This window comes from Rhodohalobacter mucosus, from assembly GCF_003150675.1.
GTDB lineage: Bacteria > Bacteroidota > Rhodothermia > Balneolales > Balneolaceae > Rhodohalobacter > Rhodohalobacter mucosus.
Genome location: NZ_QGGB01000011.1, coordinates 1 through 57671, shown reverse-complemented (window position 1 = coordinate 57671; position 57671 = coordinate 1). Strand labels below are relative to the sequence as shown.

Annotated in this window: 54 protein-coding genes (1 of these 54 running past the window's edge); 17 read left to right on the top strand and 37 right to left on the bottom strand. The window is 47.4% G+C overall.

Annotated features, from left to right (window positions below; genetic code table 11):
• The 13 genes from flgF to flgB all read right to left on the bottom strand — a co-directional run.
• Positions 1-821, bottom strand: partial view of a flagellar basal-body rod protein FlgF gene (gene flgF / locus DDZ15_RS15760; protein ID WP_109648088.1) — the 5' portion only. The gene continues 796 nt to the left of window position 1, outside the view; only the first 821 of its 1617 coding nucleotides appear in the window; it begins with the start codon at positions 819-821; its stop codon lies off the left edge, out of view.
• Positions 822-984: 163 nt separating this feature from the next.
• Positions 985-1656, bottom strand: coding sequence for a flagellar hook assembly protein FlgD (locus tag DDZ15_RS15755; RefSeq protein WP_109648087.1), 672 nt, complete (start codon positions 1654-1656; stop codon positions 985-987).
• Positions 1657-1686: 30 nt separating this feature from the next.
• Positions 1687-3171: a hypothetical protein gene (locus DDZ15_RS15750; protein ID WP_109648086.1), complete on the bottom strand. Its 1485-nt coding sequence runs from the start codon at positions 3169-3171 to the stop codon at positions 1687-1689.
• Positions 3168-3719, bottom strand: a complete 552-nt coding sequence (locus tag DDZ15_RS15745; protein WP_109648085.1) for a hypothetical protein — start codon at positions 3717-3719, stop codon at positions 3168-3170. Before DDZ15_RS15745 ends, DDZ15_RS15750 begins: the two co-directional genes overlap by 4 nt.
• Positions 3710-4153 carry a flagellar export protein FliJ gene (locus tag DDZ15_RS15740; RefSeq protein ID WP_109648084.1) on the bottom strand — a complete coding sequence of 148 codons (444 nt, stop codon included), beginning with the start codon at positions 4151-4153 and terminating at the stop codon, positions 3710-3712. Before DDZ15_RS15740 ends, DDZ15_RS15745 begins: the two co-directional genes overlap by 10 nt.
• Positions 4150-5526 carry a flagellar protein export ATPase FliI gene (fliI, locus tag DDZ15_RS15735; RefSeq protein WP_109648083.1) on the bottom strand — a complete coding sequence of 459 codons (1377 nt, stop codon included), beginning with the start codon at positions 5524-5526 and terminating at the stop codon, positions 4150-4152. The genes DDZ15_RS15740 and fliI overlap by 4 nt, the downstream gene beginning before the upstream one ends.
• 24 nt (positions 5527-5550) lie before the next feature.
• Positions 5551-6228, bottom strand: a complete 678-nt coding sequence (locus DDZ15_RS15730) for a FliH/SctL family protein (protein WP_109648082.1) — start codon at positions 6226-6228, stop codon at positions 5551-5553.
• A 14-nt stretch (positions 6229-6242) separates the two neighbouring features.
• Positions 6243-7304, bottom strand: a complete 1062-nt coding sequence (gene fliG / locus DDZ15_RS15725) for a flagellar motor switch protein FliG (RefSeq protein ID WP_109648081.1) — start codon at positions 7302-7304, stop codon at positions 6243-6245.
• Between the two features lie 11 nt (positions 7305-7315).
• Positions 7316-8947, bottom strand: a complete 1632-nt coding sequence (fliF, locus tag DDZ15_RS15720) for a flagellar basal-body MS-ring/collar protein FliF (RefSeq protein ID WP_109648080.1) — start codon at positions 8945-8947, stop codon at positions 7316-7318.
• Positions 8948-8970: 23 nt separating this feature from the next.
• Positions 8971-9294: a flagellar hook-basal body complex protein FliE gene (fliE, locus tag DDZ15_RS15715; RefSeq protein ID WP_109648079.1), complete on the bottom strand. Its 324-nt coding sequence runs from the start codon at positions 9292-9294 to the stop codon at positions 8971-8973.
• A 28-nt stretch (positions 9295-9322) separates the two neighbouring features.
• On the bottom strand, positions 9323-9553 hold the full coding sequence (locus tag DDZ15_RS15710; RefSeq protein ID WP_109648078.1) for a hypothetical protein: 231 nt from the start codon (positions 9551-9553) through the stop codon (positions 9323-9325).
• A complete protein-coding gene (gene flgC / locus DDZ15_RS15705; protein ID WP_109648077.1) occupies positions 9553-10038 on the bottom strand; it encodes a flagellar basal body rod protein FlgC in 486 nt (161 codons plus the stop codon). Before flgC ends, DDZ15_RS15710 begins: the two co-directional genes overlap by 1 nt.
• Positions 10039-10067: 29 nt before the next feature.
• A complete protein-coding gene (gene flgB / locus DDZ15_RS15700) occupies positions 10068-10418 on the bottom strand; it encodes a flagellar basal body rod protein FlgB (RefSeq protein ID WP_158278745.1) in 351 nt (116 codons plus the stop codon).
• A 352-nt stretch (positions 10419-10770) separates the two neighbouring features.
• On the opposite strand from flgB, the gene DDZ15_RS15695 reads away from it, so the two are divergent.
• The 11 genes from DDZ15_RS15695 (at position 10771) to DDZ15_RS15645 (ending at position 22884) form a co-directional block, all read left to right on the top strand.
• Positions 10771-11700: a sensor histidine kinase gene (locus tag DDZ15_RS15695; protein WP_109648075.1), complete on the top strand. Its 930-nt coding sequence runs from the start codon at positions 10771-10773 to the stop codon at positions 11698-11700.
• A 291-nt stretch (positions 11701-11991) separates the two neighbouring features.
• Positions 11992-13044 carry a recombinase RecA gene (gene recA / locus DDZ15_RS15690; protein WP_109648074.1) on the top strand — a complete coding sequence of 351 codons (1053 nt, stop codon included), beginning with the start codon at positions 11992-11994 and terminating at the stop codon, positions 13042-13044.
• Between the two features lie 135 nt (positions 13045-13179).
• Entirely contained in the window at positions 13180-13863 is a 684-nt protein-coding gene (locus DDZ15_RS15685; RefSeq protein ID WP_109648073.1) for a regulatory protein RecX, read from the top strand.
• A complete protein-coding gene (locus DDZ15_RS15680) occupies positions 13853-14980 on the top strand; it encodes an AI-2E family transporter (protein WP_109648072.1) in 1128 nt (375 codons plus the stop codon). The genes DDZ15_RS15685 and DDZ15_RS15680 overlap by 11 nt, the downstream gene beginning before the upstream one ends.
• Before the next feature lie 95 nt (positions 14981-15075).
• Positions 15076-15663 (top strand): phosphoribosylglycinamide formyltransferase, encoded by a 588-nt coding sequence (gene purN / locus DDZ15_RS15675; protein WP_109648071.1) that lies wholly within the window; start codon positions 15076-15078, stop codon positions 15661-15663.
• A 3-nt stretch (positions 15664-15666) separates the two neighbouring features.
• On the top strand, positions 15667-17244 hold the full coding sequence (gene purH / locus DDZ15_RS15670) for a bifunctional phosphoribosylaminoimidazolecarboxamide formyltransferase/IMP cyclohydrolase (RefSeq protein ID WP_109648070.1): 1578 nt from the start codon (positions 15667-15669) through the stop codon (positions 17242-17244).
• A 101-nt stretch (positions 17245-17345) separates the two neighbouring features.
• Positions 17346-18410 carry a rod shape-determining protein gene (locus tag DDZ15_RS15665; protein WP_109648069.1) on the top strand — a complete coding sequence of 355 codons (1065 nt, stop codon included), beginning with the start codon at positions 17346-17348 and terminating at the stop codon, positions 18408-18410.
• Positions 18411-18426: 16 nt separating this feature from the next.
• Positions 18427-19254, top strand: a complete 828-nt coding sequence (gene mreC, locus DDZ15_RS15660; RefSeq protein ID WP_242979069.1) for a rod shape-determining protein MreC — start codon at positions 18427-18429, stop codon at positions 19252-19254.
• Positions 19251-19727, top strand: a complete 477-nt coding sequence (gene mreD, locus DDZ15_RS15655) for a rod shape-determining protein MreD (protein WP_109648068.1) — start codon at positions 19251-19253, stop codon at positions 19725-19727. Before mreC ends, mreD begins: the two co-directional genes overlap by 4 nt.
• A 48-nt stretch (positions 19728-19775) precedes the next feature.
• Complete coding sequence (mrdA, locus tag DDZ15_RS15650; protein ID WP_109648067.1) at positions 19776-21641, top strand: penicillin-binding protein 2; 1866 nt, start codon at positions 19776-19778, stop codon at positions 21639-21641.
• Complete coding sequence (locus DDZ15_RS15645; protein WP_109648066.1) at positions 21634-22884, top strand: FtsW/RodA/SpoVE family cell cycle protein; 1251 nt, start codon at positions 21634-21636, stop codon at positions 22882-22884. The genes mrdA and DDZ15_RS15645 overlap by 8 nt, the downstream gene beginning before the upstream one ends.
• On the opposite strand, the gene DDZ15_RS15640 is transcribed toward DDZ15_RS15645, so the two are convergent.
• The gene (locus DDZ15_RS15640; RefSeq protein ID WP_109648065.1) at positions 22881-23525 is read right to left on the bottom strand and encodes a ribonuclease HII; all 645 of its coding nucleotides are present in this window, start codon (positions 23523-23525) and stop codon (positions 22881-22883) included. The genes DDZ15_RS15645 and DDZ15_RS15640 overlap by 4 nt on opposite strands.
• Before the next feature lie 131 nt (positions 23526-23656).
• Here DDZ15_RS15640 and DDZ15_RS15635 point away from each other — a divergent pair, with 131 nt between their 5' ends.
• A complete protein-coding gene (locus DDZ15_RS15635) occupies positions 23657-24769 on the top strand; it encodes a vWA domain-containing protein (protein ID WP_109648064.1) in 1113 nt (370 codons plus the stop codon).
• Between the two features lie 316 nt (positions 24770-25085).
• Here DDZ15_RS15635 and DDZ15_RS15630 read toward each other — a convergent pair whose 3' ends face one another.
• From DDZ15_RS15630 to DDZ15_RS15555, 16 genes are all read right to left on the bottom strand, one after another.
• A complete protein-coding gene (locus tag DDZ15_RS15630) occupies positions 25086-25631 on the bottom strand; it encodes an OmpH/Skp family outer membrane protein (protein WP_109648063.1) in 546 nt (181 codons plus the stop codon).
• 19 nt (positions 25632-25650) lie between these two features.
• Positions 25651-26172, bottom strand: coding sequence for an OmpH/Skp family outer membrane protein (locus DDZ15_RS15625; protein WP_109648062.1), 522 nt, complete (start codon positions 26170-26172; stop codon positions 25651-25653).
• 45 nt (positions 26173-26217) lie between these two features.
• Positions 26218-26784 carry an OmpH/Skp family outer membrane protein gene (locus DDZ15_RS15620; protein WP_242979068.1) on the bottom strand — a complete coding sequence of 189 codons (567 nt, stop codon included), beginning with the start codon at positions 26782-26784 and terminating at the stop codon, positions 26218-26220.
• 4 nt (positions 26785-26788) lie between these two features.
• A complete protein-coding gene (gene bamA / locus DDZ15_RS15615) occupies positions 26789-29302 on the bottom strand; it encodes an outer membrane protein assembly factor BamA (protein ID WP_158278744.1) in 2514 nt (837 codons plus the stop codon).
• 21 nt (positions 29303-29323) lie between these two features.
• A complete protein-coding gene (locus tag DDZ15_RS15610) occupies positions 29324-30157 on the bottom strand; it encodes an isoprenyl transferase (protein WP_146198619.1) in 834 nt (277 codons plus the stop codon).
• 63 nt (positions 30158-30220) lie between these two features.
• Complete coding sequence (ribH, locus tag DDZ15_RS15605) at positions 30221-30703, bottom strand: 6,7-dimethyl-8-ribityllumazine synthase (protein WP_109648060.1); 483 nt, start codon at positions 30701-30703, stop codon at positions 30221-30223.
• Between the two features lie 3 nt (positions 30704-30706).
• Entirely contained in the window at positions 30707-31552 is an 846-nt protein-coding gene (locus DDZ15_RS15600; protein ID WP_242979067.1) for a PHP domain-containing protein, read from the bottom strand.
• Between the two features lie 2 nt (positions 31553-31554).
• Positions 31555-33198 carry a S41 family peptidase gene (locus tag DDZ15_RS15595; RefSeq protein ID WP_109648058.1) on the bottom strand — a complete coding sequence of 548 codons (1644 nt, stop codon included), beginning with the start codon at positions 33196-33198 and terminating at the stop codon, positions 31555-31557.
• A 9-nt stretch (positions 33199-33207) separates the two neighbouring features.
• A complete protein-coding gene (locus DDZ15_RS15590; RefSeq protein ID WP_109648057.1) occupies positions 33208-35196 on the bottom strand; it encodes a LysM peptidoglycan-binding domain-containing protein in 1989 nt (662 codons plus the stop codon).
• Between the two features lie 124 nt (positions 35197-35320).
• Complete coding sequence (locus tag DDZ15_RS15585) at positions 35321-37057, bottom strand: NAD+ synthase (RefSeq protein ID WP_242979066.1); 1737 nt, start codon at positions 37055-37057, stop codon at positions 35321-35323.
• Positions 37014-38678, bottom strand: coding sequence for an amidohydrolase (locus DDZ15_RS15580; protein ID WP_109648056.1), 1665 nt, complete (start codon positions 38676-38678; stop codon positions 37014-37016). The genes DDZ15_RS15585 and DDZ15_RS15580 overlap by 44 nt, the downstream gene beginning before the upstream one ends.
• A 76-nt stretch (positions 38679-38754) precedes the next feature.
• Entirely contained in the window at positions 38755-39240 is a 486-nt protein-coding gene (locus DDZ15_RS15575; RefSeq protein ID WP_109648055.1) for an NUDIX domain-containing protein, read from the bottom strand.
• The gene (locus DDZ15_RS15570; protein WP_109648054.1) at positions 39240-40877 is read right to left on the bottom strand and encodes a CTP synthase; all 1638 of its coding nucleotides are present in this window, start codon (positions 40875-40877) and stop codon (positions 39240-39242) included. The genes DDZ15_RS15575 and DDZ15_RS15570 overlap by 1 nt, the downstream gene beginning before the upstream one ends.
• Positions 40878-40993: 116 nt before the next feature.
• A complete protein-coding gene (locus tag DDZ15_RS15565) occupies positions 40994-41776 on the bottom strand; it encodes a glycerophosphodiester phosphodiesterase (protein ID WP_146198618.1) in 783 nt (260 codons plus the stop codon).
• 63 nt (positions 41777-41839) lie between these two features.
• Positions 41840-42151, bottom strand: a complete 312-nt coding sequence (locus DDZ15_RS15560; protein ID WP_109648052.1) for a hypothetical protein — start codon at positions 42149-42151, stop codon at positions 41840-41842.
• 17 nt (positions 42152-42168) lie between these two features.
• A complete protein-coding gene (locus DDZ15_RS15555) occupies positions 42169-42519 on the bottom strand; it encodes a hypothetical protein (RefSeq protein ID WP_109648051.1) in 351 nt (116 codons plus the stop codon).
• 79 nt (positions 42520-42598) lie between these two features.
• On the opposite strand from DDZ15_RS15555, the gene rlmB reads away from it, so the two are divergent.
• Positions 42599-43351 (top strand): 23S rRNA (guanosine(2251)-2'-O)-methyltransferase RlmB, encoded by a 753-nt coding sequence (gene rlmB / locus DDZ15_RS15550; RefSeq protein ID WP_109648050.1) that lies wholly within the window; start codon positions 42599-42601, stop codon positions 43349-43351.
• 70 nt (positions 43352-43421) lie between these two features.
• On the opposite strand, the gene DDZ15_RS15545 is transcribed toward rlmB, so the two are convergent.
• The 5 genes from DDZ15_RS15545 to DDZ15_RS15525 form a co-directional block, all read right to left on the bottom strand.
• Positions 43422-45527, bottom strand: a complete 2106-nt coding sequence (locus DDZ15_RS15545) for an insulinase family protein (RefSeq protein WP_158278743.1) — start codon at positions 45525-45527, stop codon at positions 43422-43424.
• Between the two features lie 37 nt (positions 45528-45564).
• Positions 45565-47082 carry a M16 family metallopeptidase gene (locus DDZ15_RS15540; protein WP_109648048.1) on the bottom strand — a complete coding sequence of 506 codons (1518 nt, stop codon included), beginning with the start codon at positions 47080-47082 and terminating at the stop codon, positions 45565-45567.
• A 274-nt stretch (positions 47083-47356) separates the two neighbouring features.
• Positions 47357-48352 carry a universal stress protein gene (locus tag DDZ15_RS15535; RefSeq protein WP_109648047.1) on the bottom strand — a complete coding sequence of 332 codons (996 nt, stop codon included), beginning with the start codon at positions 48350-48352 and terminating at the stop codon, positions 47357-47359.
• Positions 48353-48500: 148 nt separating this feature from the next.
• A complete protein-coding gene (locus DDZ15_RS15530; protein ID WP_109648046.1) occupies positions 48501-49658 on the bottom strand; it encodes a DUF368 domain-containing protein in 1158 nt (385 codons plus the stop codon).
• A 55-nt stretch (positions 49659-49713) separates the two neighbouring features.
• Positions 49714-50943 carry a spinster family MFS transporter gene (locus DDZ15_RS15525; RefSeq protein ID WP_109648045.1) on the bottom strand — a complete coding sequence of 410 codons (1230 nt, stop codon included), beginning with the start codon at positions 50941-50943 and terminating at the stop codon, positions 49714-49716.
• Between the two features lie 157 nt (positions 50944-51100).
• Here DDZ15_RS15525 and nth point away from each other — a divergent pair, with 157 nt between their 5' ends.
• On the top strand, positions 51101-51793 hold the full coding sequence (gene nth / locus DDZ15_RS15520; RefSeq protein WP_242979065.1) for an endonuclease III: 693 nt from the start codon (positions 51101-51103) through the stop codon (positions 51791-51793).
• Entirely contained in the window at positions 51783-53003 is a 1221-nt protein-coding gene (amrB, locus tag DDZ15_RS15515) for an AmmeMemoRadiSam system protein B (RefSeq protein ID WP_109648043.1), read from the top strand. The genes nth and amrB overlap by 11 nt, the downstream gene beginning before the upstream one ends.
• On the opposite strand, the gene DDZ15_RS15510 is transcribed toward amrB, so the two are convergent.
• The gene (locus DDZ15_RS15510; RefSeq protein WP_109648042.1) at positions 53000-53434 is read right to left on the bottom strand and encodes a hypothetical protein; all 435 of its coding nucleotides are present in this window, start codon (positions 53432-53434) and stop codon (positions 53000-53002) included. The genes amrB and DDZ15_RS15510 overlap by 4 nt on opposite strands.
• A 50-nt stretch (positions 53435-53484) precedes the next feature.
• Positions 53485-54213, bottom strand: coding sequence for a polyprenol monophosphomannose synthase (locus DDZ15_RS15505; protein ID WP_109648041.1), 729 nt, complete (start codon positions 54211-54213; stop codon positions 53485-53487).
• A 168-nt stretch (positions 54214-54381) separates the two neighbouring features.
• Here DDZ15_RS15505 and tgt point away from each other — a divergent pair, with 168 nt between their 5' ends.
• On the top strand, positions 54382-55509 hold the full coding sequence (tgt, locus tag DDZ15_RS15500) for a tRNA guanosine(34) transglycosylase Tgt (RefSeq protein ID WP_109648040.1): 1128 nt from the start codon (positions 54382-54384) through the stop codon (positions 55507-55509).
• A 459-nt stretch (positions 55510-55968) separates the two neighbouring features.
• Positions 55969-57030, top strand: coding sequence for a BF3164 family lipoprotein (locus DDZ15_RS15495; protein WP_158278742.1), 1062 nt, complete (start codon positions 55969-55971; stop codon positions 57028-57030).
• Positions 57031-57671: the final 641 nt, after the last annotated feature.

Sequence of the window (57671 nt, the reverse complement as noted above, 5' to 3'; positions counted from 1 at the left end):
GACCGAAGCACCATGATGCCGTCAACGAGTGTTACGGATCCCTCACCCGCCAGACCGGCATTGAGAGATGCTACAAGGTCATCGAGTGTGTCGCCGCCTGCGATGGTATGGCTTACAACAGCCGCGCTGCCGTCATTCAATGTTACCTCAAAGTCGATGGTATCGCCGGGTGCGAATGCTGCTGTCGTCTGGCTCAGATCGTTGATCAGAGTGGTCCCGTTTGCCACGGCACCGCCCGCAGTGGTAAAGGCTGTCTGAGACTGAATAATTTTCGACAGGCTGGTATCAGCGTTCAGATTACCTGCTACGTATACATTTTGAGTGGATTGCGGCGGCAGAATATTTTCAAAATCAATTCGTACATCTTCCGTTGCACCGCCAGCAATGATATTGCCCTGCGGGTCCGCATTAAAGCCCTGAACGCTTCTGCCTGACTGATCAACCAGAAAACCGTCTTTATTGAATGCAAAATTACCTGCACGCGTAAGGAAAGGCTGGTCCCCCTCATTTACCATGAAAAAGCCGTTGCCTTCAATTGCAACATCGGTTCTGCGACCGGTTGTTTGCAAACCGCCCTGGTTAAAATCGCGCTCAATTGCGGATATTCGAACACCCAGTCCGACCTGAGCTCCGGCCTGTGGTGAAGATGATGACCCCTGGCCTGAGCTGATCTGCTGGCTAAGCATTTCCGAGAATGTAATCCTCGACGACTTGAAGCCGATCGTATCCACATTGGCGATGTTATTGCCAATAACATCCATTTTGGTCTGAAATGCACGCAGACCGCTGATTCCTGAATTAAGAGATTTCATTAATGACATAGTAGTTCCTCGTTTTGTTTTGCAGTCTCAGACGTTGTATCCGGCTGCCGGTATGCCCCGTTCCGTAATATGGGAGCCGTTTACCTGTTGTTATTATTGTTTTTTATGTGTGTTATGTTTGATTGTTATACATGTTTTGATCAGGCACTGCGAAGAATGAAAGTCAGACACCGATCTCCTCTACATCCCCGAGGGGAAGGCGCACGCCATTTACGAGAAGTTCTACTCCCTGTGACGTGAATCGCACTTTTTCCACCAGCCCTTCGATAAATGTGAGTGTATTTACCGTATCATCGCCATTCGTTGCTGCCACCTCTATGGTATAATCACCCTCAGGAGCCCGTACGCCCGAATCGCTTTTTCCATCCCACGTCCAGGAGTGATCGCCCCGGCCCAGGTTGCTGAGCGTTTCCGTACGAATCGTTTTTCCGTTTGCATCCCGAATGGTGATCTCCGTTTCGGCTGCAAGATCCTGCAGTCTCAGGTGAATAACCTGTTCAGACTTTCCGTCACTGTGAACCGTATTGCTCAAAACCCGAGCAGTTTTGCCTGTCAGGCTGGACGCGAGTGAGTTGTTCAATCCTGAACTCATAATATTCTGAGCGTTTGCCAAACCATTAACCCCATCATTCAGGTTAATCAGTTGTTCGACCGAGTTGAACTGTGCAAGCTGGGTAGCGAACTCTGTACCTTCCATAGGATTCAGCGGATCCTGATACTGAAGCTGAGTAATCAGCAGCTTTAAAAATTCATCTTTTCCCAATGCTGCATTGCCCTTGCCGTTAATACCGCTTTGAAGGGGTGAAGCTGCTCCTTGTATTCCTGAAAGTTCCATAGTGTATTGTGTTTGATTTATTGGGGTGAATCAGGCAGTCCATTCATTGTCATTAAATCCAAAAAATCTGGCTCTGCCCGCTACGGCCTCCTCCGCAAAAACGCGTGAAGATGGCCTGTTTTCAGAGGAACCGGCCTGTGTGTTCCCTGAGCCTGAGGATTCATCATTGTTCATTTCCTCTCCGCTTGAAAATCTGTTTTCATCGAACTGGAGATCAATATCCAGGCCCATCTCATTTTGCAGATAGTCGCGGATTTCCTGTACGTTCATCTGTATCAGCCGGTTGAGGTCCTGATTGACGGATGAGAGCTGAAGCTGCAGTACACCCTCCAGCTGACGGAATGCAAGCTGAACCCGTGACCCGTCATGGAGTGAAAAGTTGTGAAGTTTCCAGGCTTTGTCGGCGTTCAGGTTCGGCTGAATCTCCTGTTTAACTACCTGCTGTATTTTTCGAACAAGCTGAACATCCGCTTCACTGCGCTGCGACATCTCCGGTCTGGTCGTCGACAAGATGGTTTCGAAACCCTGTTCAACCGTCCTGGTATCCGCAGTACGCTGCAATTCACCAGTATTTATCCCGGCTGCCTTTGCAACCTCCTTGAAAATGTCAGGAGTTACGGTCTTTGAATTCTGTAGAACAGGGCCGTTCTCCTGTACCGGCTGAAATGCTTCAGTACGTCTCGCAACTAAACTCTGCACCGCCCTTTCCGTCTCCTTTACCGGGGTGATCTCATCACCAACTTTTTCAGTTCCATATTGAGTCGGGGATATGGACTGATTAGGGGACGGTTCACTTTTTTGATCCTTAAAGCCCCCTTTTAGTACAGTGCTGATTGTTTTTACTGACTCGGATGTACTTAAAGGAGCATTTGATGTGTACAAATGAACTCCGGCGGCAGGCTGTACTGCTCTGCCGGTAAACGCGAACGCTTTATTCTGCACATCCGGGCTCTTCAATTCAGCGCTATCTGCAATTTGAATTCCGGTAAATGCCCGGGCTGCCTCTTCAAGAGCTATTGAAACTTGAGACCGCGCTCCCGCAGTTGTCATCGGATCTTGCGTCTGCTCACTGAAAACCGAATTGACTTCTTGCACTACCTTGCTGCTCTCCATCGCACCGCTCAAATCTGCTGTATCAGACGCAGAAAGCACTCCGGCCGGTGACGCTTGGTCTTTCTTAGGTTCCAATGGTGATATCATATGGCTGTTTTCAGGGCTTTCACTGCTCAACAGTTTCAGTTCATTTGGCAGGTTCAGAGGGGCAGCATTCTGTTGATCAAGCGCTGCGTCCGCTTCTGCCTCTGTATTGCCTCCCGATTCAGAAGTTGACAGGGTTTCCCCGGAACCTGAGCGGAACCCGGTAAAGCGCCGGATTACCGACATCAGTGTTCCGGCAAATGAGCCCTCCTCCTCAGTCATACCGATTGAATGGAGGTTCGTTTCGTTTCCGCCCTCCGGCTTACGGGCTCCGTTTGCTGCAGGTTTTTGGGCGGTATTCTGGATGTATTCAATCATAAAAGTGCCTCCTTTAAAATTTCGGAAGCCTTTTCCGGCTCCAGTGCACTCAGCAGTTTCTCTCTCTGCATATTGCTTGCCGCGCGATACAGTTTCATTAATTCAGAGTGATCGAGCCGGTTGGCAATCGGTGCCAGAGTCTCTTCATCCAGGTTGAGAAGGGTTTTTGTTGTATTCTCCACTTCTTCATCTGCCACACCCGCTGCCTGGTTTTCCAGGCTTACCCGGTACTCTTCCGCCATTCTTTCCATTTCACTTTTCAGAGAATCAATGGTTGCCTCATACTCCCTTTTCTGCCTTTCAGCCGCAGCCAGAGCTTCCATGCGTTCCCGCACAGAAGACGATCCCTGGGTTGAAGATGTACCCGTCTGCGCCGGGCTGACGTTCGGCGAAGCTGTCGGCTCTTTAACCTGCATTTCGATCTGTTCCTTCACTTCCGCAACCCTTTCTGAATCGATATAGGGGTACAAAAAGTAGATCAGAGCTATCATAACCACGAACGACGCAATGAAGCCGCCTGCGTATAGTGCGATTTTTTTTATATCCATGATGTTGTCTGTTTCACATACATCTGCGTTGCGATTTCATTCTGGTGTATCTGTTCCCGACGATTCTGCTCGTTGAGATGCTCTACCAGGGCTTTCTTTTTCAAATTATTGATGATCTTAACATTTCTGTTTGTCTCTACTACAAGATTCCTCTGACGCTCTACAGCCTCTTCATGCTGCTGAATTCGCATTTTCATATGTCTCAATTCCTGACTGCTGATCAGCAGGTGGTTTCCAAAGGCTTTCTCAATCGGTTGCTTAGTCCGGTTTCCCGCTCCAGAAATATCGCGTCCTTTCATGCGGTCTTTTTTCAGCTGGTACTCAATTTTTATTACAGAGAGCTCACTCAGCATACCAGCAAGCTTCTGTTTTGCCATCTTTTCCTCGTGCCTGCGAAGAGTCAATACCGATTCAAGTCTGAATTTGAAACTCATGCGTTCACCTCACCCGGATTCCTTCCGGGTATATTTTTACCGTCTTCACTCTTTTTCTTATCCGCAACCAGTTTCCCGAGGTTGTTCCAAAGGGTTTCAGGATTGTAACCGCCGCTGCCCTGTTTCAGGAATGCATTGAGCTCATCTATTTTTCCGATGGCTTCATCAATTTTAGGATTCGATCCTTTCGAGTATGCTCCGATATTGATCAGGTCTTCAGCCTCTGCATATACAGCAAGCAGTTCTCTGGCTTTTTGGGAAATTTCTGTCTTTTCGGCGGGCACGATCTGGTTCATGATCCTGGAGATACTCGACAGAACATCGATTGCCGGATAGTGGTTTTTGTGAGCCAGTTTCCTGGAGAGCACAATATGTCCGTCAAGAATCGACCGTACGGCATCCGCTATGGGTTCATTCATATCATCGTTATCCACCAGTACAGTATAGAGACCGGTTATACTCCCTTTCTCCGTTGATCCGGCTCGTTCCAGAAGCTGCGGCAGCATGGCAAACACGCTTGGAGTATATCCTTTGGTTGTGGGCGGTTCGCCGGAGGCCAGCCCGATCTCACGCTGCGCCATGGCTACACGTGTTACCGAATCCATCATCAGCAGTACATTCTTGCCACGGTCGCGAAAGTATTCGGCAACTGCCGATGCGGTAAACGCTGCTTTTACACGGCTCATCGCTGCTTTATCTGATGTAGTGGCAACAACAACAGATCGTCTCAGTCCTTCAGGGCCAAGTATTTCATCAATAAACTCTTTTACCTCGCGGCCACGCTCACCTATCAGCGCAATTACATTTACATCTGCATCCGACTCTTTTGCAATCATCCCCATGAGTGTACTTTTACCCACACCCGATCCTGCAAAAATGCCGATTCTCTGGCCCCTGCCCAGTGTTGTAAAACCATCAATCGCACGAATCCCCGTAATCAGTGGAGTGTCGATCGCTTTCCGTTCCATGGGTCCGGGCGGTCCGTTATGCACAGGCACATGCTCCGGTTTTTCAACCGGCCCCAGGCTGTCTATCGGGTTTCCGTTTGCATCGATCACCCTTCCAAGCAGATGTTCGGAGACACGAATGGACATGGCACCTGACTTGGGTTCCACAAGGCAGCCGCTCTTGATCCCTTCCACCCGGTCGAGAGGCATCAATAGTGATTTATTATCCCTGATACCCACAACCTCCGCCTCAATTTTAGATCCGCCTGCCGTATGGATCACATGCAGTTCACCCACTGATGCATCCAGCCCGGTTGCTTCAATAACGGTACCGATCACGGATGACACCTTCCCGTAGCGCCGTTCGGTCGGATCCAGGTCGTCAAGCCGGGATGATATTTCATTGATGTAGGTTAACAGAAACATGTTTGATACGTTTTATTTTCCCTGTTAAAGGTTCAGCGAAAAGGTTTCCCTGAAGCTTGCCAGGGTATGTTTAAATTCACGGGCAATCTGTTCACTGGGAGTGTCTATCCTGTACTCTCCAGGATTCAGATCCGATCCGGACTTCAGTTGAATGTGGTCTGATTCTTTTTCCTTCAGCATCTCGCTCACACGATCGTAGTCACTTTGTGAAACATGGATTACCACCTCCGTATGGGTTGAAAGCTCATCAATTATCTTTTCAACAGCTCCGGCAACCCGGTTTTTCACTTCTTCATTTTCAATCGGAAGGTCCAGTATTTTTTCAGCCAGGTCGAAGGCCACTGAAGCAATATGCGGCTTAATCTCTTCAAGCATGCGCTGGAGGCCTGTTTCTGCTTCTCCGAGAGCTTCTGTTATCACTGCAATAGATGCTCTGAACTCTTGCGATGCCTGCTCGTATCCTTCTGCCTGCCCTCTTTCAAAAGCGGCCTTTTCGGTCTGAGCCCGCTCCTTGTCCCACTTTTTCTCCAGACGTTCCCGTTCAGCCTGGAGAATCTCCTCCACCTGAGGGCCGGTGAACACCTCATGCGGTGCCGACTCATCCTGTGCATCATCTCCGGCGGCCTTCCTGTATCTTGCTGCCGCGCTGTGACTGTTAAAAAGTGCTTCGTAATTGATTTTCATTGGTGCTTGCAGGTTCATTCTATTGTCATTTTTTATTCGACAAACATCTCTTCATCTTTCTTCTTGATGGAAATTTTGCCTTCCAGGTCGAGCTGCTTAATGGTCTTTAAGATATTCTGGCGGGCCTCTTCCACCTGTTTGATATGGGCGGGTCCCGATGCTTCCAGGTCCTCCTCCAGGATCTCCCGCGCACGGGTCGACATATTCGAGACAAACTTCTCCTTCATATCGGGTTCCACACCTTTCAGGGCCATCATCAGGTCTTGTTTATTGATCTTGGCAACAATATCCTGCATGGTGCGGTCTTCCAGTTCCAGAATATCCTCGAACATGAACATCTGCTCCTTGATCTCTTTTGCGAGCTGCGGATCCACCTTTTCTATACTCTCCAGAATCTCACGCTCGGTCGACATATCCGTTTCATTCAGAATGCCCGCCACAGCTCCCGATCCCTTACTGATATTGCTGAAATCCGTGTACTCACTCAGCTGGTCTTTAATTACCAACGACAGTTCATCAATTACTTCAGCCGAAATGTTTCCTAGCCTTGCCATGCGCATTGCCACCTCAGAACGAAAATCCGGCGAAAGTTTAGCCAGTATGTCAGCAGCTTTGCTAACCTTGAGGTGAGCCAGTATCACCGCCGCAATTTGCGGATGCTCGCTTTCCATGAAATGGACAATGTTTTTTATTTCTGCATTCTGAATAATATTGAAAGCGTCACTGCCCGATTTTGCATCAAGTTTCCGAAGCATCTCGTCTGCCTCCTGCTGTCCTTTCGCTTCAACCAGCAGGTTTTTGGCGATATCATTGCCTCCTTCCACCAGAAATTTTTTCTGACTTAACAAGTCGTGATATTCTTCCTGAACGGCGTTCACAACCTCGGAACTGACATTTCGCAAATCCGAGATTGCGCGTGTTATTTGCTCTACTTCAGCATCGCGCAACTGCTTCAGAATTTTGGACGCTTTTTCAACCCCAAGTGATATCAGCAGTACAGCCGCTTTCTCAATACCGTTAAGGTTACCCGGTTTTTTAATGACCGGGGTATCGCCCTGTGCCATAGCTTGTCTTTGTTCCTGTTGTTCCATCATCCGTTCAGGGTTTATTGGATTGCATTTTGATTGATAAGCGTTCTTACCAGTCTTGCAGCCTGTTCCGGACTCGACTCGATAAATTTGTTCACTTCATCGGTCCGGTACTGTGCGGCTTTCAGTTTGAGACGGGCCTCTTTGCTCATCTTCTGCTCGTAAAAATCGTTCTGGTCATCGTCCTCGTCTTCATATTCAGGCGAACCCTCGGTAAGCTCCCTGCCCGACCTGCTGCCTGCAATTGCATCTTTTTGCGGATCACGGCCATTCTCGATTAGCGGATCATAGTCGATGCTGAAGTTTTTCGACATGCGGTATATCATAACCGATACCACAATGAGGACGATGGAGAGAAAGAGGTACTTGATGATTTCGGAGTATGGAATGGCTTGAGGAAGCCAGCCGGCAGTGTCGTCTTCAATAAAGGGATCCTGAAACTCCATCTGTGTGATGGCCACAAGATCTCCCCTGTCTGCTGAAATACCCAGTGCGCCGGCTATCACCTCACGAATTTCATTCAGCTCCTGATTACTGTACGGTATATACTCCTGTTCCCCGCTTTCAGAAGTCTCCAGTTTATGGTTCAGAAGCAGCGACGCTGATATACGCGTAATTTCACCCGATCCTATCTCCTCCTGCTGCACTGTTTTTGTTACATCATAATTGCGAAGCTGTACCGTCGACTCGTCTTCCGTATTGTTTGCTATAAATGGTTCAACTCCCTCTTCATTCTGAACGGGCTGAGAGGTTGTCCCTGCATTCCGTGTTGATCTTCTCTCTTCCGAGATGATGATGCGGGATTCAGGGTCGATGATGTTCGACTCCCGTATAATTTTATCAAAATTGTGCTCTGTGGATACACGGAGTATGCTGTTGCCGGGGCCCAATACCCGATCGAGCATGGTTTGACCTTTATCCGTCAGATAGGCTTCCATCTCCTTTCTCAGCTTAACGTTGGCCGAGTTTCCTGCTATGTCCGCTTCCGGGCTAACATTGTCGGAAATCCTGTTTCCCCGCTGATCCAGAATAACAACATTTTCCTGGGTAAGCCCCTCTACAGAACCTGCGATCAGTGAGCTGATGCCGTCTACCTGGTCGCGCCCCAGGCTGCGGCCTCCTTTCATATTCAGGATTACGGATGCTGTCGGTTCAGCAGCTGTCTGCTGAAATGGCGACCGATCGGGAAGCACGATATGTATTCTTGAATCGTCAACCTGATCAAGATTGTTAATCGTGCGTGCCAGTTCTCCCTCAAGTGCCCGTTTCTGATTCAGTCGCTGCATAAAATCGGTCATACCCAGTGCATTCTGATCGAACAGCTCATATCCTTTATATTCGCTTCCGCCCAATCCTGATGAGGCAAACCGAAGGCGCAAATCGTACACGCGGTCGCTGGGTACCCTTATGGTGCGGCCATCGTCCTGAAGCTCGTATTTAACTCCCATCGTTTTCAGCTCCTCAACGATCTCATGCGCCGCATCCGGGGCCAGCGAACCAAAAAGCATGGAGTAGCTGGGGGTCAGCGCCCAGTAAAAAATCATACCGATAAGCAGCAACAAACCTGTCGAAAACACGCCGAAAAGTGTTTTTTGTGCTGCATTCAGCGGCTGAAAGAAATTTTTAAAATTGAAAAAAAACTGTCTCATGAGTGGTTAGTCTCCGGTCGTGCTTAAATTTGCATTCTGCTGAGTTCCTGATACGTTTCAACCGCCTTATTCCTCATTTCAACCATCAGCTGAAAACTGAGCTGAGCTTTTTGCATGGAAATCATCACTTCATGAATATTCTCCGCTTTGCCGGCGAGAATATTTTCAACTCCGGTCTCCGACTCTTTTTGCATGGCATCTACTGATTGAACAGCGTCGCGAATCATATCAGCAAAACTTCCTTCAGGATTGGATGAATCGTTGAACCCGACCTCCTGAATGCGATCGCGGCCTTCCATGGCGGGATTTTGGCGTAGTGCCTGTATGGTAATCGGATCTATAGCCATAATGGTTGTGATTATTTATTTGATATTTTTATACAGTGTGATCAAAACGGGAACCGGCTCTATACGGATCAGCTTCCTTCACATTGCCGTTTCGGCCGTAAAACTCGAACGTTTTGTGTGTCTCCGCGTTTTTAGCAGGCTTCAGAACACCGGCGTTTTCCCTCTTTGGCTGTGCCGAGGGATCCCTGTCTCCCAGAACCCTTTCGAATGTTCTGAGAAGCGATTGTCCGGACGGTTTGATGGATGCAGGCTGACTCATCAGATTTCAAATGATCGTTTGATAATTTCTTTTTCTGACTCAATTACGCTCAGATTGGCCTCATAAAGCCTGTTGGCGCTAACCAGCCTGGTCATCTCCTCCACCATATCCACATCAGGATACTCAACCATCCCGTTTTCGTCAGCGTCAGGGTGTGAAGGATCGTACTCATACCGGTATCGGGCCTGGCTCACTTCAAGTGCCTCGGGCGCTGCGCTCTGGGGGCCTTCACCACGCAGCGGGGCGTCTGATGATCCCATATGCAAACCGCTGCTGGTTTTTAGCTGAAGACGGCTGCGAAGGGTTTCTCCAAATACCGAATTTTCAGCACGTTCTATTTGAAGCGTTTTGGGCCGGTATGCTTTACCGCTCTCGGTCCGGGTTGTATTGGCGTTTGCCAGGTTCTCCGAAGCAATCTGTACACGTTGCCTTTGTATGGCTAGTGCATTCGACGCTGTCTGAAATGTGCTAAATAGTCTGTCCATATAGATCTTCTGCGTTTAATCTGTTTTGATTAGCCTGCACGCCCTATAATTCCCATTCGGAGCTGCTCATAATTATGCCTTAGTGCACGTGTAACCAGCTGAACACGGAGTTGCGTGTCGCTCATTTCAATCAGTTCCTCTTCCAGTTCAGGTTTCATATCGGTTTGATTTACCTCTGCCCTCATTTCCGATATCTCCTGCCGGTTCATTGATCCGGAATCCAGCTTTTGTGCAAGCTGATCTTCAAAATCCACCCGTTGCCGTTTGTATCCGGGCGTATCAATATTGGCGATATTAGCCGCTGTGGTCTTATTCCTTAATGCGTACACATCCATCATTTTTGCCAAAAGTGTGGTATGTGCGTTATCGATCATTTTCATGACTGGGCATTTGGTTTGTGTCGGTATTCTCCCCTGTAGAGGCAACAGCCGTGCCATTTTCAAAAAAGTCCGTTCATTTCATCTCAGAGGGTGAGAGAATCTGAGGTATCAGGTAATTTTTTCCGTTGGGCGGAAATTATCTCTTACAGAAAGTTCAGTTTAAGTTTGTTAAATTTTTTACCGATAATTCAGGAAACATGCTTTAGGTACCGGGCTTCACGATTAGTGAGCCCTCATTTAAATTCACAACCGAAACATCCTGCCCCGAAGCGGGTAGATATCATACTATGTGTTTCACAAGGGTACGGGTGAGGTGCATTGTGTGTAATAACTATGAACATACCCCATTATCATGGGAGACTTTGACAAACTCTTTGATGATCATCACCAGCCGGTTTTGTACAGCGATACAGATACCGAAGAATTTTACCTGAACCGCGCTGCTCAAAAGGAATTCAGCAGGCTGGAACCCAAGCTATCGAAGCAGAAGTTTGAAGAATACTTCAAACCAACTTCCATACCGGCTTGCATCCCGGTATGCCAGGCGGATAATCGTGTTTACCAAATGCAGAAAGAGACCCTGACATTTGGTGGGCGGTCTGTCACAAAATGGACACTCGTTAAATCAAAAAGTCCCACCGATCCGTTTCTGATCGGCCACTACCGCACGATATCCCAAATGATCGTTCATCAATTTCGATCACCGCTCACCGCTGCAAGAGGGTACCTCGATCTTATTAGTGAGAATGAGTCTGACGAAAAAAAACTGCAGTATCTTCGCAAAATGGGTGATGGAATAGATGAGATATTTCGATTTCTTAATCGTGCAGAATCATTTGCGAGAGATCAGGAACCCGACGTTTCAGAGTTTGAATCCGTAAAGCTCAGGGATTCGCTTTTGTCGGGTTTTTCGTCTGATCAAAGGAACCGAATCCAATTCAGCCCGAAACCCTTGAATTTCAACATCATATCAGATTTCAGCATGTTGCTTACCATGCTTACCGAGCTTACGTCAAATGCACTGCAGGCGTCCGGCAACACGGTTCAAATCAGCCTTTCAGATAGCGGACGACTCTCTGTCACCAACTCCTTTAACCCGGAATCACCACCCGACCCTGCTCATTTTTCGCTTCCTTTCAGCTCATCCCGATCGCTGCACCTGGGACTTGGAATTCCTGCGTGTGAACAAATTTGCCATAAGCTTCACCTTGAATTCAGCTGGTCTATTTCACAAAACGATCACACAATCACGTTCTACATCAACGGCCTCCAGGTCAGATGAAATAACTTTCCGTTACTGTATTCGGCTTACCATTTTATGTACCTTTCACACCTCTGAAAGGCAATCCGGAATGAATTGCATTTTGAAACCCAAGGCAGATTTTTGCCGCGGCCTTTTCGGCTCAAAAAAATTTTGTAAGGGATTGCCATTTTTTGGATCATACATATATTGAACATATATTAAACGGAAGAAAAATCTCCCCGAAAAATCTTTCCGGGGGGATGACAGTATGTTGACACACTACTCGGTTACCTTCCTGTAAATCATTTTTTTAACCCATAAATACCTCATATGGCAGCTTCTAAAGACGATCGACTAAAATCCATTGACATTGCAATCGGCCAGATAGAAAAACAACATGGCAAGGGAACCGTGATGCGCCTGGGAGATTCCGCAACAAATGAAATCGCTACGATTTCTACCGGATCCATTATGGTGGACTATGCATTGGGTGTTAATGGAATTCCAAGGGGACGAGTAACAGAAATTTATGGTCCTGAAGCCAGCGGTAAAACAACACTTGCGCTACAGGTTATATCGCAAGCGCAAAAAGCCGGCGGCTATGCTGCCTTTATAGATGCAGAGCACGCTTTTGACCCAAAATATGCACGCGCCCTCGGAATTAACACCGACGAACTGCTTGTGTCTCAGCCCGACAGCGGTGAACAGGCCCTTGAAATCACCGAAACGCTGATCCGTTCAGGCGCACTCGACGTGATCGTCATTGACTCTGTGGCTGCATTGGTGCCGCGCGCTGAACTGGAAGGCGAAATGGGTGATTCACACATGGGCCTGCAGGCACGGCTTATGTCGCAGGCGCTGCGGAAGATCACCGGTGTAGTGAGCAAAACCCGTACATCGTGCATCTTCATTAATCAGGTACGTGAAAAAATAGGCGTCATGTTCGGCAATCCTGAAACCACAACCGGTGGACGCGCACTTAAGTTTTACTCCTCCGTACGGATTGACATCCGCAGAATAGGCTCCATTAAGAAAGGAGATGACGTATTGGGTAATCGCACCAAAGTGAAAATTGTAAAAAACAAGGTGGCTCCTCCGTTCAAGGTTGTAGAATTTAATATTCTCTATGGCAAGGGTATTTCACGCATATCGGAAATTCTGGACCTGGCTGTAGAATATGACATCATTGAAAAACGGGGAAGCTGGTATCGTTATGAAGGCGAACCAATCGGACAAGGTACGGATGCAGCCATGCAGTTCCTTGAAGAGGATGAAGAGCTTACGGCTAAAATTGAATCCACCGTTCGCAAAAAACTGATGCCGCAGGAAGCAGAGGAAGAAGAGAAGGACAAGGAGAAGGTACCTGCAGATATTGAAGAGTAAATCCACGGCAGAAAGAAATCTGTCTGACGATGCAGATAACCGGGCAAAGTCGGAACTGCCCGGCCTGCTCTGTCAGCCTTGTTTATAAGAACTCTGTATTCCGGATTTTTTTCGTTCTAAATCACTCAGTACTGAATGAAAGATGAAAAAATTGACCGTCTGAAAAAGCTCTTGCCTGTCAAAATCACAGGTATTGCTCCTCAAAAAAAACGTAAGGACCGCTTCTCACTTTTCCATAATGATACTTTCCTGATCGGTATTTCCGGCGGCACGTTGCTCTCCCAAAACATCCAAAAAGAAACGGTACTGACGTCTCAGCTCCTGAATCAGATTCTTGACGATGAAGAATACCAATCCGTGAAAGATGCCTGTTACCGCTATCTCTCAAGGCGGGATCATGCAGCCATGGAATTGCGGCAAAAAATTACTCAAAAAGGCCTGCGTGCTTCCGTCGCAGACCTGATAATTGAAGAATTTGAGCAAAAGGGGCTAATTGACGATTACCGTTTTGCAAAAAAATTTGCTGCGGATAAGATGGAACTAAAAAAATGGGGCCCGTTAAAGATTAAGAATGCATTGCTCCGGAAGGGAGTAAAAAAAAGCATTTCGGAAAAAGTGACTCAGAACATTATTGAAAATTTGGAGCAAGACGGGATTTGTGTAGATTTACTTCGAAAGCGAAAAGCTCATTTTCTAAGAGAAACCGACCCCATGAAACGCAGGCAAAAGATGTATCGCTATCTCGCCGGTAAAGGATTTTACAACCGGGAAATAAACGATGCCATCAACAGGGTTAAAAGCGAGTTCGATGTTAAATAATATTACACTCGAAAAAATTGTTAAGACGATTATCGCCACTCTCACTATCGTGACAGTTGGTCTGATTGCCTATAATTTCAGTAATCTGATTGCCTATGCCATTATAGCTATGCTTCTCAGCTATATGCTGGACCCTGTTGTAAACCGTATGCAAGCCGCGGGGATGAACAGAACCTTTGCCATTACAGTGACCCTTGCATCTGTCATCCTCATTATCATTTGGGTCTCTACCAGTGTGATACCAATTATTGCCAACCAGATGGCCGGCCTAACCCGGCAGTTGAATGTCGACACCCTTATTTTCGTGGCTACACAGATAGAGACACTGATCAGGGAGAATTTTGAATTTATTCCGGAAGGCTATCTCAGAGACAACATTACAATGCTGGCTGAGAACTTCTTCAACATGGGCCGATTTACAGACCTTCTCGGTAATATGATCGGCATTTTTACGAACCTCTTTGCTGCGTTTCTGGTCATACCCTTTGCAACATTTTTCTTCCTGAAAGACGGGTACAGGATTCGCAGGGATATTTTAAGCCTTGTTCCCAACAAGTATTTTGAAACAGCACTTAGCCTGGTTGACAAAATAGAAACACGGCTTGGCTACTATTTCCGAAGTGTTACCATTCAATGTTCACTGGTTGGCATTGTGTCGTGGATTGCTCTCTCCCTGGCAGGATTGAATAATGCCGTATCCGTAGGTATTACCATCGGTGTTGCAAACTCAATCCCATATTTTGGACCGATCATCGGCTATATTTTATCCATCGTAATCGCAATCATTGAAACCGGCGATTTTTCCCTGGTAATTCCGTGTATTCTTGCTGTATTTACGGCACAGGTACTTGACAATCTTGTTTTCCAGCCGCTTATTTTTTCGAAATCTGCGGATATCCATCCCGTTGCCATCCTTTTTATTATTCTGATCGGTGCACAAACTGCAGGAATACTTGGAATGCTTGTGGCCATACCTATTGCAACCATTATCAAGATTACGATTAAGCAGATCATCTGGAGTTTCAACAATTATTTTGTCTTTAGAAAAAGCGCCTCACAACCCACTTTACTAAATACTGAAACTTCAGCCACTGGTGTCAGAAATCAGTCTGAATAATCTTGGATCTTTTACCTATCTTTACGGCCGCAGTCAGCCAGGTTCAACAGCCCATTTCAGCTGATCTATCAGCTCATTTCTAATTCCCCGGTAAGGTGAAAAACATTGTGGTTATGGCTTCCGGATCAGGAAGCAACTTTCAGGCAATTATTGATGCAATTCAGTCCGGACGGATCAAACAAGCCAACATTGCGGGTCTGGTTGCCGGAAAAGCGGGAATTCGTGCTGCAGAACGGGCTCAAAGTGCAGGAATACCCGTCAAAACAATGGACCCTTCGCTCCCTCATAAAAAGTCCGAAAATCAGCTCGAAGAATATCTGGAAAGCTGGGAACCGGACCTGATCATACTGGCCGGTTTTATGAAGAAAATTCCTGATAAGATTGTCAGAAAATATCACAACAGAATTATCAACATTCACCCTTCACTCCTTCCGAAATACGGCGGAAAAGGTTTTTATGGATCCCGTGTCCACAGTGCTGTACTGGAAGCGGGTGATCCTGAAAGCGGCTGTACCGTGCATTTTGTTAACGAGCAGTACGACCGGGGGGACATCATAAGTCAGGTTCGCGTACCTGTTAAACCGGATGATACCGCTGAAACACTCTCGAAAAGGGTGCTTGAAAAAGAGCATCAACTGCTGCCGGAAGTAATCAATCAACTACTTAATCCAAATTCAAACTGAACCGTGGCTTTAAAACCCCTTTCAACACTTCCCAAAACTCCTCTTAAAATTAACAGAGCGCTTTTATCCGTATCAGATAAATCAGGCATCATCGAGCTGGCAAAAGTTTTACACGACAACGGAGTTGAGCTGTTAAGTACAGGAGGTACGGCGGGTAAAATCCGTGAAGCAGGGCTGCCCGTAAAAGATGTGAGTGAAATAACAGGCTTTCCGGAGTGTCTCGACGGTCGTGTAAAAACTCTGCATCCGGTTATTCACGGAGGCATACTGGCACGCACCAGCTACAAACCGGATATGGAAGAACTTGACAAGATGAATATTGAACCCATAGAACTCGTTGTTGTGAACCTCTATCCGTTCAAGAATACCATTCAGAGTCAATCGGTTACACCCGCTATTGCTACAGAACATATCGATATCGGCGGGCCAACCATGATACGCGCTGCAGCGAAAAATTTTGCCCATGTTTGTGTACTCACGGCTCCTGAACAATATGACGCGTTTTCGGGCGAACTTGGAGAAAATGGAGCCATCTCCTTTGATCAAAGGCTTGCTCTTGCGCGTGAAGCTTTTCAGCACACAGCCGATTACGACTCCGCAATAAGCAACTATTTTAACAGAATTGATGAACAGGAATTGCCGGAACTGCTCTCTATTTCACTCCCGAAACATGCAGAACTTCGTTACGGCGAAAACCCGCACCAGCGTGCAGCTGTTTACGGTAATCAGGAGGATTTCATCGAATGCTTTCATGGGAAAGAACTGAGTTACAACAACTATCTGGATATAGAGAGTGCGCTCAGGCTGATGTCTGAATTCCGGAACAGCAAACCCACTACTGCCATCTTCAAGCACACGGTACCCTGCGGTGTTGCGTCCGCCGATACGCTGGCAGTATCCTATCAAAAAGCATTCTCCACAGATACAGTCTCTCCCTTCGGCGGCATCGTTGCAGTGAACCGGCCGCTGGATCTGGAAACAGCCCGTGCAATTGATGAGATTTTTACCGAGATCATCCTGGCGCCAGAATTTGAAAAGGGTGTGGTTGACTTCTTGTCCCAAAAGAAAAACAGAAGACTTGTACGCATTAAAAAATTGCCCACCCCTGCTGACAGCGCTCAAAATGTTAAATCCATCTTTGGAGGAGCATTGGTTCAGGAAACAGATTGGGGAACCATTGGCGTGGATGACGCCGAAACAGTAACCTCACGAAAGGCGGACCAACGGGAGCTGAGCGATCTTATGTTTGCCTGGAAAATTGTAAAGCATGTCAAGTCAAATGCAATCGTGTTCGCAAAAAATGAACAGACCCTGGGTATTGGCACGGGTCAGACCAGTCGTGTTGACAGCTCTGAAATAGCCGTCAGTAAGGCTCTGAAAGAGGGATTGTCACTGGATGGATGCGTTATTGCTTCTGATGCATTTTTTCCGTTTTCTGATGGCGTAACGGCCGCCGCAAAGGCAGGTGCCACTGCAGTTATACAGCCCGGCGGAAGTATCAGGGATGAGGAAGTGGTACATGCCGCCAACGAGCATAATATGGCCATGATATTTACAGGGATGCGCCATTTCAGGCACTGATATAATTCTGGTGTTTTTTGCAGATCTGATTCGCAAATAGGCCATCAAACTCTTATTTTTTCACGTTGCCCCAAAATTAATATCTAACGTATCTCATTTCGATGTCAGACACCTATACGTTCTCTAAGAATAAACCATCAAAAAATCAGACTAAAAAGGGCCTTTTTGATTTTTTGTATACTGATATCGCTATCGATCTGGGAACGGCAAATACGCTGATTCATGCCCGCGGCCAGGGCATCGTGCTGAATGAACCATCCATTGTAGCTCTCAATAACCAGGGCGAACCGGTTGCCACGGGTCATGAAGCTCGGTTAATGCACGAAAAAACTCATAAAAATATCCGTACCGTACGGCCGCTGCGCGATGGGGTCATTGCCGATTTTGAAGTAGCAGAGCAGATGATACGCGGCATGATCAAAAAAGTGAAAATGAAGTGGTATATGACCACCCGGCAAATGGTGGTTTGCGTGCCAAGCGGTATAACCGAAGTAGAACGCCGCGCTGTTCGAGACAGTGCAGAGCATGCGGGTGCTAAGGAAGTGTACCTGGTGGATGAACCCATGGCGGCAGCAATCGGCATCGGGCTGGATGTACATGAACCGGTCGGTAACATGATTGTGGACATTGGAGGCGGAACAACTGAGATTGCCGTTATTGCACTCTCGGGCATTGTGTATGCACAATCCGTAAGGCTGGGCGGTGATGAATTAAATGAAGATATTATCAGCTACTTCAGAAGAAATCATAATCTTCTTATCGGTGAACGAACGGCTGAAAGAATCAAATGTGAAATCGGTTCAGCCGCACCGTTGGATGAAGAGCTGGAAATGGTTACAAAAGGCCGCGACCTGGTAAACGGCGTGCCTCGTACGCGCCAGGTAACCTCCAAGGATGTTCGCGAAGCCATCTCGGAATCCGTCAATACCATTGTGGAAGCCATCACCAAATCGCTGGAACAGACTCCTCCTGAACTGTCAGCCGATATCCTCGATCGCGGAATTATGCTTACAGGCGGGGGCGCACTTCTGAAAAATCTTGACAAACTTATTATGGAAACAACCGATCTGCCCGTCCATATCGCTGAAGATCCGCTGACTGCCGTGGTACGGGGTACCGGTGCAATCCTGGAAGATATCGACTACTATCGAAGTGTAATCTCTTAACCACGCACCATTCCGAATGCGACGCCTTGCTGATGCAAAAGATTATATCATTACAGCAATCCTGCTGATTCTTGCATCCGCACTGATGGTCAGCCGTCATGAGGGCGGTCTCCAAAATGCAAGAAAAGCCTCTATTGTTGTACTCAGTTATTTAGAGCAGCCGCTGTCCAATATTCGTATTTACCGGCAGGCTATCGCAACGAATACCTATCTGCAGCGTCAAAATGTTATTCTTCAGGACGAATTGAGCAGAATGCGATCTGCTGAGCAGCAAAACCAGATACTGCGCGACCTGCTAGATCTGCGCGAATCAAGCGAACTGAATCTGATACCTGTCCGTATTGTGGCAAAAGATCTCAGAGGAGTTAATAACGCGATGACGATCAATGCGGGAAGCGACGACGGCGTGAAGGTAGGTATGCCCGTCACGAACTCTGACGGCCTGATTGGACAAGTTATTGTAACAGCCGACAGCTATTCCCAGGTTCTCCCCTATGCCAATTCCATGTTCAGGGTTAGTGCGCAGATCCAGGAGTCCCGCGCTTATGGTATTGTCTCCTGGCCCGAAAATAGACACAATGAACTTACTATGATGTTTGTACCACAAACCATTCCGGTGGATTCGGGCCAGGTGGTTCAGACATCCGGAGCAAGTAACCAGTTTCCCGGTGGCATTCCAATCGGAGAGGTAATAAGGGTAGAGCCCGGCGACGGTGTTGAAACCCAGATTATTACCCTTCGGGCCTATGCTGACCTGTGGACAATGTCGGAGGGATTTGTGGTGGCATTTGAACCCGATTCAACCATACTTGAACTGGAAAATGAACAGATGGAGATGTTTTGATTCGATCAGAAAACCTGCGCATACTGCTGCTTGGCCTGGGTATGGTTCTCATACAGGTGGTCCTGTTCCGGAATCTGCAGATCTTCGGAGCGGAAGCGGATCTCATCCTCGTATACATTTTATGGATGTGTACCAGCCGTTCTAAAACGGAGAGCCTCCTTTTTGCTGCACTATTCGGATTGCTTCAGGACGGAATGACAGACCTGTGGGGACTCAACATGTTTTCAAAAACCCTGATGGTTTTTATACTACACGGCTATCTGAATCGTATTTCTGAAAACAGGTTTATTTTCTGGCAGATTTTTCTGATTGTGTTCGGAGCTGCTTTTTTTCACAATCTCGTTTTTCTGGGAGTTTCCTTCTTTACGGAAACCTACGCGACATCATATGTATTCTGGTCGCTCCTGTTTCTTAGCTCGTTCTTTACAGCCGTACTTGGAAGTTTTCTTCATCTTGTACGGGATCAATCTTAGTTACCCTGCAATACCAATACCCCATTAAGTTATCGTTAGCATTACCCTATGAGAGGCAGAAATCCCAATAATCTGAAAACATCCATACGGATACTGCAGGCCGTTGTGCTTATCGGTTGCACCGTTATGCTTGGCAGGATATTTCAGCTGCAGATTATAGATTATGAGGAGTATTCACCTCTGAGTATGCAAAATTCTCTGCGACTGGAAATGGTGCATCCTGCGCGAGGCCTGATACTTGACCGAAATGGAACCATTATGGTCGATAATCAGCCTATCTATTCCATTACCATCACACCTGCCAATTTTGAAATGGATAACGTCCCCGTCCTTGCCCGGATACTTCAAATGGATGAGGAGGTGGTAAGGCAACAAATTACCGAAGCTCAGCAGTACTCATGGCACAGAACCTCGCGTCTTTTTACTGAAGTTTCATTCGAGGTGTTCTCATCCGTTCAGGAGAACCTTTGGCAGCTGCCGGGTATCGGGCATCAGGTTGAAAGCAAACGAAATTACCCGCTTAACCTGAAAGCATCCCACATAATGGGGTATCTCCGCGAAGCCACACCGGAGGAGTACGAACAGTCGGAACATCTTCGCCTGGGAGATAAGATTGGCAAAAGCGGAATTGAGATGGTCTATGAAGATTTTCTTCGCGGTGAACTGGGTAGCGACTATGTTCGAGTTAATGCCTACGGGCAAAGCCTGGGGCCCTACAATAATGGTGAACTGAACGTTTCGCCGGTTAAAGGAGCAAATCTCGTTACCACCATTGATGCCCCCCTGCAGGAGCTTGCTGAACGGCTGATGGAGGGCAAATCGGGTGGCGTGGTTGCAATGGATCCGAATACGGGAGAAATACTATCCCTTGTAAGCTCTCCGCAATACGATGTCTCCAAACTGGCGGGGCGAACGGATCAGGACTACTGGGAGGGTATCAACTCCGATCCCATGACACCCCTCTTTAATCGTGCAATCTCCTCAAGAGAGCCTCCGGGATCCACGTTTAAGCCCTTTATGGCACTAGCCGGCCTTCACATGGGGCTGATAACTCCTGAAACCAGTATTTACAACAGCGGTGCCTATTTCAGGGGGCGTGCCTACGGTGATACCGCCGAGCCGGGAGACTATGATCTGGCTCGTGCCATCACGTTCTCAAGCAATACCTATTTCTTTTGGATGATGGACCAAATTGCAACAAACGGACACCTGAATGAATGGGCAGACCTTATACAAGATTTTGGGATTGGCCCGCGCAATCAGGTTGACCTTCCGTTTGAAGTATCCGGAATTGTGCCCGATAGCAGTTACATGAACAATAATTTCGGTGAGCGTAACTGGGGAATCGGAGATCTCATCAGCCTTGGAGTCGGACAAGGAATGGTTTCCGCTTCACCGCTTCAGATGGCGGTTGCCGTCTCATCAATTGCAAACGGAGGCTACAGGGTTCAGCCGCACGTGGTATCAGAGATACGTCAACCCGATGGCAGCATTGACTATACTGAGCCGCAACTTGAACACATAGATTGGGTACGGCCTGAATATCTCGACGTTGTCCGGGAAGGAATGCGTGGTGCAGTTACCGAAGGCAGCGGCCGCTTTTATGCCAATCTCAATGATATTGAAGTATTGGGTAAAACCGGTACAGCTCAGAATCCGCGTGGCCGCAATCACGGCTGGTTCATTGCGTACGCTCCGGCCGATAACCCGCAAATTGCCGTTGCGGTTCTTACTGAGAACTCAGGATATGGGTCCATTTCAGCCGCTCCCGTCGCCTCATTGCTGATTGAACAATATTTGACCGGACAAGTTGAGAGACAATACGTTCTAAATTACGTACTTAACTTCGTACCCCGTGATGAGGAGACGGATGATGACAGTGAGGATGAAGAAAGTGAGGTGAACGATGATTGATACACGAGAATTCAGCTGGTCGGTTCTTTTTATCTGGGCGGGGTTGTCAACAGTCGGTCTTATCGCTATTTACAGCGCAACTCAGGGCCCTGTATCAGAGTTTCTGGAGTCCTTTATCCAGGATAACTTCAGCCGTCAGCTGATGTGGATTTCGCTCTCAGTGGTTGTGCTGATTGCCATACAGTTCACTTCCCCCAGAACCTTTCAGGGCGTATCCTACCTATTCTATGGACTTTGTCTGATACTTGCGGTAATTACTATTTTTGCCGGGATCGAGGTACGTGGTGGCCGAAGCTGGCTTTCCATTTTCGGTTTAAGGCTTCAGATAAGTGAGTATATGAAGCTGGCTACCGTCCTGGCTGTTGCCAACTATCTTACACATAAGCGCAATATGAGTGTCGGCAATGTAAAAACGGCACTCACAACCGTGGCCATCATCCTGGTACCGGCTGTGCTGGTCCTCCTGCAGAATGATACGGGAACAGCACTCGTGATTGCTGCCCTGATCCCCGTCGTGCTTTTCTGGTCCGGGCTTCCCTACGGACTTTCACTTTTTATCATTTCTCCCGCATTGATCGGGTATTTTTCCATCATCAACGTATGGTTTGGAGCCATTGCCGCCCTCATTCTGATCATTGCCATCTTTCTTCTTCAAAAACAGACCTGGCTCACTGTCTCTTCCATTGTTTTGGGGATTGTTGTTGTGATCGGAACAGAAGTAGCCCTTCAGGAAATACTGCTGCCGCATCAACGGGCCAGAGTGGAAGCTTTTGTAAACCCAACGCTTGACCCTCAGGGCGCCGGATGGAACGTATTGCAGGCAAAAACTGCGATTGGCTCAGGTGGAGTGTACGGTAAAGGATTTATGGAGGGAACCCAGACTCAACTCCGTTTTCTCCCTGAACAGTGGACCGATTTTATCTATTGTGTAATCGGTGAAGAGTTCGGATTCCTGGGGGCGGGACTTGTTCTGATTCTCTATGCAGCCCTTTTTCTCAGGCTTCTGCACATGGCCGGAGCCCACAAACACCCTTTTGCTCAGCTGGTGATTGTAGGTGTAACCTTTATCTTTTTTACGCATTTCGTAGTTAATATAGGCAGTGCTACAGCCGTACTACCGATTATGGGAATTCCATTGCCGTTTGTAAGCTACGGGGGTAATGCTTTTCTGGCGAACAGTATAATGCTTGCCATTTGTCTGAATCTCCACCTCTACAAACGCTCCTTCAGTATCTACAGCTAACTCTGAGGTTCATTTTCATTGGATGCCGTTTGCATAAACTGCCTCTCTGTTCTCAGTTTAAAGGATTTTCGATGATGTTTTGTATAGCCGTGCTTTTGAAGGCCGTCAAAATGCTGCTGAGTAGGGTAACCTACATTTGTATCCCAGCCATAAACCGGATAATCCTGATGTAGATTTCGCATCAGACGATCCCTGTACACTTTGGCCAGAATCGAAGCCGCTGCAATGGATGCTGACTTGTCATCCCCTTTTACCACACACTTGTACCGGATGAGCGACGGAACAAATCGATTGCCATCTACGAGCAGATAATCGGGATTTGCCCCGGTTTCTTTAGTACATTTTACCATCGCCTGGAGTGATGCCCGAAGAATGTTGATTCGGTCTATTTCAGCGGCACTTGACTCCTGAACCGTCCAGAACTCAGATTCCTCTTTTATTTCAAGAGCCAGCTCCTCCCTCTCCTTCTCTGTAAGTGTTTTACTGTCGGCTACATCCCGGTTAAGCGAATAATCCGGGCGAATAATCACCCCTGCCGCCACAACGGGTCCGCACAGACACCCTCTGCCCACTTCATCGAGCCCCATAATCCGGCGAAAGCCTTCACTCCATAACTGTTTTTCAAACCGGTATCTGTCCATTCAGGAAAATTATTTTTCAAAATCTATCTGCCAAGATATAATTCCTTGAAGAAAAGATGAACCGTATGCAATGATTTGTTATGCTCGGATGTTAATACTATGAATTGAGAACCGGCTAACGATTCAGCTTTATGCATTTCAAATATACCGAATGGAATAAAAAACACTCCGGCCCGGATGGTAAATCCCCATTTGATACGCTCTGGGATCTGTTTCAGGAGCTATTGACCATAGCGGGAGGAGACGTCTCCCAGGCATTGCGATGGCTCAATCAGCTCGATGAGGAGTATCAGATCACGGACGGATTTGAAGAAGATTTCGGTATAGGTGATTTTATAGAAGAGATGCAGGAGCGCGGCTACATAAGATATGACGACGAGCAGCAGGTGATGGTGCCAACCGCCAAAACCGACCGAAGCATACGCAGAAAATCCCTTGAGGAAATCTTTACTCAGCTGAGTAAGGGAGGACAGGGGGAGCATAAAACCCCATTCTCAGGGAAAGGGCTTGAACGGCAACCCGAAACACGAAGTTGGAGGCCGGGCGATGACGCTTCACACATCGACAGTTCAGGAACCATGCTGAATATGCTCAAGCACAGCAGTCTGGATAAGTTTGATCTGCGTGAGGACGATCTGGAAGTCTATAATACCGATCACTACACCTCCGTATCCACTGTTCTGTTAATTGATCTGAGCCACTCCATGATTCTATATGGTGAGGACCGAATCACGCCCGCGAAGAAAGTAGCCATGGCGCTTTCAGAGCTTATCATGAACAACTATGCCAAAGACTCCCTGGATATTGTGGCGTTCGGCAATGGGGCCTGGGAAATCGAGGTTAAAGATCTGCCCTATCTTAAGGTTGGGCCTTACCATACCAATACCCTGCATGCGCTTCAAAAAGCACGTCATATTCTGCAGCGTAAAAAGTTTTCCAACAAACAGATATTCATGATTACGGATGGTAAACCTTCATGCATGCATGAAGGCGGGCGCCTTTACAAAAACAGCTTCGGGCTCGACCGAAAAATTGTGAACAAAGTGCTTGATGAAGCCGTGAAATGTAAAAGAGACCGGATTCCCATCACCACATTCATGATAGCACGCGACCCCTACCTTCAGAATTTTGTAAGAGACCTGACCGAAGCCAACAGCGGCAGGGCCTATTATTCTTCGCTTAATGACCTGGGCGGATACATTTTTGAGGATTATATCCGTAACCGAAGAAAGAATGTGAAATAACTGTACCCGGAGTCATCTGCATATTCCTAAATGAGAGCAAAATGAATGCGGTTGGAAGGGCATCGTGAATCCGGCTACAGATGTAAGAAACGTAAATCGGAACGGAAACGGCAGGTTTTAATTCGGGAAACTTCTAACATCAACCATCGTCCATCGTCCATCACCCATCGTCCATCGTCCATCACCCCTGCGCCTTAAGATCGTGAGTAACACAAGAAAAAATCTCAGCCTGAATAAAAAAAGGCAGCCATTATGACTGCCTTTTTTTAATCTTTTAAGTTGTATGCCGGTGAAACTCCACCGTAAACTGAAACTATCAGATACCCAGTTCCTGCATAACGGCATCGGTAATGTCATACTCTTCCTGAACCCTTGGGGATACATAGAGAATGATTACATCGCCGTTCGATGTGGTCTGATTCAGGACATAATCCAGCCCTCTTCTGGCTGCTACCGTATCTATCGCCTCCTGTACCTGCTGAAGAAGCGGACCCATCAGTTCAGCCTGACGCTGCTGAAGTTCCTGCTGAGCCTCGGTTTGTAATTGACGAAATTCGGTCTCGAGAGCTGTAAGCCGCTCTTCTTCCTGCTGACGTGCTGTCTCTGAAATCACTCCTACCTTTTGCTGGTACAGTTCAATTTCAGTCTGGAGTTCACGCTCCTTGGTTCCCAGTTCGTTTTGCTTTCGTTCTGCAAAGTTTTGAAGCCTTTGACGAACAGCGCTCATTTCCGGCATTCGTTCCAGAATCGCTCTGGGTTCAACAAATCCAATCGTCATATCCTGGGCCGATGCTGCCGGGGCAGCCGCCAGGGAAACAAGTGCGATAAGACTGACAAAACTGAAGATGATTGCGTTTTTCATGATAATAGATGTGTTTAAATTAGTTCTGTGTAATTAGTTGAATAACTCTTTCGGTAATATCAACACCGCGCTGCGATGAGTAGTATATAATCGGGTCACCTGTACTTGCATTTTTATTGATCACAAATTCGAGCTCCATTTCTTCAGCCACTTCATTCATGGCGTCTTCAACCCGTGTTAACAGCGGATTGATCAGTTCATTTTGCCGCTGCTGAATCTGGCGCTGTATCTGAGCCTGCAGATTGCTCAGCTCTTCCTGCTGTTCAACAAGACGCTGCTGTTGCTGCTCCTGCGCCTCTTCACTCAATTCGCCGGCTTCCGCTCTTTCGCTGAAATCCGTCAGCTCGCTGATCCAGCTCTGATATCGCTCCTGATACATGGTTTGCCTCTGCTGTATATACTCCTGCAGCTCGGCTTCTACCTGTGCCGTTTCAGGAAGTGCGTTCAGCACCTCATCCGGATTCATGATCCCAACCTTTAGCTGTCCGAATGCCAGCGCCGGCATGATCACAATAAGGGTTGTCAGTAGTATTCTTTTCATATATTCGTTTTTTAATTTAGCCGCTTAATTTAACGTTATTATTTCTCAATTACCCGCAAGCTCTATACCCAGTTCTAACATCACATCCTCCGTTAGGTTCCACTGCTGACGTACAAACAGGAAACGGGTGTCCTGTGATCGGTCGAACACAAAATCAAACTGACCGCGGTTTGCCACAAGTGTCAATGCGTCAAATATCTGCCTTTGAATGGGCTCAAGAAGCTCTTTTTGCCGTGTAAAGTATTCGCCATCCGGCCCGAACTTCTCTTCGATGTAACGATTCAGTTCGTCTCTTTTTCGGTTAATTTCTTCTAATCGTTGCTCACGAATCTCTTCAGTAAAAAGAATTTCACGCGCTTCAAATTCCGTTTCAAGCTCTTCAAGCTCTTGTTCAAGTGCTGATATCTCCATATTCCAGGTATCACTCAGATTCGAGAGTCGCTGTTCGACTCCTGAATACTCGGGCATACGTTCAAGGATCACTTCAGAGTCGATAAACCCGATTTTCTGGTCCTGAGCATAAACCGTCCCGTCGCTCATCACTGCTATGAACAGAGCCGCAGAGAGCAGCTGCAAACCTATTGAATAATATGTTTGATTACCCGGTTTCATTTGTTTAAAAAGGAGCGCCGATATTGAAGAGAAACTCCCACTCGCCCGGAGCAAGTCCCGGACCTTCATTTGAACCGGGAGTACCGTCCAGCCTGTAACCGTAGCTGAGGTCAACAAGACCCAGAATGGGCAGGAATATTCTGGCACCGAAACCGGCTGCCCGTTTCACATTGAACGGGTCAAAGCGATTCAGGTCTGAAAAAGTATTACCTGCATCGATGAATCCATACGGTATAAGCTGTATCTGTTCATTTGAAACGGCAGGATATCGCAATTCAAATGAATATTTACTGTATACGCGGCCACCTACCAGGTTCTGATTTTCATCTACGGGTGAAATCACTCCATTGAAGCCTCCCGGAAAACCTCGCATGTCGATGTTGTCGTTCAGAAAATTCTGTCTCTGCTGGATTGCTGTACCGCCGAGAAAGAATCTCTGGAAATTACTCCGATTAACATCGGTAAAATAACCCATATACCCGTATTCAGCACCCGCACTGATCACAAGTTTACCGGTAATGGTGTGGTGATGCAGATATTGTGACTTCAGTTTATAAAACTGGTTAAAGCCGGGAACAGGGAGGGCAACCTCTCCTGAGATATTGAACTTTGACCCCTGGCGAGGTGAGATGGGGTTATCGGTTGAATTTCGCTCTATTACGTGCCGTACGGTTAGCAGATCCGCCTTTCCATCCTCAAAAATTCCGCTGAAGCCCAGCACATTGAATCGGTTGAATGTCAAAACCGTCTGCTGTGAAAAGAAATCATCGGGCCAGTTGAGACGTTTTCCAAGACTTACACTCGCAGAAAAGAGTTCGTTCCGGCGATCCTGTCCGGTGTCGAAGCCCCCTCCAAAACCAAAACTTGATCGGCTGAAGTTCAGATAGTCGTATGAAAGGCTCACGCCAAACGAGGTTGGTCTTCCTCTTAACCAGGGTTCTGTAAAACTGAAATTATAGCTTTGATACCCACGACCGGTTACCTGAACTCCCAGTGAGAGTCTTTGACCATCTCCGGAAGGAATGGGATTCCAGCCACCGGGTTCAAATACTCGCTGAATGGAAAAATTATTGAAATTTACGCGGGCAGCCAGAATCACTCCAATCTGCCGGCCGCCAAAACCACCTGAAAATTCAAAATTATCGCTTCCGGCTGTTTCATCCAGCGAATAGCTGATGTCGACAGTACGCTCCTGCTGGTCAGGCACCAATTCGGGCTGGATGCCTTCCGGGCTGAAATATCCAAGCTGACCCAGTTCCCGGATTGTTCGTATGATAGCCGACCGGCTGTATGTTTGTCCCGGAACGGTACGTAATGTACGCCGTACCACATCATCGTGGGTTTTGGTATTTCCTGAAAATGACACTTCGCGTATGGTCGCAATTTCATCTTCCACAATCTCAAAATAGAGATCGACAGAATCCTCAGCGACCACCCGTACGTCATCAAAAACCTGGAAAAACAGGTAGCCCACATTGTTGTAAAGGCTGGTTATATCCGTTTCGTCTTGCTTGTACTCCAGGTTTTCACTGAACTTGGATTCATTGAACACATCCCCCGGCTGAAAACCGAATGCAAGTGTAAGCTGCTCGTCCGTGTAAACGGTATTGCCCTCCCATTCAATATCGCGGATGAAATACTGCGGACCTTCCTCAATTTCAATGTCAAAAAATACACCGTCTTTGCTGCGCCGCCAGTTATCTACATACACGGAGTCATCAACGGCCCGTACATCACGATATCCACGGTCACGATAATATTGAAGCACATTGTTAATTCCTTCCTCGTAATCATCGCGGGTAAACACATGCCGTTTGAAAATTCTGTACCAGCGATCCTGCTTGATAGTTGAGAACTCTTTGCGCAATCTTCGGTCGCTGAATTCTTCGTTGCCTTCAAAATTGATTTCACGCACTTTGATTCGCTCCCCGGGATCGATTCGGAAGGTAAGGGTCATCCGGTTACGCTCTTCGTCCGTAATCTCTTCATTAATTTCTACCTCGGTTCCCCAGTATCCTTTTTCTCGATAATACCGGTTGATGGTGTTGAGTGCCTGTGACCGCACAGCCCGGGTTACCGCAAAACCTGTCAGTAAATTCAGCTGCTCACGCAGTTCACGGCGCTGGGATCTTTTCACTCCCGTTATTTCATATCGCTGCAGACGTGGTTCTTCCTCAACTCGAATATCGATATTCACACCGCCGGTCACTCTCTCATAAGCGATTTCCACATCCGAAAAAATTCCGGAGCGGTAGAGCTGGCGAATAGCATTTGCAATTTCCTCACCCGGTATGGTTATCCGTTCACCGACCCTCAGACCGCTGCTGCTGATCACGAAACTTTCCCGGGCGGTAACCAGTCCCGTAACGGTGATTTCACGAATTTCAAACTCAAGGGGAGTAAGCTGCGAGGGATCCTCAATCCGTACCTGACCGGTATCCTGTGCGGCAGCGTTCTGAAGTGAAAAAATTCCCGTTAATAATGTCAGGCAGAATAAGAGAAGCTTATGTTTCGACACGTGGTAAATTCTTACTGCTGTTTAGGATAAAATTTTGTTAATAACTGATGCGGACACCTTTTTCGTATACCCCTTTTTCACTTTACCAAAACGGCGTTCCCGCTTTTGATACGATTGGATGGCTTTATAAAGCTCATCTCTTCTGAAATCCGGCCAGTATGTTTGTGTGATATAAAGCTCGGAGTAGGCCAGCTGCCACAGTAAAAAATTGGAAATCCGATATTCGCCGCTGGTTCTGATGATCAAATCAGGATCCGGAACCTTACCGGTAGAAAGACGCGTACTGATCATATCATCGTCAATGTTTTCAGGATCTATCTTACCGTCCTTCACATCCTTCGCGAGTTTTTTTACGGCTTCGGTAATATCCCACCGGCCTGAATAGCTCAATGCAAGACAAAGTTCCAGTCGATCATTCTCTTTCGTCAGCTCTTTAACTTCTTCCAGTTTGTTGCGGCAACTCGATGGGAGTCTGTCGATCTGGCCAATAGATACCAGTCGAATATTGTTCTTATGCAGTCGATTTGCCTCATTCTGAAGAGAATGAACCAGCAATTTCATGAGGCCGTTTATCTCGGAAGAGGGACGGTTCCAGTTCTCTGTAGAGAACGCATAAAGCGTTAAATGACTTACGCCGAGCTGTGCACACGCTTCTGTGATATCACGAACCGACTCCACGCCTTCTTTGTGGCCAAACAACCTGATATTGCCTTTATCCTGCGCCCACCTTCCGTTCCCGTCCATGATAATCGCAATATGGCTGGGAATTGAACCTGCAGTTTTAACCTCCTCCTGAAGATGTTTGTCTTCTTCGGACTGTTTTTTATCGGTTAATGAAAGTGGTTCCAAAGCCATGATTTAATGGGGTTATTCAAGCCTTGAAAGTTAGCGTATAATCGCTAAGCATTCAAACACTATTTAGGAGCCTGATTCTTTTACTGCGCGTTGCAGCTCAATCATTTCACAGGCAGACAACGCTGCCTCTGCACCTTTATTACCTTTATGGATACCTGCCCTCTCTACTGCCTGTTCCACCGTGTCTGTGGTGAGAACACCAAACGCTACAGGTTTACCGGATTCAAGATTCAGGTCGGTTATACCCCTTGTTACGGCATCGCACACATAGTCGAAGTGCGGAGTTCCGCCACGTATCACCGCACCAATTGCTACGACACCGTCTGTATCAAGTTCATCCAGACAATATTTACATGCAAGCGGCAGTTCGAAAGAACCCGGACAGCGAAGCTGATAAATTTGTTTGTCGGGAATACCTTTACCCTTTAGTGCATCTACGGCACCTTTCAGCATTTCATCAGTAATAAAAGAGTTCCATCTTGCCGCTACAACTGCAATACGGACGGTTTTCCAGTCTATCGTGTCTGACTTGGTTACTACCGGCATGTTTTAGCTTTTTTGTTCTGTTTTTCTGCGTTGTGCAAGCCGCTTCATAGAGGCCAGATGCTTATCCCCCAAGGTAACAATCCCAAAATAGGGATCATATTCTGATTTCCTTTTCCCATGAAAATCACTGCCGCCGGTAATGAGAAGGTGCCTCGACTCCGCCATTTTAGTAAAGCTGCGCTGCAGATTAAAGTTATGACTGGGATGAATGCATTCAATTCCGTCTATTCCAAATTCCAGAAGTGTATTGATCTCTTTCTGGCTGTATAATGGACCGGGGTGTGCAAGTGAGAGGACTCCATGAGCTTCTTTCACAATCTTAACCACCTCTTCAACAGTTGCGTAATCGGTTCTGATTCCCTTAAGCTTTTCCGAGGAAAGATAACGGATGAAAGCCTCTGCCACAGACGCAACATACCCTTTGCTGATCAGAACTGAAGCAGCATGTGGCCGCCCCGGACTTCCAGTTCCTGACTCTGCCCTGACTTCATCCAGTGAGATATCAAGGCCCTGTCCTCGCAGAACCTCTACAATATCCCTCATTCGTTTTATCCTGGCCAGCCGCTGTCTTTTCAGAAGTGCAAGCAGTTTTGGATTTTCCGTGTCAAAAAGATATGCCAGAATATGCACCTCCCGCTTGTTCCAAAGGGCCGTAATTTCAATTCCGGGGATCAGCTCAATACCTGCTTCATTGGCGGCCGGACGCGCTTTTTTATAGCCGTTGATCGTATCATGATCCGTTATGGAAATGGCTTTGAGCCCCTTTTTTTTGGCTCGTTCGATCAGCTGTTCGGCCGATAGTGCACCATCGGACTCTTTCGTGTGAGTATGTAGGTCAGATTTGCCCAAAATTATGGAATCAGGGTCGAGCGATAGTCGGCCGGGCTGGATAGAATCTCAATTGCATTCGTAATCAGATAATCATATTTAAGCATTTCGGACAGGCGGTCCTCACCGCTTAACGTTTGTGAGATCCATTCAGCCCTCAGTTCACTCTCGATAAGCTCGCGGCTGTCGTAGATCATAGATATTTTTTGATCACGAAGCAGGGCCCGTAACTCTTCTATGTATTCACGTGCATCATCCTGGTTGGAGAACTGGGTGATATTCGACGTCAATGATTCCAGGTAACGGTCTGCAGATGTATCGAATGTAAAACCCCGCTGCTGCAAGTAGTTTGAGAATTGATTGTAGAAATCCTCCGGATACTCAGGTCTCTCCCCGCGATTTTCTGAAGTGAGATATTCGTTAACAAAAAAGAAAAAGTGGTTTTCGCTCTCCAGGGCCGTTTCAAGCAGTTCATTGCCCTCACGTTCAAGAGTTACGTCGGGTTCAATTCCCATACCGTCATAAACGGTTCGTCCGTTTTTTGTACGAAATGCTCTGCGTAGTGAGTCCGGAATAGCTGATCCGTCCGTACCGGGATCCCTGTAATCAACAGCCTGAATGCCCCTTCCGCTGGGCGTGTAGTACTCGGATACCGTAATTTTGATGGATGTATTGTATGAAAGAGGCCGAACCTCCTGAACAAGCCCTTTACCGAAGCTGTTTTCTCCCAGTATTACAGCCCGGTCCAGATCCTGCAATGCGCCAGCAACCACTTCCGATGCGCTTGCACTTCCGTTATTGATCAGCACAACCAATGGAAGATTTTCAAACAGGGCGGGTTCCTGACTGGTGTACACTGCACTTCGGCTGTCATACCGTCCGCGCGTCTCAACCACGCTTACGCCCGGCTCTATAAATTTGTCAACAACCTCTACAGCTTCATTCAGCAGTCCGCCGGGATTATTCCTGAGATCCAGAATCAGTCCGTTCAGTTCGTTCTCTTCTTCAAGCTCAATCAGACTGCCGCGCAGTTCTTCAGCCGTTCGCTGGCCGAATCGGGAAATTTTAATGTATCCAATTTGATTTCTGTCACCTGTAAGCCCTGCATACGTGATATTCCGGACTTCAATCCGCTCACGCTCCATCGTTACGGTGATCTGCTGATCAATTGACGGACGCCTTACAGTCATCTCGATTGTGGTTCCCGGATCACCAATGGTCAGATTCTGAACTTCATCCGGAGTGAAACCTGTGACCGAACTTCCGTTTACAGCTTCAATCACATCCCCGGGCTGCAGACCTGCACGTTCAGCGGGATACCCCTCAAGCGGCGCAATGATAACCACTTGATCGCCTCTGAATCCGGCTTCAATACCGATTCCTCCGTACACACCGGAGGAAAGGATTTCAAGCTGCTGCAGTTCACCCTCGTCAATGAATACCGTATAAGGATCAAGCCCGCCGAGCATACCCTGAAGCCCGAGGCGGGTAAGGGTTTCAGGTTCAACCTCGTCTACATAGCTTGTGGCAACGGCTTTAAACACATCACTGTAGATGGTAAGCTGCTTCTTAATGCGAAAAAAGAGATCGCTCTGGGCGAAGGCTGTCAAAAACAGAATAACAAGAGCTGCTGATACAGCCGGAACGAATTTTGAAACAGCTTTCATGAAAAGTTTTTATCTGCGGCGAATCGTAAGAGTCTGGCCTGCATAAATCGTGGTTCCTCTCAGGTTATTGTCACGCTGGATATCTGCAACACTAACGCCATGACGGCTGGCAATGTTGCTCAGAGTATCATTTCTACGCACAGTATATCTGATGGAATCGCCCGACCCTGAACCGGAACCCGCACCGTCAAATCTGAGTGCATAGATATTTTCGCCTGAACGCTGTCTTCTTTCCAGTTCCTGCTTTTGTGCAAACGTGAGATCTTCAACCTGGGAGAAAAACTCCACACGATTGTTGGATACGTATACCGTAAGCCGTTGTCCTACGCGAATGGTGTTGGTTACATTGTTCCAGGCCCTGATTTGCCATGCCCGTACATCAAACCACTCGGCTATGTGCCCGATTGTGTCTCCGCTTTTAACTGTGTAGGTCATTCCTGTAGTATTTGCAGGAGCCTGAACCTGAGGCCTCCTCTGTGACTGACTCCGTGATGAGCCGCGGTTGGACGGCCTGTCTGCAGCAATCTGCTCCCTGGATCCCGGAGCAACGGGCACCACAATGGTTTGTCCCGGGTAGATCGTACTGCTAAGTCCGTCGTTTGAATCAAATAATGCTCGGACTGAGGTTCCGTAACGCCGTGCTATGTAGCCAAGGGTTTCTCCCCTGCTTACCGTATGCATTGCCACTTCGGAAGCACGGTTTTCCTTTGGAATTTCCTGATACGCAATCAGGAAATCTTCCTTCACTCCAACCGGCAGCTTTAACGGGTATTTGCCGCCTGGTGGCGTTGCCCATCGCAGCAGTTCAGGGTTCATGTCCCTCAATTCCCTGATAGAAATACCGGCCGCATCAGCAAGATCTTCAAGCGGCATAAGTCCGTCCACTTCCGTTACCTCATATGTATAAGGTTCAACACCTGAGGGCTTATCAAAACCAAACTCTTCAGGATTCATTGCAATCATGGTCGCTGCAATATAACCGGGTACATACCCCCTGGTTTCACGCGGCAGATACGGATATGCGGCCCAATAGTCCTCAACTCCGCCTGCGGCTCTGATTGCCCTTCGCAGTCCCCTTGGACTCAGATTGTAATTGGCGAGTGCCAGGTGCCAGTCGCCCCAAATGTCGTACAGATCGCCCAGATGCTGTGCCGCAGCCCTTGTGGCTTTTATTGGATCTCTTCGCTCATCGATCCACCAGTTTACTTCCAGGCCATATACTGCACCGGTAGCACGTATAAATTGCCATAGTCCTACGGCAGACGCCCAGCTTCTGGCAGTTGGAACCAGTCCACTCTCAATCATTGACAGGTGGATAAGCTCGGTGGGCACACCTTCATCCTCAAAGATTTCACGCATCATGGGGAAGTAGTGCTCGGATCTCTCCAGCCAGCGCTCCATCACATCGGGCCGGCGAAGTGTATAGTACATGAGATGGCGATTTACATGCTGATTCTGAATCAGAGGCACTTCAAGCTGATTGATTGTCAGGTTCTCCGGTAAAACATAACCCTCTGTGATCCAGTCATCATTGTCCGAAAAAAGTTCTTCCCTGATTTCAAAAATGTCACCCTCAGTCTCGGTTCTCGATTCCGTAATGCCGTAAAACTCACTGTGTTCAGCCATCACGGACCTGTAAAGTTCTGCAAACCGCCGATTGCCCTGAAGTTCAGGATAGTCATCCATCATGCCCTGAATGGATGCAAAAGCCTCGTTGATATACTCTTCAGCCTGAACCAAATCTCCCTGAATCTGGGCATCAATGGCAAGTACGTGCAAACGATAGGTATCCGAAATTCTTCTCAGCAGCTCTTTATCGATATCATCGGGCAGCGACCTCTCCTCCTGTATCTGTGCATCTTCCTTCGATTCAGTTAACGGGTTGGCGTATGGCAGCAGCTTTACAGGTACAACGGTTCTGGTCTGCTGGCTGCTCGACTGAGCCGAGAGTGCCTGAAATGATAAGCAGAAGAAAATAATAAGGATAGCGGGTTTCATATGATTCTCTGTTGTTTTTGTAGGGAGAACAAGTTAGTAAATTGAACAGTTACGTGTCAGCGTGATTATAATTAATTCGAAATAAAGAAAAATCAATACAATTTTGTAGTTAGTTACAACTTTCTCATGAGTTTTTACGGGATGTCCACCTTTGTACTATCGGCCACCTGCGACCGGTTCCAAAGGATTTGGAAGACAATTTCAATATAGGTACAGCCTGATTTCGTTTAAATTCGTTCATATCAACCATTCGGACTACCCTCTGCACATTATCCGCATCATGTCCCGCAGATATTATATCCTTTACGCCCTGTTGCAGCTCAATATAACGGTACAGTATGTCGTCCAGAATGTCATACCCGGGCAGTGTATCAGAATCTTTCTGTCCGGGACGCAATTCTGCACTGGGCTCTTTTTCAATGACAGCTGCCGGAATCACTTCCTTTTCATAAAAGACCTCATTGAGCCATGCTGAGAGGGCATATACTTCCGTTTTATACAAGTCACCAATCAGAGAAAGTGCACCGTTCATATCACCATACAGTGTGGCATATCCTACTGCATACTCCGACTTGTTGCCGGTAGCCAGAAGAAAAGCGTTAAACTTGTTTGAATAGGCCATCAGCAGTGCACCCCGTATTCTGCTCTGAAGGTTCTCCTCAGCCACGCCAAATGATGTTCCTTCAAACAGAGGATCCAGAACAGAGCGATGTTCCTTAAAAAGCGTGCCGATTGGCACATTGTGTAGAGTTATTCCAAGATTATGAGCCAGTTCCTCAGAGTGCGTTACACTGCCCTCGCTGGAAAATTCACTCGGCATTGTAATCGCTGTAACATGTTCGGGCCCCAATATTTCTGCAGCCAGAGTGCAAACAAGTGCAGAATCTATACCGCCGCTCAAGCCAAGCACAACATCTCCTGTAACGCCTGTTTTCCCAAGATAGTCGGACAAACCGCATCGGATGGCTTCAAACTGCCTGGCCGGACCCGAAGCCGGATACACGTCAATCTTTTTACTTTTCTCCAAAGCCTTTACACTGTTTTCTCCCTCCGACACATTCCACTTCACGTCTGTGTATCCTGCAGAGAATGAGCCGACTGCAGCAATCACGGAAGCATCGCTGTCGATAATCATGGAGTCACCATCGAAAATGAGTTCGGTATTGGCGCCGGTTTGGTTGCTGTAAAAAAGAGGAATTCCAAGCCTTTTCACATGATTTTTAAGCATATTCACCCGGTTCTCATGCTTCCTGTTTGTATAGGGTGATGCAGAAATGTTGACAATTGCCCGGGCACCCATTTTTTTAAGCTCCATGGCGGGATCTATCGGGTAGGTATGGTACTGTATTTCATTTTCATTGTACCAGATATCCTCGCATACCGTCACACCCAGCCTTAGCCCGTCAAGCTCCATACAGCTTAACGTGCCTGCGGGTTCGAAATACCGCAAGTCATCAAATACATCATATGTGGGTAAAAGGCTTTTATGCACAGTTTGTATCAGTTTTCCGTTTTTTGAGAGCAATGCTGAGTTAAACATTTTCCTTCCAAGTCCGGCATTCGGCGTGATCGAACCAAACAGAATAGCCGTCGATTTTGTGGCCGAAATAATTTCTTCATTTACACGATAACAGGCCTGCCTGAAGGTGTCGCTCTCCAGCAGGTCATGCACCGGATACGCCGTTACAACCAGCTCCGGAAGGATCAGAAGGTTTATACCATCCTTTTCTGCCTTTCTTAGCGACTTCAGAATAAGATCTTTGTTTCCTTCCAGATCTCCGGCTATCGGATTCAGCTGCTCAACCCTTACCTTCATGTCACTGCTTCTGAAAAACTCTTTTTCCGGCAACCCATGTTTCATTCACTTCTGTTTGCCAGATTTGAGAAGCTTCCACTTCAAAAAAGTCACGATCAATTAAAATAAAATCTGCCCATTTGCCGGGCTCGAGTGTTCCAAGAACCTCTTCCTGGTGGGCTGAATAGGCCGCATCAATCGTGAAAGCGCGGATTGTTTCAATACGGCTCATGCGCTGTTCACTGTACCAGCCTCCGGGAGGCATGCCTTCATGATCTTGCCGGGTTACGGCAGAATAGAGGCCATAAAACGGATTCACATCCTCCACAGGAAAATCGGAACCCGCTGCAATCACCGTGCCCTGATCCAGAAAGGTCTGCCAGGCGTAGGCGCCGCGAATCCTGTCTGGCCCCACCCTGTCTTCTGCCATATTCATATCGCTGGTGGCATGTGTAGGCTGCATGGATGCAATTAAATTTAAATCCACAAATCTGGGAATATCATCAAGGGCAACAATCTGCGCATGCTCAACCCTGTGGCGCAGATCTGCCTGGCCGTCCAGCTCGTTATTGATGTACTCAAAACCGTCAAGTACCTGTCGGTTGGCTGCGTCACCGATCGCATGGATATTCATCTGAAACCCGGCTGATGCGCCCTTCAAAAGCATAGCATTCAGATCCTCCTGATCAAAGAAGAGCAGACCTTTGTTGCCCGGGTCATCGTGATAATCCTCCAGAAGAGCCGCCCCCCTGCTGCCCAGCGCGCCATCTGCTGATATTTTCACACTGCGCATGGAGAGCATATCATCTGCGTAACTTTTTATCGGGCCTTTTGCCGCCATCACATCAAATTCATCTCCGGTTCCGGCTGCCATGACATAAATTCTTGTAATAAGAGTGCCGTTATCAGCATACTCTTTGTACATCTCCCAGGTTTCATTATTGGTTCTGGCATCGTGCACGCTTGTCAGACCATGACGGGCCATTTTTTCAAGGGCAAGCTCAAAAGCACGGCGTTTTTCGGCAGCGGTGCGCGGCGGGATCTCACTCCCGATGTACCCCATTGCCGTATCAATAAAGATGCCTGTTGCCTTCCCATTTTCATCACGGCGTATAACGCCCCCCTGCAGGTCGGGTGTATCGTCGTCGATTCCCGCTAGCTCCATGGCCTTGCTGTTCGCCCATGCGGCATGTCCATCCACTCTTCTGAGGAAAACGGGGCGATCGGGGACAATCCTGTCTAGATCTTCGGCAGTTGGAAACTCATTTTCTTCCCACAATACCTGGTTCCAGCCACGGCCCAGTATCCATTCCAGGTCGGGATTATCTTCCGCGTACTGGCGGATCTTCTCCAGCGTTTCATCCAATGAGTCTATTCCCTGCACATTAACATCCAACTCCTGAAAACCAAGGTTCATTACGTGGGTATGTGCATCTATCAGTCCCGGAAGCATGGTTTGTCCGGCTCCGTTGATTTGCTCATAATCGGAAAATTGCTCCTGCAGGGCCGTAGCCGCTCCTGTTTCAACCACTCGGCCGTCCTTTACGGCAATGGCGTCAAATTGTACTAAATCCCCGCCGGATAAAGTGTATCCGTTTATATTATGCATCACAAATGCGTTATCCTCCTGCGTGCATGCAGAGAAAAGCAAAGTGACAGTGAGCAGTATAAATCCTGTTTTTTTCATGATATTCTATTACGTGAAGGAGGTGGTTAAAGAGTTTCTGTTACAGGAACTTACGGTTGTTATAAAAGCAACCGGATTACGTAGTATTTCTTACTGTTCGGAACCGGGTTATACCGTGATTTTCCAGTCTTTGATTTTTGATTTCTTCAATCAAAAAACGCGGGTGTACATTCCAGCCCGAAAGGTATTTATACGGTGCAAACAGGGCATCCAGAATATCCTGATTTTCCTTTTGCCTCTCCGGATCACTGCCGGTTTTCAGGCGCCCGTTAAATTGATTCACAATGTAATAAAACTCAACGGCATGGAATGGCGGCTGAATAAATTCATGTATGTACCTGAGCCTTACATCACTGATTTGCAGTCGGGTTTCCTCAAACACTTCCCGCGCAAGGGTTTCATCTAGCGACTCACCCAGTTCCACACCGCCTCCGGGCGGAATCCAGACAGGTTCGTTCATGGTAGGCACATTCTGTTTTACCAACAGAATCGATTCATTCTGAATCAGCAATCCACAGGTTCGCAGTCTGACCCTGCCGGAGTATTGCGATCCCGTTTTCATTATGCGATCTGTTCTGCACCGGCGCTTTCGGTAATTCCGGCCTTTTGCAGGGAAGCTTTTACAAATGATGTGAAAAGCGGATGCGGATCATATACGGTGCTGCGTAATTCAGGGTGAAACTGAACCCCTACAAACCAGGGATGATCAGAAATTTCAATCATCTCCACAAGATTTCGCTCCGGATTCACACCCGAAATAACCAGTCCTTTTTTATTCAGCTCATCACGAAGATCGTTATTAAGCTCAAACCGGTGGCGGTGCCGTTCAAAAATATGCTCTTTTTGATACGCTTCGTGTGCTCGCGTACTCTCTGTGATATCACATGCATATCTTCCGAGCCGCATCGTTCCGCCTTTGTCTTCCACGTCACGCTGATCGGGCATCAGGTCAATAACCGGATAATCGTTGTTCTCATCAAATTCGGTGCTGTTTGCCCCTTCCATTCCGGCCACATTGCGCGCAAATTCAATCACAGCACACTGCATACCCAGACAAATACCAAAAAACGGGATATCATTATTACGGGCATGCTTTACGGCTGCAAGTTTTCCTTCAATCCCCCTGCCTCCAAAACCTGGCGCTACCAGCACACCTGAAACACCGTTAAGTTTTGTTGCCACATTCGATTCTGTAATATAATCCGACTGAATCCACTGAATATCGACACCCGTATTGTTCATGGCTCCGCCGTGGATCAAAGCCTCCACAATGGATTTGTAGGCATCGTGATGCTCAACATATTTCCCAACCAGCGCAATTTTGATTCTGTGGGCCGGGCGTTTCACTCGCTCAACAAAATCACACCATTTTTTCAAATCGGCATTCTTGGCCGGAAGGTCCAGCTTCTCTATCACCCTGGCGTCGAGACCCTCTTCCTGCATCAGCAAAGGCACTTCATAAATGGATTCCGCATCCAGCGATGCGATCACATCATCTATTTCAACATTGCAGAACTGGGCAATTTTTGAACGGATGGATTTATCCAGCGGATACTCCGATCTGCAGACAAGGATATCCGGATTTACTCCGCTCTCCGAAAGTGTTTTAACCGAATGCTGGGTCGGCTTTGTTTTCAGCTCTCCGGCAGCAGCAAGATAAGGTACCAGTGTAAGATGGATCGACAGCGTATTTTTTCTGCCAACTTCATAGCGAAGCTGCCTCATAGCTTCAATGTAGGGCAGGCTTTCAATATCCCCAACCGTGCCACCGATCTCTGTAATAACAATGTCGTAATCACTCGACTGGCCCAGCTTCAGCACATGCGATTTAATCTCATCGGTTATGTGGGGGATAACCTGAACCGTTTTGCCCAGATAAGCTCCGCGGCGTTCTTTCGTGATGACATCAAAATAAATTCGCCCGGTGGTTACATTATTCGTCTGGGAAGTGCGGATATCCAAAAATCGCTCATAGTGGCCAAGATCCAGATCTGTTTCAGCTCCATCATCCGTTACATACACTTCCCCATGCTCGTATGGATTCATGGTACCTGGATCCACATTGATGTAGGGGTCCAGTTTCTGTATGGTAACCCGCAGTCCGCGCGCCACAAGTAATCTGCCAAGAGATGCACAAATAATTCCTTTACCGAGAGAAGACGTTACCCCGCCTGTAACAAAGATGTATTTTGTAGCCATGAAGTTGTGGACATTGTTTCGGGAAAACTGAAAATAGGGGGCTCCTCAATGGCATTCAAACAAAATGAGAATTCTTCTTAACTTTTTTCTCATTGGCCGTGCTTATTGGGTGAAAATTATGAATTCATTGTTAAAACCACTTCCCGCAGCAAAGAGGGTTTATCTGTAAATATGCCCTTTACGCCATGCTGGATCAGTTTTTTCATTCTTCTTCTTCGGTTTACCGTGTAGACCATCACAGGGATATCACGATCTGCGGCCTTACTGATCATCTTTTTTGTGGTTCTGCGTTTTTTCGTGTGAAGTGAAACGGCACCGGTCCGAAGGCATGCTTCTATGGGCCTTAACCCGGCTGAAGCCCTTTTATCATAAAGCAACCCCGTAGCAACAGCTGGAGCTTTTTTACGGCACTGCCTGATACATTCGGTGCTGAATGATGAAATAAGCACCGAGTGCTGCATTGCATACCTGTCAATCAGGCTTAGCGTTCTGCTCAGTATGTTTGCCGGGTCGTCTTGATTAAACCCTTCCGGTTTAATTTCAATATTCAGCAGTACCTTCCCTTTTGACCAGGCCAGCAGTTCGTTAAGAGTTGGAATCGGTTCGGACCCATACCCACTATTCTTCATAAGCTGTATATGCATACGTGCTATCTCCTCTGAGTGAAGATTACGTATATCAGCTTTAATACCGGTGAGACGTTTTGTTCTGGTATCGTGAATTACAATTGGCACTCCGTCTGAACTCGGCAGAATGTCAATTTCGATCATATCCGCACCCTGTTTCAAGGCTAACTCGAATGCCGCCATCGTATTTTCAGGAGCTTCCGCGCTGGCTCCGCGGTGTGCTACTGCCAGGAAAGAGTGGTGGGAAGGTTTTAAAATCTGTTTCAGAACCACGCAATCAGAAATTAAGGAGAACCGACGGTGGGTCCACAATTAGGTTTTGATAAAACTCCGGACTCAGTCTGAAGACTTAAGATATTCCCGAAGTTCCCTGATCTGCCTTACCTGGAAATGTATAAGCCCCATATTTACAACAAACAAAAGTGACAGCGGATAGTAGAAAAGCGGGTGCAGATCGTAGCTGCCCGTGAAGTACATGTAGGTCAGTACAACTACAACAAATGCGTTAATTGAAAATTGAAGCCATTTAAGCTTTACTTTTTTTTGAAGCTCATGAAGCTTTTCCGTCACGGGTAAATCTGATTTGCCGCGCAGATGGATGTGAGCATACGTTTGCAGCCTTTCTTCATCTTCAGCACTATACTGCATATACCAGCTTTCTTTACTCAGTTTTGAGCATTGATTACCCGCTTGATAGCCTGATTAATCAATGAATCAAATGTTCCTTTGCTTGACAGTGCATGATAGACCAAAAAGACCCCTGCCATACTGGAAACGCTTCCAATCAGACTGAAAAAAGCAGAAAGCCATAATGGTGTAATGAGCCCGAGTATCGATACGGCAACGAGCGACATTCCTACTGTAATCTGAAGTACGCCTGCGAACATCGGAATCAAAAAATTGCTTCCGCCCGAAATTAAACGGGACTTTCGCACAGTCATTTTACTATCAGAATTACCCCGGTCGTCTCTTACCCCATCGACGCCAGAACGAATATGTTTTGAATCGTCGATCATATGCTTATTCTTAGTATTAAGAGAACACGCTCTTATTATACAAACTGAAACCGATTATCAAAATTTTTGCGTGTAATTTGTGGGAAATTCTAATCAATACATCTACGGCAGGAAGCCTGTAGAGGAACTGTTACAACATTCACCTGAAAAAGTAGAAAAGGTTTACCTCAGGAAAAACCTGCATGGTTCTGTTACAGGATCAATCACCGAGCTGTGTTCAAAAAACCGGATCCCCGTTACAGACGTTCCGGGTAAAAAGCTTTTTGAGATGGTGGGAAGTGTAAACGATCAGGGGGTTGTTGCCGCAATAAGCAGTGCAGAATATGTGGAGTTCGAAGCCTGGCTCGATGCTCTTCAGCCGCATTCAGATACGGCCGTTCTGATTCTGGATGAAATTGAAGATCCGCACAATTTTGGAGCGATCCTGCGAACAGCTGCTGCAACAGGCATAGAAGCCGTAATCGTACCCAAGCACCGGCAGGCACCTGTAAATGCAACCGTTTTTAAAACAAGCGCGGGTACCGCGGGCAGAATACCCATTGTAAGGGCTGTAAATCTGAACAGGGCTATCCTGGATTTGAAAGATAAATCATTCTGGGTCGCCGGACTTGATCAGCAAAGTGAAACAAGCATCTGGAATCAGACATTTGATGTTCCCATGGCGTTTGTGATCGGAAATGAGGGAAAGGGAATGCGTCAGAAAACCGGAGAGCACTGTGACTTTCTCTTATCCGTACCCATGCATAACAACGTGGAATCCCTGAATGCATCGGTTAGCGCAGCCATAGTGTGCTATGAATGGCTTCGCCAAAAGAATACACAAACGTCCTGATCCTAAAAAAAAGCCCCTCTATTGATAAAGGGGCTTTTGCATTTGGATAGTGATTCGAGTAACAGGCTGATTACTCCACAGTGTGTGAGGATAGTGAAATTCTGGCCTGGTCCTGGCCCATTACAACGCTTCGCGTTTCATAGGCAATGGCAACGCCGTCGTTTACTTTCCAGTCATCGAAATACATCCGGATCTCCATGTCGGTTCCCGTCTGAGGATTTATCATGGCGTATTGGAGCATCGTTGGCAGTGCACTATCTGTATCAACATGAATGGTCATGTCTCGCGGTCCTTTCAGATTGAGTTTTGCAACCTCGTTTTCCTCCACCGTCTCTATACCTTCGAGTGCCGGAGTATACTCATCTTCGTTAATTATCACATTCAGATAGTGAACATAGTATTCAGCAAGCTGCTGTCGCACCTGGGCTGGCGGAAGGGGTACTTCCTGTCCGCCCATCTTCAGTACACCCGAATTACCCTGAACATCGAGGGTGATATCGCCCTGAGGCGTGTTTTTCATCTCAATCAGAAAAATTTCCTCACTAAAGTTCAGTGTTTCAGTGCGGTCTATTGTCATTGTCATGGGCATCGACATCTCAACTTTGCCTTCCTGCTTAAGCGTGATGTCGGTACCGGCATCCACCAGAATGGAATTTTTCATTCGTTCAAACCACTCTCTCCCGGCTTCAATATCACCGGCAATCTCCTCTGCGGCAGGCGCCTCTTCGGTTCTGCGTATGGTAATATCCAGCTCCTGTACATCTCCAAAGCGGTTTAACTGATCACCGATTTCAGACCCGTTACCCACAACCAGAATCCGCATCTGATCAGGACGCATATACTCGCGGGCTACGCGCTGAATATCCTCAGGCGTCAGTGTTCTCAGCTCCTCGATATACCGGTCGAAAGCATCCAGCGGCAAACCCAGATACTCGTTGGACATTCTTTGACTGAGAACACTTCTGCGGCTATTGTTTCTGAACACCAGTGAATTCAGGATGGATTCGCGTGTGTCGTCAAGCTCCTGCTGACTTACCGGTTCCTCCTGAAGCTTTTCCATCTCACGACGTACAGCTTCGATCGCTTCGGCAGTAGAACTGCTTTGGGTAAACAAACCCGCATAAAACTGGCCGGGATAGAGTGCGCTGCTCCCGTAAGCTCCAAAAACAGCATAGGCCAGTCCCTGGTCTGAACGCACATTCTGAAAAAGCCTGCCTGAAAATCCTCCGCTGAGCACTTCATTCATAGCCTGAAGCGCTGCATAATCCGGGTTATCACGCATCCCGCCGATATGCCCCATGAGAATCACGGACTGATTGACGTCCTCCTTGTCTACAAAATAGATAGATGAATCAAATTCATAATCCACATCAGGTATATCGAGTTCATTTTGTTCACCGGCAGGAATGGCTGAAAAGACCTCTTCCAGGGTTGTCTTCATCTGCTCTGTATCAAAATCCCCGACGAGGCCAATCATCATGTTCTCACCTGTGAATGCTTCACTGTGGAATGCAAGCAGATCATCGCGGGTAATGGCATCAAGAGTCCAGTGTTCCACCTGTCGTCCCTGAAGTGATTCCTCGCCGTAGATCAGTTTCTCAAATTCCCTGAACCCGATCTGTTGCGCGTCATCATTTCTGCGGGCTATGGATGAACGCCTTTGTGTAATAGCGAGATCAATTTTTTCCTGCGGCATCAGAGGATTCATCATCACATCCAAGAGCACCGGCAACAGATCGTTGAAATCATCTTTCAATGCATTCAGGTTTGCCGAACCGTTGGTAAAACCCATTCCAAATTCGATCCGCGCTGCTTTATCCTCTAAAAGCTGATTCAATTCATTTTCAGGATAGGCCTCTGATCCGCCGTTTCTCATCACACTGGTCATCACTGACGCCATTCCAACCTTGTCAGCCGGCTCCATGAATGATCCGGCCCGTACGATCATATTGAGGTTGATGAGCGGCACTTCATTATCCTCAACAAGGTAAAATTTAATGCCGTTATCCAGTTCAAACGTCTCGATTTCGGGCACGATGTATGAATTAAGTTCCGGATAGTCCAGGGACTCCGGATTCACCGCTTCGCTTTCGCCATTTTGTTCGGAAGCCATCTCCTGAGTGGCACATGCAGTCAGCATTGCTGCAAGCACTGCCAGAAACAGATATTTTTTCATTGAAATCATTGTCTGATGCGTTTTATAAGTTCTAAAATTAATTTGCGGCTACGTCTTCATTTTGTTCAGTGACGATCATTCCTACCGTACGATTACTCTTCTTGAGGTACTGCTCAGCCACTCTCTGTATGTCGTTAGCGGTTACATCGGAAAGCCGGTCGAGGTTGGTAAATGCCGTCCGCCAGTCACCGCCGTTTATGTGTGCACTGGCCAGGGTTTGTGCAATTCCCGAATTGGATGTCAGAGTGCGAACAAGGCCGGCCCGTGCATTGGTTCGGGCACGGTTCAGCTCCTCTTCCGTTACGCCTTCTTCAACAATTTTCCTGAGCTCTTCACGGAGAGTCTCTTCAACGGTTTCCATCTCCACACCCTGATTGGGGATCACATAAATCAAAAACATTCCCGGATACTTGCTCCCCGGATAGCCATTCAATGAACTTGCCTGAAGAGCAGATTGATCATCCACAACCATCCTCTTGTATAGCCTGGAGGTCCGGCCGGAAGTCATGATATTGCTGAGCAGGTTCAGCGCCTGAAAATCAGGATGCTGATTGTTGACCGTATGATATCCCTCAATATAAATAGGCTGCGACCGCTCCTCTATAACAAACCGCCTCTCGCCTCTTTGCTCGGGTTCCTCAACCCTTACTTCCGGTGCCGGATCCCTGTACTGCAAGTCGGAAAAATATTTATCCGCCAGCCTGCGCATTTCCATGGGATCCACGTCGCCTACAACTGCAATAGTGAAATTGGAAGGTGAATAATGACGGTCATTGAAGTCCCACGCATCTGCAATGGTTGTATTGCGAATATCGGACGGCCAGCCTATCACCGGATTTTTATAGGGATGTGCTGAAAACGCGGTTGCGGCAAACTCTTCCAGCAGGCGGCCGAACGGGTTGGAGTCGGTCCTCATTCTTCTCTCCTCATATATCACATCTTTCTCCGTATAGAACTCCCTCATCACCGGATTTTTAAAGCGGTCGGCCTCCAGCATGAACCACAGTTCAGCCTTGTTTTGGGGGAGACTGTAAAAATAACCCGTTAAGTCCGCAGAGGTAAATGCGTTCACGCCCACAGCTCCTTCCCTCTCAATGATCTGGGTGAATTCATTATTCACCACATATTCGCCCGCTTTTTCCTGAAGCTCTTCAAACCGGTTCCACAGTTCCTCAAGCTTTTGCTCGTCGGACTCAAGCTTGTTGTATTCATCAAGCCAGGCGGTATAGGCGTCGTCCATTTGATTGATATATTGAACCTCCTCTTCATAGTTGGTTGTACCGATCGTATGGCTGCCTTTAAAGACCATGTGCTCGAAGATGTGGGCAATGCCTGTACTGCCCACCGGTTCATTGGCCGATCCAACATCTACCAGCGTAAGAAAATGTGCAACCGGTGCCACACTTCGCTCTACGATAATGAAATGAAGGCCGTTATCGAGGGTAAACTCGGTAACTTTTTCTTCGTAAGTTGAAAGTTCCTGTGCGCTGACGGATGCGGAAATTGTCAGCACCAGGGTACAGACGGCCAGAATAGATTTAATGCATGCTCTCATCGTATCATTTTTGCTTTGTCTTGCGGTTAGGTGATTTACAAATGGGGTAACGTCCTGATATGGTCATCATTTTGTGTGCCTAAAGCTTGTTTTTTCCTCTATTTCCACAATTAGCTACCCAAAGATAAACCGACGGAAATAAGATGAATTTTTTAAATAAAAGCAACTGATCATATTGATTTTATGTGCAAATTATTGACTATATAAATAAAAAAGCCCCTGAAAGAGGGGCTTTTAAATTGTGATTACGGTGTGTGTGTTGCTGATACCTGAATCAGTCTTCAAACTCTTCATCAGAGGGGCGCACCGTAATTACAGGTATTTTTACATATTGAGCAACCTTCTCTGCCGTAGAACCAAGGATCAGGTGCGCAAAGCCGCTGTGGCCGTGCGTTGCCATAATGAGTATGTCGGCTTCCTCGGATGCATAGTTCTCAATCTCGTAATGTGCCGAAACACCTTTTTCGATCCTTGTAAAGAAAGGAATTGACCGGCTTTGTTCACCTTCGGAAATCACTACTTCATCCTCAAACGTGATACCCGTGCGCTGTATGTGAATATTATCCAGCTCTTTCCTGGCCAGGTAGTCATTGATCCGTTCAATAATCGCTTCATAAATTGAGACATTCTCTCCCTTACCCGGGTCTCTGGGTATATCTTCTGAGGCACTTCCATAGAGTTCAATTACATGAAATAATGTCAAATGTGCGTCAAACGAATCAGCAAGTGCAGCTGCCAGCGGAAATGCAGCCAATGACAGCTCGGACGAGTCTGTGGTAAGAACAACATTGTCGACAGTGTTAAGGTCGAATCGGTCTCCAATCGAAAAGACGGGTATTTTGGATTTTCGAATAACACGCTCCGTTACCGAACCCCGCAGCATTTTGGTCTCATCTGCACCTCTCGATCCCATCAGAATGAGATCATAGTTGTGCTTGTTGGCAAATTCGACAATGGCCTCGGAAGGCTTTCGTTCAATTTTTACAAAATGATCGCCTTTGTTCTCCTTTCTGAGATATTGGTCCATCGCCCGCTCAATAGACCGTTCCGAATCATCAATAATTTTCGGATAGAGGTCTTTCTCCATATCAAGCGGAACACCCAATTTCTTAATGCTTTCGTTAAAATACTTGAGCGTGGGTATGATATGTATAAAATCGATGGTTGACCCGAACGTTTCGGCCACCGCCTGGGCCACGGGATATGCACGTTCAGAGCCTTTTGAAAAATCGGTAGGTACAAGAATTTTTTTAATGTCAACCATTTTCATGTCTCCGTATGTTTTACGTTGCCTATTACAAAGTAAGCAAATTGAATGCGATAATTAAACCAATCAGAACCATTATATATTCAGGAAATACCTGAAATACTCCTGCAACTTAACCCGATTCCGTGACCTTTCAGAAACACCAATAACACTAATTAACGTCACTTTTTTTTCTAAGGTAAGCGATTGCTCCGATTAGCAGAAAGCCGGCTGCTATCCCGCCAAGCCCCTCTGCTTTATTCACATTCTCATACCTGCCCCCGGCACCCCAGGGGAAAAACGGTTCGTTCTTCACCAATTTTCTGGACACCTTCTCTACCGTCACTTCTTCAGGCAGATTTCCGCTCTCGTAATCATCATTTTTCAATCTGAAATATTCAGGGCCTGCGGGTGGTTCATCCCTGGCAAGCAGCTCCGCCACTATAGGGTCGTCTGCCGGCACTGTTTCTGTACTGCGCACGCTTTCTGCATACTCTCTCTCCTGATACGGCCAGATTACATAGAGTGAGCCGACCAGAAAGCCGATCAAAACCAGAAGGGTTACCGAATAGTAGCGGTCCAGCAGCCAGGAAAGGAGCCGGGAAAACAGAACAATCCCAACCAGTGCACCCAAAACAAAGGGAATAAGGTTCAGCAGTGCCGTCACGGTTTGGCTGGAGCCGATTTCTCCCAATTGCGAGAGGATATAGTCATACTTTCTGAAAATGAGCAGGATGTATGAACCTGATATTCCGGGCAATATCATGGCACAGATCGCAATGGATCCACTTAAAAACACAAACAGGAATGTTTCCGGTGTATCGGCGGGCACAAGAGTCACTACCCAGAAACCTATCACGGTACCCGCCAAAAGCGGAAGAAGGCTTCTCCAGTTTCGGAAGGTGCTTTCAACCTCGGCATAGAGCAAAAAAACCGAACCCAGGATCAGCCCGAAAAACAATCCGTATACGATTTCGGGGTGGGTAAACATATATACCTGCAGGGGCACTACACGTGTAAAAAACACGATGGCTGAAAGAATACCGGTAAACAGCAGAAGCAGGAATTTCCAGTGAAAATTTTCGAAAACCACATCAAACCGCAGTTTAAGCGTATGCTTCAGCGTGGTCATATCCACACTTTTTATAGCATATATCAGCCTGTGATAAATGCCGGTAATGAGTGCAAGCGTACCGCCGCTCACGCCGGGTACAATATCGGCTGATCCCATCAGAAATCCCTTGATAATCAGGTAAGGAGTCTCCTTCCAAGACGTTCTGTCTTTCACAGTCTTGCCTGAGGATTCTTTTTGTTCAGATTGTACATTCATGAGGTTTTCAATTCCCCTTCAAAATTGGTTTTATCATATCATCCGTCAAAGGCAATCAGGTCCGTACGATTGCATCCTTCTGATAGAGTGCCATTGCCCTGATAAATGAACTTGCAGCACCCGCTGAGCATATCAGCATCACAGTAAGGATGGCTGATGATACGGCATACCTGCCTGAAAATACAGCATCGGTAAGCCAGCCGGTAACGGGCGGCCCCAGCCCAAAGCCCGCAATACTGATTACAAACAGGTATATCCCCCCTGTGAGAGCCCGCTGACCCGGATTTACATAGTATTGGATAAGAGCCGCCGCAACTCCGTTATAGGATGACGAAAAGAGCACACCGGTTCCTATCAGGAAAAATGCCATACCTGCATCTTCTGCAAATAGCCCGAACAGATAAAATGGCAGCCCCGCAAGCGCTGCAACCACCCCCATCCAATACCGTCTGGCGGCATTTTTTCGTGCCAGATAATCCGCGGTTTTCCCCGATATCATAACCATTGCGCCTACCCCAAACATAAACCAGCCGAATTGAGCAGTGAGGTCGGGCCGGCTATAAACATCATTGAAAATATTTCCCGCAAACCCAAGTATGGTATACCCGGTACATGCCAAAAACGAAAACCCTGCCAGGTGCCATCGTATGGACCGGTTACTCAATATGTTTTGGATCTCTTGCACCGTACTACCCATTTCCGGAGCATATTCTTTGGTTCGTTCGGGCTCTTTTATCAGAAACCAAACAATCGGAGCCAAAATCAGCCCCGGTACACCGGCGGCAATCATCGCGGTTTGCCAGTCATAATTAAGCGATATGGTACCCCCTGCGAGGAATGAGAGGCCAATACCGATAAAGATACCGCTCGCATATACTGAAAAAACGGTAGCCCGGTCCTTTTCGGAGAACCTGTCGGCCAGATAGCTGTATACTGCCGGACTCAGCATAGCCTGGCTTATCCCGACCAACAGCCGTGCCGTCACCAAAAATGTAAAAGAAGCTGCAAAACCACTCAGAACGGTCATAAGGCTCCATATGGCCAACCCGATGCAGATCATTACAATTCTGGATGTTTTATCGGCAATCCTTCCCATCGGTATACCGGCAAACGCGTAGATCACAGAGAAGACGGGCCCATACAGAAGCCCGATTTGAAAATTTGTAAGATTGAGTGAATCACGAATCTGAGTACCCAGAACCGCAATGATCTGCCTGTCCACAAAACTGAGGATATATACAATAGTCAGCAGAAAAACCGTACCCAGAGCGGTTTTTCGAATCATGGGTTTTCCCGGATTGTTGTGAGAGGTTTAGCGGATGAGTTTACGCATTCAATAATAGAATCAAAAATGGCAATCCCCCGCATTCAAGGATCGTTTGTGCTGTTGGTTCTTTATTCCGAAATTATCTCATCCTGTTATTTAATCATACATATTCTCAGTGAGTAAATTACCCCGTAAAACAAAAAAGCAGAAAGAGCGCGCAGCAGAAATTCTGGAAGAGCTCTACAAATACTATCCCGATCCGCACTGTGAGCTGAATCACAACAATCCTTTTGAGCTTCTTGTAGCCACAATACTGAGCGCTCAATGCACGGACGTTCGCGTAAACAAAGTTACACCGGCTCTTTTTAAAGCCTATCCCACACCCGAAGCGATGGCCGAAGCCCCTCTTGAAGAGCTGGAGGAGCTTGTTAAAACCACCGGATTCTATCGGAACAAAGCGCTATCTCTCAAAGAGGCTTCCAGAACACTGGTTGAGGAGTTTGGCAGTGAGGTACCTCAAACCATGGATGAGCTGCTTACGCTGCGGGGTGCCGCCCGAAAAACCGCAAATGTGGTCCTTGGCAATGCATTTGGTATCAACCACGGAGTAGTTGTGGATACACACGTAAAAAGAATTTCCAACCGGCTTGGGCTGACGCGGGAAAAGAAGAATACCAACAAGATAGAACGCGACCTTATGGCGCTTTTTCCCCGTGAAAGCTGGACCGATCTGTCGCACCTGATGATTCATCACGGCCGCAATGCATGCAAAGCACGTTTCTCTGAGCCACCGGATCATCCCATCTGTATCAAATACGGCAAGCGGTGCGAATGCTGGAAAATGAGAGGGCAAAAAAATGATAAATGAGACACTTCTGTTCGATTCACTCAGCTCACCCGTTCCGGAGCTTCGGCATGACCTCCAGGTCATTCCCGTACAGGACAACGGCAGGGAACTACTTTATTTTCACGATTCGATGGGCTATGCATCCCCGAATTTCGCCATCGACCGAAAAACCGAGCCGCTGTTGTCGCTTATAACGGGCCGGCACTCCATCAATCAGATCATCAGCGTACTCGACAGCAGCATTCAGCCATACGACTTGCTGGAGTTTGTTCAGATGCTGGATGAGCATCGTGTACTGAACACCCGGCATTACCATCTGTTTGCAAATCGCATTGAAAAAGATTTTGAATCCTCAACCGTACGAAAACCGGTACTCGCCGGGAGCAGCTACCCCGGGGAACCCGAAAAAATGGGTGAATTTATCGATGCCATGCTTTCAGACACCCAAACGAGCCAGCATAAGGCGGTAAAGGCGCTCTATGCGCCTCATATTGACTTGCGTGTAGGGGCGAAGCAGTATGCGGCGGCATTTCAATCCATCCGGCACCTTACACCCGGGCGTATTGTTCTGATCGGTACATCCCATTACGCAGGTTACTTTCCCGACCAATATGAAAATACTCCATTCATAGGATCGAATAAGCAGTTTTCAGTACCCGGACATTCTTTCGAAACAGACACAGACTTTATCCAAATGCTGGATGAACTGGACAGTTTTACACTGTCGGACAGAGCCCACCGGATTGAACACAGCCTGGAAACCCATCTGCTGTTTATATCCCGGCTGTGGAAACACGATTATACCGTTGTTCCGATCCTTGTTTCAGGATTCGACGAACTCTTTTACCATCCAGAGGGCGCGATGGCAACATCGGTGAAGTCATTTGCTGAAAAGCTCCGTGAACTGGATTCGGATGACACGTTTTATCTGATCAGCGGGGATCTGTCGCATGTTGGCAGGAAATTCGGCGATCCCTTCCCCGCCTCTGAACGAAGACAGGATGTGGAGGAGTTCGACAGGCATTTTATCAACTACGCGCTCAATGCAGATCACCGTGGCATTCTCAGTCATCTTTCCAAGGCGTATGATTCAACCCGAATATGCGGATACCCGCCCCTCTATTCCTTTTTAAGAGCATTTCCCGAGCTGAGGGGAACCGAACTCAATTACCACTGGTGGGATGAATCTGAAAGAGAAAGCGCCGTCAGTTTCGGCTCAATAGCCTATTAGGCTGTTTCCTTTTCGGTGATATATAGTGAAAAGAGAGTCACTCCAAAATAGAAAAAAGTATTTGCCTTACCCCCGTACTGGCCGGTAAGCCGCAGGCCATATGCGAGGATAACGAATAGAAAAAGAGAGATGATCAAGCCGAGGCGCAAGTACATCTTGTCGCTTGTTGCCAGCCACTCAAGCCTGAACAGGCTCAGCAAAAACAGGACAAAAATAAGGGTTTCAGCGACCGCAATAAGATAATATGGCAAGGCCAGCCCAAGGGGAAGGGCTGCCAGCCAGGTGGAGCCGAACTGTTGGATAAAAGCCTCCGGCACGCCGCCTGAATTCCACTTTACCAGTGACGCAAGGCCGAATGTAACCAGGAAAAGAGCCTGAATGGCGATGAATTTATAATCTGATGTGTCTGTTTTAAAAATGTCTTTATACATAGGTAACCGTTATTGAGGCACAATAACAGTTTTTACCGCTTTCGGGGTTCCTATAGTTTACCTATCAGGCTGCGGAACTTCAGCGCCCAGACTCGCCACACCGCCTCACGTACAATCGCTTTCGACATTTTGGACACCCCCTCTTCTCTCTCCCTGAAGATGATGGACACTTCGTCCAGTTTGAAGCCCGCTTTCCATGCGCGAAAATGAAGCTCAATCTGGAACGCATACCCGTTTGAATGAATGTTGTCGAGTGGTATGGCTTCCAACACGTTCCGGTGAATGCATTTAAATCCGGCCGTTGTGTCCTTGATCGGTATACCGGTAATAAATCTGGCGTACAGATTTGCACAATAGGATAATATGAGCCGCCGCAGGGGCCAGTTCACAATACTTATCCCGTTTGAGTAGCGGGACCCCACTGCGACGTCCGCTTCTCCACTCTTCACTTTGTCCACCAGCTTGGGAACATCATCCGGGTTATGGGAAAAGTCGGCATCCATCTCACAGATAAATGTATAACCCATTTCAAGTGCATAACGGAATCCCCGCACATAGGCGGAGCCCAGGCCCAGCTTTCCTTCTCGTTCAATCAGGTAAATACGCTCCGGATATACTTTCCCGACTTCTTTTACTAGATCTGCCGTTCCATCGGGAGATCCGTCGTCTACTATCAATACATCAACCGCTGGACTAAGAGCCATAAGCCTTTCAAGGAGCCGAATGATATTTTTCGACTCATTATAGGTCGGTATGATAACAAGTGTGTCGTTTTCCATCCGGTTTACTAGGTGTATTCAGGGTCTTGAAGACCGAATGCACGGTTTTGGTTGTTCAAACAGTTAATCAATCATTGGTTATATTCCTCAGTCCCCAACGTTGCTGCCCGGTATTGAATGGTAGCCCGAAAAATAAAACCTATCCACCTTTTAACATAGTTTAATTCATTGTATACGTTACGCAAGAAAGCAGCGCAGACTAAAGCACGCCTTGGTACCCTGCAAACCGATCACGGGGAGATTCAGACGCCCATTTTTATGCCTGTTGGAACGCTCGGATCTGTAAAGGCTGTGAGCCAGGATGATCTGGTAAATAAGATAAAGGCACAGATTATTCTGGGAAACACCTATCACCTCTATCTGAGACCTGGCAATGAGATCATGCAGGCTGCAGGCGGGCTGCACGGATTTATGGGGTGGGACAAGCCGATCCTGACCGATTCGGGGGGGTATCAGATCTTTTCGCTGTCGGATATACGTGATTTGAAAGAGAAGGGCGCCACCTTTCAGAGCCATCTAGACGGCTCGAAGCATCTATTTACACCCGAAAATGTGGTGGATACACAGCGCATTCTGGGGTCGGACATTATGATGATCCTGGATGAATGTCCGCCCTGGCCTGCCGAGTACGACTATGTGAAAGAGTCAATGGGCCTCACCCACCGCTGGGCCAAACGAGGAAGAGAGCATTTTTTGAAGACAGATCCGATCTACGGACACAAACAACACCAGTTCGGAATTGTACAGGGCGGGACCTATAAGGATCTGAGAAAAGAATCCTCCGAATTCATGGCCTCGCTCGATTTTGAGGGGCTGGCGATCGGCGGGCTGAGCGTGGGCGAGCCGACCGATATTATGTACGAAATCACCGATTTCAATACGGATCACCTGCCTGAAGATAAACCGAGGTACCTTATGGGTGTGGGCACCCCGGCGAACCTGATTCAATGCGTGGCCCTGGGTATCGACATGTTTGACTGCGTGATGCCGACCCGCAATGCACGGAACGGCACGATTTTTACACGCAACGGGAGGGTGAACGTGAGAAACGCGAAGTGGAAGCATCATCATAAACTGCTGGACCCGGATTTCCCGTCGGATTTATGCCGGCGTTACAACATGAGCTATATCCATCATCTCATCAAATCGGACGAAATCCTCGGCCTGGAGCTCACCTCCCTGCACAACCTCACCTTTTACCTATGGCTGATGGAGCAGATACGCGAACAGATAAAGAATGACACATTTCAAGAATGGTACCCAAGAATGATGGAGCAGGTGGAGCAGCGGATCTGAAACATTAGAAATTATAAGTTTCTGTTGCTCCTATTCATTTTTTTTTTCTAGAAATGTATCAAGTCTTATTGACTTTATATCTATTCCTAACATAATCTATACGCTATGAAGACACTATTAATAGTATTAATTACGATTGTAAGTGCATCCATTCCTTTAACCAGTAACAATACGTGATGCATCTTCAGAAAAGGAAGTAATAACCATGGAGATCATGGAAGAAGCCATATCGGTGGATCTGCCTGAAGCACCCTGCTCTGATACTGCAATGAACAGCTCTGAACTGTGCAGTTGTGTAGCAGCCGGAAATTGCAAATGGGATCCCTCAGCAAATGGTTGTTATATCATATTTTGCGATGGCCATGTAATAGATGAACCAGGATGGTATAAAGCGGCTAATGTTACCACAATAACTCAACCTTGCGAAGCAGGATAGGCCACCACATTTGTATGTTAAAAATGAAGCAATATGCTTTATTGGTATTCATTTACTGGCTTTGCGCCCTCACTCCTTGTGAGGGACAAAGCCGGGATTTTAACGAAACCGTCGAATTAAAGGCCATTCCATCACTGACCAATGCGTTTTGGCAGGTATCCAACATAGGTTATTCAGAAGGTTGGCTGTTTATTGAGGATCAGCTGACTGAGAACCTGATCAAAGTTTACGACGCCAGTACGGGTGAGAAAGTCTACGAATTCGGGAGAAAAGGGAGAGGGCCCGGAGAATTGGATGGCGTCTTCACGATACAGCGGTGGAGTGATCCGGGTTATATCGAAATATCAGATGTAAGCAACAAGAAAAATGATATCTACAATGTGGACTGCCTCAAGCAGAAACCGCCTGTTTTGCGAGCTCATACCTGTCTGGAGAAAAGTGTGCCCACTCTTGCAAGCCGTCAGGCGCTGATCATCAATAGCAACAATATAGTACTGAATCATGGGGCAACGGTTCAGGGCAACCTGTTTCTAAGCAGAGGCGGGCAAGCCACTCAACATCTTGTCGAAATTCCCCTCCCTGTTGCAGAAAAATATGCAAATCAGATGCATGCGGTCATAACCATGTCGGGACGGCTTGCAGCCAATCCCAATCGGACACGATTTGCCTATTTTGCAAATACGTTTGACTGGGCGCTGTTTTTTGAAAGAAACGGGGATGACCTGGAGCTGATCCATGAACATGGGTTTTCATACCTGCCTGAATTTAATGTCCGTAATAACGGTGTCTTCATACCATCTGAAGATTACAGGGCCGCCTACAGACATCCGGTATCCGGAAAAGAACATTACTTCGTGCTCTATTCAGGAAAAAACGCTGAAGAGGCGGAAGCGGAAGGAGTTTTGGCACCGCACTTTACCAATCGGTTGAAAGTTTTTGACTGGGAGGGAAATGAAGTGAGAGAGATCCAGTTAGACCGCGCCATCTCGATCTTTACCGTAAACCACGATGAGACCAAAATATACGGAGTCAACTTCAATGAAGATTTTGAAGCCACCGTATATGTCGGCGATTTAAAAGAGTAGCAGAATACTCTTCCATGTATACTCTTTTTTCTCGCAGATTTACGCAGAGTGATGCGCAGATGTCCGCTGAGTCTCAATATAAGGCTTTGAATAATCTGCGATCATCCGCGGCCCATCTGCGCGACTCTGCGAGAAACCCTTAAGGGCAGTAAATTGATGGGAAGAAGCCGGCCTGTACCCTGCACCCTGCACCCTGGTTCCTGAACATAAAAAAGCCTCCGTGCGCTGAGCGCAGGGAGGCTTTTGGAAAAAATAAGTGATGAGGCGACGACCTGCTCGGACTCCGCCGGCTGGCGGAAGTACCATCGGCGCTGCGGAGCTTATCCGCCGGGGGGCGGATCGGATGGGAACGGGTGGAAATAAAAAAAGGGTGAGGCAGACCATCTGCCCCAAAGGGATCGCTATGCGGCGTGACTCCGCGGGCCATCTGCGCGACTCTGCGAGAAACCCTTAAGGGCAGTAAATCGATGGGAAGAAGCCGGCCTGTCGTCTGCAGCTTGGCGGACGGGGCCCGTCTTGATGAGCCTGATCCAAAACAAAAAAAGCCTCCGTGCGCTGAGCGCAGGGAGGCTTTTGGAAAAAATAAGTGATGAGGCGACGACCTACTCTACCGCGAATGCAGTACCATCGGCGCTGCGGAG

What these genes read in the sequence shown, in the direction of transcription:
- DDZ15_RS15755 (WP_109648087.1), bottom strand. Translation starts at nt 1,656, where the DNA reads ATGGAACTTTCAGGAATACAAGGAGCAGCTTCACCCCTTCAAAGCGGT.
- DDZ15_RS15750 (WP_109648086.1), bottom strand. Translation starts at nt 3,171, where the DNA reads ATGATTGAATACATCCAGAATACCGCCCAAAAACCTGCAGCAAACGGA.
- DDZ15_RS15745 (WP_109648085.1), bottom strand. Translation starts at nt 3,719, where the DNA reads ATGGATATAAAAAAAATCGCACTATACGCAGGCGGCTTCATTGCGTCG.
- DDZ15_RS15740 (WP_109648084.1), bottom strand. Translation starts at nt 4,153, where the DNA reads ATGAGTTTCAAATTCAGACTTGAATCGGTATTGACTCTTCGCAGGCAC.
- fliI (WP_109648083.1), bottom strand. Translation starts at nt 5,526, where the DNA reads ATGTTTCTGTTAACCTACATCAATGAAATATCATCCCGGCTTGACGAC.
- DDZ15_RS15730 (WP_109648082.1), bottom strand. Translation starts at nt 6,228, where the DNA reads ATGAACCTGCAAGCACCAATGAAAATCAATTACGAAGCACTTTTTAAC.
- fliG (WP_109648081.1), bottom strand. Translation starts at nt 7,304, where the DNA reads ATGATGGAACAACAGGAACAAAGACAAGCTATGGCACAGGGCGATACC.
- fliF (WP_109648080.1), bottom strand. Translation starts at nt 8,947, where the DNA reads ATGAGACAGTTTTTTTTCAATTTTAAAAATTTCTTTCAGCCGCTGAAT.
- fliE (WP_109648079.1), bottom strand. Translation starts at nt 9,294, where the DNA reads ATGGCTATAGATCCGATTACCATACAGGCACTACGCCAAAATCCCGCC.
- DDZ15_RS15710 (WP_109648078.1), bottom strand. Translation starts at nt 9,553, where the DNA reads ATGAGTCAGCCTGCATCCATCAAACCGTCCGGACAATCGCTTCTCAGA.
- flgC (WP_109648077.1), bottom strand. Translation starts at nt 10,038, where the DNA reads ATGGACAGACTATTTAGCACATTTCAGACAGCGTCGAATGCACTAGCC.
- flgB (WP_158278745.1), bottom strand. Translation starts at nt 10,418, where the DNA reads ATGAAAATGATCGATAACGCACATACCACACTTTTGGCAAAAATGATG.
- DDZ15_RS15695 (WP_109648075.1), top strand. Translation starts at nt 10,771, where the DNA reads ATGGGAGACTTTGACAAACTCTTTGATGATCATCACCAGCCGGTTTTG.
- recA (WP_109648074.1), top strand. Translation starts at nt 11,992, where the DNA reads ATGGCAGCTTCTAAAGACGATCGACTAAAATCCATTGACATTGCAATC.
- DDZ15_RS15685 (WP_109648073.1), top strand. Translation starts at nt 13,180, where the DNA reads ATGAAAGATGAAAAAATTGACCGTCTGAAAAAGCTCTTGCCTGTCAAA.
- DDZ15_RS15680 (WP_109648072.1), top strand. Translation starts at nt 13,853, where the DNA reads ATGTTAAATAATATTACACTCGAAAAAATTGTTAAGACGATTATCGCC.
- DDZ15_RS15665 (WP_109648069.1), top strand. Translation starts at nt 17,346, where the DNA reads ATGTCAGACACCTATACGTTCTCTAAGAATAAACCATCAAAAAATCAG.
- mreC (WP_242979069.1), top strand. Translation starts at nt 18,427, where the DNA reads ATGCGACGCCTTGCTGATGCAAAAGATTATATCATTACAGCAATCCTG.
- mrdA (WP_109648067.1), top strand. Translation starts at nt 19,776, where the DNA reads ATGAGAGGCAGAAATCCCAATAATCTGAAAACATCCATACGGATACTG.
- DDZ15_RS15645 (WP_109648066.1), top strand. Translation starts at nt 21,634, where the DNA reads ATGATTGATACACGAGAATTCAGCTGGTCGGTTCTTTTTATCTGGGCG.
- DDZ15_RS15640 (WP_109648065.1), bottom strand. Translation starts at nt 23,525, where the DNA reads ATGGACAGATACCGGTTTGAAAAACAGTTATGGAGTGAAGGCTTTCGC.
- DDZ15_RS15635 (WP_109648064.1), top strand. Translation starts at nt 23,657, where the DNA reads ATGCATTTCAAATATACCGAATGGAATAAAAAACACTCCGGCCCGGAT.
- DDZ15_RS15630 (WP_109648063.1), bottom strand. Translation starts at nt 25,631, where the DNA reads ATGAAAAACGCAATCATCTTCAGTTTTGTCAGTCTTATCGCACTTGTT.
- DDZ15_RS15625 (WP_109648062.1), bottom strand. Translation starts at nt 26,172, where the DNA reads ATGAAAAGAATACTACTGACAACCCTTATTGTGATCATGCCGGCGCTG.
- DDZ15_RS15620 (WP_242979068.1), bottom strand. Translation starts at nt 26,784, where the DNA reads ATGAAACCGGGTAATCAAACATATTATTCAATAGGTTTGCAGCTGCTC.
- DDZ15_RS15610 (WP_146198619.1), bottom strand. Translation starts at nt 30,157, where the DNA reads ATGGCTTTGGAACCACTTTCATTAACCGATAAAAAACAGTCCGAAGAA.
- ribH (WP_109648060.1), bottom strand. Translation starts at nt 30,703, where the DNA reads ATGCCGGTAGTAACCAAGTCAGACACGATAGACTGGAAAACCGTCCGT.
- DDZ15_RS15595 (WP_109648058.1), bottom strand. Translation starts at nt 33,198, where the DNA reads ATGAAAGCTGTTTCAAAATTCGTTCCGGCTGTATCAGCAGCTCTTGTT.
- DDZ15_RS15590 (WP_109648057.1), bottom strand. Translation starts at nt 35,196, where the DNA reads ATGAAACCCGCTATCCTTATTATTTTCTTCTGCTTATCATTTCAGGCA.
- DDZ15_RS15585 (WP_242979066.1), bottom strand. Translation starts at nt 37,057, where the DNA reads ATGAAACATGGGTTGCCGGAAAAAGAGTTTTTCAGAAGCAGTGACATG.
- DDZ15_RS15580 (WP_109648056.1), bottom strand. Translation starts at nt 38,678, where the DNA reads ATGAAAAAAACAGGATTTATACTGCTCACTGTCACTTTGCTTTTCTCT.
- DDZ15_RS15575 (WP_109648055.1), bottom strand. Translation starts at nt 39,240, where the DNA reads ATGAAAACGGGATCGCAATACTCCGGCAGGGTCAGACTGCGAACCTGT.
- DDZ15_RS15570 (WP_109648054.1), bottom strand. Translation starts at nt 40,877, where the DNA reads ATGGCTACAAAATACATCTTTGTTACAGGCGGGGTAACGTCTTCTCTC.
- DDZ15_RS15560 (WP_109648052.1), bottom strand. Translation starts at nt 42,151, where the DNA reads ATGCAGTATAGTGCTGAAGATGAAGAAAGGCTGCAAACGTATGCTCAC.
- DDZ15_RS15555 (WP_109648051.1), bottom strand. Translation starts at nt 42,519, where the DNA reads ATGATCGACGATTCAAAACATATTCGTTCTGGCGTCGATGGGGTAAGA.
- DDZ15_RS15545 (WP_158278743.1), bottom strand. Translation starts at nt 45,527, where the DNA reads ATGAAAAAATATCTGTTTCTGGCAGTGCTTGCAGCAATGCTGACTGCA.
- DDZ15_RS15540 (WP_109648048.1), bottom strand. Translation starts at nt 47,082, where the DNA reads ATGAGAGCATGCATTAAATCTATTCTGGCCGTCTGTACCCTGGTGCTG.
- DDZ15_RS15535 (WP_109648047.1), bottom strand. Translation starts at nt 48,352, where the DNA reads ATGAAAATGGTTGACATTAAAAAAATTCTTGTACCTACCGATTTTTCA.
- DDZ15_RS15530 (WP_109648046.1), bottom strand. Translation starts at nt 49,658, where the DNA reads ATGAATGTACAATCTGAACAAAAAGAATCCTCAGGCAAGACTGTGAAA.
- DDZ15_RS15525 (WP_109648045.1), bottom strand. Translation starts at nt 50,943, where the DNA reads ATGATTCGAAAAACCGCTCTGGGTACGGTTTTTCTGCTGACTATTGTA.
- amrB (WP_109648043.1), top strand. Translation starts at nt 51,783, where the DNA reads ATGATAAATGAGACACTTCTGTTCGATTCACTCAGCTCACCCGTTCCG.
- DDZ15_RS15510 (WP_109648042.1), bottom strand. Translation starts at nt 53,434, where the DNA reads ATGTATAAAGACATTTTTAAAACAGACACATCAGATTATAAATTCATC.
- DDZ15_RS15505 (WP_109648041.1), bottom strand. Translation starts at nt 54,213, where the DNA reads ATGGAAAACGACACACTTGTTATCATACCGACCTATAATGAGTCGAAA.
- DDZ15_RS15495 (WP_158278742.1), top strand. Translation starts at nt 55,969, where the DNA reads ATGAAGCAATATGCTTTATTGGTATTCATTTACTGGCTTTGCGCCCTC.